The organism is Streptoalloteichus tenebrarius (assembly GCF_024171885.1).
Classification (GTDB): domain Bacteria; phylum Actinomycetota; class Actinomycetes; order Mycobacteriales; family Pseudonocardiaceae; genus Streptoalloteichus; species Streptoalloteichus tenebrarius.
Genome location: NZ_JAMTCP010000047.1, coordinates 1 through 54,373 on the forward strand (window position 1 = coordinate 1; position 54,373 = coordinate 54,373).

Genomic DNA, 54,373 nt, shown 5'->3' on the forward strand with positions numbered 1-54,373 from the left:
CACAGCGTGATGGCCTTGGACGCTGGGTGACGGACCGATAGGCTGGAGCAGGGCTCGCCCCCCAGGGCGGGTGGGGGCTGACCTGAGGGAGGGTGGGGGCGGCGCGGGGGAGGACGACGCGTCGTCGACTGGCCCGGTCCGTCATGGACAGGTGTGCATCATGTGGCCCACGGGGTGCTGGGGTTCGGGTCGAGACGCCTGCCGCGTGACCTTGTGGCCTCGTACGGCTGGCGAGACACCGACCCTTCGCGCTGGGTGGCCGTCCTCTTGTCTGTCCACAATGGACAAAGTGGGGACGTCGGCGCTCCGCGCGTGTTCTGGCCGGCCGCCGGATCACCCGGCTGGCCGGCCAGAACCCGGCCAGAACACCGTCCTACCCTCGGGGAGACGGGGTCAGCGGAAGACGACCGTGCGGTTGCCGTGCACCAGAACCCGGTCCTCCAGGTGCCACCGCAGGCCGCGCGCCAGCACCACCTTCTCGATGTCCCTGCCCTTGCGCACCATGTCCGGCACCGAGTCGCTGTGGTCCACCCGGATCACGTCCTGCTCGATGATCGGGCCCGCGTCCAGCTCCGCCGTGACGTAGTGACAGGTCGCCCCGACCAGCTTCACGCCGCGCGTGTGCGCCTGGTGGTACGGGCGCGCGCCGACGAACGAGGGCAGGAAGCTGTGGTGGATGTTGATCGCCCTGCCGGACCACGCCACGCACAGCTCCGCCGGGAGCACCTGCATGAACCGGGCCAGCACGACCGCGTGCGGGTCGTGCGCGTCCACGAGCTGGCGCACCTGGGCGAAGGCCGCCGTCTTCGCCTCGGGGTCGGCGCCGGGGCGGGGGAAGGGCACGTGGTGGAACGGGATGCCGTGCGCCCGGGTGATGCCGGCCAGGTCGGCGTGGTTGCCGATCACCGCCCGCACGTCCACGTCCAGCTCGCCGGAGGCGACCCTGCCGAGCAGGTCGTACAGGCAGTGCCCCTCCTTCGAGACCAGCAGCACGACCCGCCGGCGCTCCGCCGTGTCGCTGATCCGCCAGTCCGTGCGACCGCCCAGCTCCTCGGCCACCCCCGCGAAGCGCTCCCGCAGCTCCTCGACGCCGAACGGCAGCGAGTCGGCGCGCACCTCCTGCCGCGTGAAGAACCACCCCGTCTCCTGGTCGGTGTGGTAGGCGGCCTCCACGATCCACCCGCCGAACTCGGCGAGGAAGCCGGAGATCGCGGCCACGATGCCGGTCCGGTCCGGGCAGCCGAAGGAGATCACGTAGCGACGCTCAGGCAGTGACACGCCGGTGATTCTCGCAGCTCAGCCGCTCGTCAGCGGCCCCGGGCCGCCAGGAGCAGCGCCTCGTCGCCCCGCGTCACCGCATGGTGTGGCCGCCCCCACGCCGCGCGGTAGACGGCGTCGGCGTTGCCGACCACGCTCGCGTCCGCGTCCAGCCCCTCGAAGTGGTGGGTGGTCTGCGGGAACTGCTCCGGCTCCAGCCGCACCAGCCAGGCGCGGCCCACGTCCACGGCGTGGAACAGCACGCTGCCGCGCAGCCGGGACTGGGCCCACGTGGTGACGTGCGAGGGCAGGATCCGAACCAGCAGCTCGTCGACGCCGTCGGCGGCGAACTCGGCGGGGAAGGCCACGTCGGGCTCGGATCGGGGTCCGCCCTCGGCCACGGCCAGGGCGTGTTCGGCGTCGAGCCGGTGGATCGCCGCCTCGTGCGCCTGGCGCCGCGCCCAGAAGCCGACCTCGGGCGTCGCGACCGGGGAGAACACCCACGCCGGCGCGGTCGGGTCGCTCGCGGCCAGGGTGTCGAGCATCCGACCCCGGTAGTCGTCCCACCAGCCGAGCAGGGTGCTCCACTCGCCCGGCGGCGTGGGCGCGGGACGGGGGTTCTCCGGGTCGCCGGTCGCCACGTTCTCCGCCACCCACGCGTGCACCCTGGCGATGTGGTCCACGAGCCGGCGCACGTCCCATCCGGGGCAGGTCGGCGTCGGGGCGTCGGGGCCGGCCGCCACGGCGGCGGCCCGCAGGGCCTCGGACTGGGTGCGGATCTCCCTGACGAAGTCGGCGTGTTCCACACACCCAGCCTAGGTCGACTCCGCCGGCGCCCGTCGGTTTCCCGGACCGGGGTTCGGCGCCTGGCGCCAGGGCGGCGCGTTCCCCACGCGGCCTCCCCACGCGGACCTAGGGTGTGGCTGTCTGTTCGGTGGCTGGCTGGACCTTCATGCTGGCGATCGTGAGGACGGCCGGGTAGGACTGGGTGGTCTTGTCGCGGCCGCGGTAGGTCACCGGGTCGAAGTCCGGTGGATCGAAGACTGGTGGTCGGCCGTGGCTGCCCTGGGCCAGCCGGTTGGGGACCCGGTCGCCTCGTCTGCGGGGTCGTGGCCGTGATGCTGGGGCGGCGCGGGTGTTCGTGGATCGCGTGGGTGCTCAGCCCCGGCGCGGGGGCCGAGCGCTTCACGGGCTGGCGCGGCGGCCGACGCAGCCCCCTTTTCTTCGTTCCGGTGGTGGGTTGGTGCGCCCGCACCACGGTGGAGTCCACATTGGGGTTCACTCCACCCTGCCGGTGGCGTCGTCAGGGGCCTGCGCGTGCTTCCGGTAACCGCGCCTGTCGTCGGCCTGTCCACGTGGGAACCGGTCGTTGACCGACTGTCATGGCTCCGAGCGTTCGGGCAGGTCCCATCACGGCCGGCCATGGCGTGAACCGTTGGGCGGCAACGGTTTGATCCGTGCTCACGCCTGATCGGTCAGCTCACCACGACGCACCCCAAGATCAAGTATCAGGCACGCCCTGGGCGTCTCAGCACGGCGCGACCACCGACCAGGGCAGGGTCAGCTCGCCGAGCCGCCAGCGCCGGCGGCCGTCCAGCACGGGCCAGCCGCGTTCGGCGAGCAGCCGGACCGCCTCCGTCCAACGGGCCCTGGGGCCGAACGGGGCGAACGGGGCCGCCGTGGCCCAGCAGGCGTCCAGCTCGGTCAGCAACGCGTGCACGCGCTCGCCGGGCACGTTGCGGTGGATCAACGCCTTGGGCAGGCGCTCGGCCAGGTCGGAGGGGGTGTCGACGGCCGAGGGGCGACAGGCCAGGGTGAGGGTGCGCGGCCCTTCGGCGTCCAGCGTCACCCAGCAGCAGCGTCGGCCGATCTCGTCGCAGGTGCCCTCGACCAGCACGCCTCCGGGTCCGAGCCGGTCGAGCAGGGTTCGCCACGCCTCGGCAGCCTGCTCCTCCGTGTACTGGCGGAGCACGTTGAACGCGCGCACGAGCACCGGGCGGCGGCCGGCCAGCTCGAAGCCGCCCCGCCGGAACTCCAGCCGGGGCGGGTCGGCCGCCGGCTCCGCGGCCGCCACCCGCTCGGGGTCGATCTCCAGCCCGAGCACCCGCAGGTCCGGGCGCACGACCCGCAGTCGGTCCGCCATCTCCACGGTGGTCACCGGCGACGAGCCGTAGCCGAGGTCGACGACCAGCGGGGCGGCCGCGGCGCGCACGCGCGCCACGAGCCAGGGCGTGCCGACCACCCAGCGGTCGACGCGGCGCAGCCGGTTCGGGTTCGTGGTCCCCCGCGTGGGCACGCCGAGCGCGCGCGCCCGGCCGGCGGCCAGCCGTGGTGCCCGTTTCCTCCTGGCCGGCGCGGTCGTCGGCGCGGGGCCGGGGGTGGTCGCCGGCGTGGTCACCGCGCCCCGCTGGTCAGCCAGTCCACGGTGAACGCGTGCTCGGCGGCCAGCAGCCGCCCCACCTGGTCCACGATCACCTTCTCCACCTTGCCGCCCACGAACGGCACCGGGACCTTCGCCACCAGGGTGACCGTGGCCACGCAGCCGTCGCCGGAGTCGGCGAGGCGCACCGAGCAGTCGATGCTGCCGGGCGTGCCGGGGACCTTCGCGTCGATGGTCGCGCCGGCCCCGGAGGCGGTGGGCTCCCACCGCTCGGTCCGCTCGATCACCAGGTCGCCGGGGACCAGCGAGCGGACGAAGGAGGGCAGCCGGTCGCCGGGGATCCCCTGGCGCAGCACCACCCTCGCGCCGCCGTCCGGCGAGGGCGCGTGCTCGACCAGTTCGGCGCCGGGGCCGCCGAGCGCGGCCAGCCGGGCGCGCAGGTACCGCTCGTCGACCAGCGCCGAGAGGACCTCGGCGGCCGGACGGGGGTAACGGTGCGTGGTCTCCGTGCTGGTCGCCATGCACCGCAGGCTACCGTTGGGCGTCGTGACCACCCCCCTGCCGAGCGCGTCCAGCACCGCTGCGGCCGGCTGCGCCGTCCGGCAGGCCGTGCCGCTGTCCGAGCACACCACGCTGCGGATGGGCGGCCCGGCCGCCCGGTTCGTGTCCGCCGAGCGGCCCAGGGACGTCGTCGAGGCCGTGACCGGCGCGGACGCCGCCGGCGAGCCGGTGTTGGTGCTGGGCGGCGGATCGAACCTGGTGGTGGCCGACGACGGCTTCGCGGGGACGGTCGTCCACGTGGCCACCAGGGGCCGTCACCTGGACCTGGTCGGGGACGGCGTGGTGGAGCTCACCGTCGAGGCCGGCGAGAACTGGGACGACGTGGTGGCCGACACCGTCGACCGGGGGCTGGGCGGGCTGGAGTGCCTGTCGGGCATCCCCGGCCTGGTGGGCGCGACCCCGGTGCAGAACGTGGGCGCGTACGGCGTCGAGGTGGCCGACCTGCTGGTCTCGGTCGACGTGCTGGACCGCCGCACGGGCAAGGTCAACCAGGTGCCGGCCTCGGGTCTGGGCCTGGACTACCGCACGAGCCTGCTCAAGGGGACCGACAGCGCGGTGGTGCTGCGCGCGCGGTTCGCCCTCCGCCAGGACGGCCGGTCCGCGCCGATCCGGTACCACGAGCTGGCCAGGGCGTTGGGCGTCGAGCCGGGCACGCGGGTGCCGGCGGCGCGGGCCCGGCAGGCCGTGCTGGAGCTGCGCCGGGCCAAGGGCATGGTGTTGGACCCCGACGACCACGACACCTGGAGCGCGGGCTCGTTCTTCACCAACCCGGTCCTGCCGGACACCGGGCTGGCCGACGTGCTGGGGCGGATCGCCACCAGGGTCGGCGCGGACGTGCGGGTGCCGACCTACCCCGGCGGGCCGGGCCGGACCAAGCTCTCCGCGGCGTGGCTGATCGAGCGGGCCGGCTTCGGGCGCGGGCACGCCGGCCCCGGCGGGCGGGTCGCGTTGTCCGCCAAGCACACCCTCGCGTTGACCAACCGGGGTGGGGCGCGCACCGAGGACCTGCTGGAGCTGGCCAGGGAGGTGCGGGACGGCGTGCGGGACGCCTTCGGCGTGGTGCTGCACCCCGAGCCGGTGTTCGTCGGCTGTCGCCTGTGAGGGACCGCCGGGTCCCACGAAACGTCGCGCGAACGTTGCGAAACGGCTGCGAAAAGTACCCCATCCGGCGATCTCAGCCAATCGGCTGAACGGCCGATCGGGTGACGTCTGGTGACGGAGTACTTACCCCACGTGTTCCATGGTGGTAGCGGCGTTGCCTCCGTGCTGTTCTGTGCCGCTTCTGGAGGAGGCCCATCATGGCCAGTGCGGGTGACCCGATGCGCAGGGACGAGATCCGGCCGGTCAAGCGGCGGGTCGAGGACGACCTCATCGTGCGGCCCGGCGTGGTCGGCGTCGACATCGGGGAGAAGGTGACCGGGGGTCGGCCGACCGGGCACCCGGCGATCGTGGTGGCCGTGCGTCGGAAGCTCCCGGCCGACGAGCTGCCGCCGGGGCAGCTCATCCCGTCGGAGATCGACGGCGTGCCGACCGACGTGGTGGAGGAGGAGTACGTCCTGCACCCCGCGGTGATCCCCCTCGGCGAGGAGGACTCGGACACCGGAGCCGACCCGGGCGCGGCGCCCCCGCTGGCGCGCACGATCGTCGGCGGGCTGAGCATGGGGCCGTGCCGGCCCATCCGGCTCGCGCCGCCCGACGTCCCCCAGCCCGGCGACTACACCACGGCCGGCACGATCGGCGCCCTGGTCACCGACCGAGGGGGCAGCGGCGCGGCCATGGTCGTGACCAACTTCCACGTGGCCTGCGTCGACGACGCGTGGTCGGTGGGCGACACGATGGTCCAACCGTCCAGGATGGACGGAGGGCGGTGCCCGCAGGACGTCTTCGGCACGCTGGCCAGGGCGGCGCTGTCCGGCAGGGTGGACGGCGCGATCGTCGAGCTGACCGAGGTCCGGCCGCACGAGAACGCGATCGCCGGGATCGGGCCGGTGCGCGGCGAGGCGGAGGCGGCCGTGGGCATGTCGGTGCGCAAGCGCGGCCGCACCACCGGTCTGACCACCGGCAGGGTCGCCTCGGTCGACGCCACCCTGTCCGTCAACTACGGCAACGGCCTCGGCGTCCGCACCCTCCGTGACCAGATCCGCGTCGTCGCCGACGGCGAGCGCTTCGGCGACAGGGGCGACTCCGGCGCGGTGATCGTCGACGCGGCGCGGCGCGTGGTCGGGCTGTACTTCGCCGGCACCGTCGACGGCAGGGTCGGGTTCGCCAACCCGATCGCGGCCGTCCTGACGGAGTTGGACGTGCGGCTGTGCACGCGGCCGCCCCACCAACGCGCCCCGGGCCTCGCCGAGCGCGCGGAGCCGTGACGCGCGGTCACGGCTGTCGCGAGGACCGGGGGTCCCGGCGCCGGCGACCGGCGTCGGGACGACAGGGGCGGGGAACGCCTCGGGGCAGCGCTCCCCGCCCCTGTTGCTCGGCTGCTCGGCGGACGGGCGGGGCGCTCCGGCGCCCGATCCGTCCGTCGTGGGTCACTCGCCCCGACGCGGCCTCGCGGTCCACCGCGGGCTTCAGGTCCACTGTGGACAGACCAGCGGGTCTCAGCTCCGGTGGGCGCGGGTCACCGAGTGCTGGTCGCGCGGCTTGAGCACGATCTGGTCGATGTTGACGTGCGAGGGGCGGGTCACCGCCCACGCGATCGTGTCCGCCACGTCCTCCGCGGTCAGCGGCGTCAGACCCTGGTAGACGGCGGAGGCCCTGTCCTCGTCGCCGCCGAAGCGGACCAGGGAGAACTCCGTCTCCACCATGCCGGGGCAGATCTCGGTGAACCGGACCGGCCTGCCGAGCAGCTCGCCGCGCAGCGTCCGGTGCAGCGCGGACTGCGCGTGCTTGGCGGCGGTGTATCCCGCGCCACCGTCGTAGACCTCCAGGGCGGCGATCGAGGTGACGGTCACCACGTGGCCGTCCCCGGAGGCGACGAGCCGGTCCAGCAGCGCCTTGGTCATCCGCAACGTGCCCATCACGTTGCTCTCCCACATGCGCCGCCAGTTCTCCTCGTCGGCCTCGGCCACCGGCTCCAGCCCCAACGCGCCGCCGGCGTTGTTGACCAGCACGTGGACCTCGGGCACCCGCTCGCAGAACGCCCGCACCGACGCGGGCTCGGCGACGTCCAGCGGCAGGGCCGTGCCGCCGATCTCCTCGGCGACCCGGCGGCAGCGGTCGACGCGGCGCGCCCCGAGCACGACGTGGAAGCCCTCGGCGGCCAGCCGCCGGGCGGTGGCCGCGCCGATGCCGGCGCTGGCTCCGGTGACGACGGCGACACGGCGGGAAACCTGCTGATCAGCGCTCACGTGCGGCATCCTCCCGAACCCGGGCCGGTCGCGCCCGTCCTGGCCCTGTGAGAACAGCCACCCGGCCGCTTGACGCACCGGGGAGGTGGCACCACGTCCTGGGAAGAGGGCACTCTGGTCCGAGGTGTGCATGGGAGGTGGTCGGTGGTGATTCCGTCGCGGGGGCGGGCACGGACCGGTCTGGTTGGTGCGGCGATGGCGGTGGCCCTGCTGCTCGCCGGGTGTTCCGGGGGATCGGCGGGGGGTTCGGCCCCCCAGACGCAGAGCGCGCCGCCGCCGAAGGTCACGACGGAGCCGGCCAACGGCGCGGTCGACGTGAACCCGAAGACGCCGATCAGGCTCACCGTGGCGGACGGGACGCTGGAGGAGGTCCGGCTCACCAACCCGGAGGGCAAGCCGGTCGAGGGGCAGCTCGCGCCCGACAAGAAGAGCTGGGCCAGCGACACCCCCCTCGGCTACGCCAAGACCTACACCTGGTCGGGCAAGGCCAGGGGCGCCGACGGCAAGGAGACGCCGGTCGAGGGCAGCTTCACCACGGTCAAGCCGAAGAGCAAGGTGCGCGCCACGCTGTTCCCGTACCAGGGCGAGGTCGGCGTGGGCATGCCGATCAGCGTGAAGTTCGACCAGCCGGTGCGGGACAAGGCCGCGGCGGAGAAGGCGCTGAAGGTGGAGACCTCGGTGCCCGTCGAGGGCTCGTGGGGTTGGCTGAGCGCCTCGCAGGTCGACTGGCGGCCCAAGGACTACTGGCCGGCCGGGACCAAGGTGAAGGTCAGCGCCAACCTCTACGGCGTGTCCTACGGCGACGGCGCGTGGGGTGTGGACGACCTCACCGGTGACTTCGCCATCGGCCGCAACCAGGTCGTGAAGATCAACACGCCGACGCACCAGATGGACGTCTACCGGGACGGCCAGAAGGTGGCCAGCTACCCGGCCAGCTTCGGCAGGGACGACGTGCCCGACCTGAACACGCCGAACGGCACCTACATCGTCATGGAGAAGCGCGACACCTTCAGCTTCGACAACCCGAAGTACGGCTACACCAACGTTCTCAAGAAGTGGGCCGTGCGGTTCTCCAATCACGGCGAGTTCATCCACGAGAACGAGGACAACCGGGCGAATATCGGTCGGGCCAACACCTCGCACGGCTGCGCCAACCTCACCGAGCCCGACGCCAGGGCCTACTACAACAGCGCGATGGTCGGCGACCCCGTCGAGGTGACCGGCGCCGCCTACACGCTGCCCGCCCAGTTCGACGTCTACGACTGGCAGATCGACTGGCCGACCTGGCAGTCCAAGTCCGCGCTGCGGTGAGGGCGACACCCGACAGGCCGTCCGTGAGACTCCCCACGCGGGAAGCATCGCGCCACGCGGGCGGTTGATGCTTCGTGGTGTCGTCGGCGGACTGGGAGTGGGTGGCACGTGGACACACGGACGTACGTCGAGGGCTCCGGGGGCGCCCGGCTGGCCCTGCGGGAGGTGGGACCGGCCGGCGCGCCCGCCGTGGTGCTGGTCCACGGCTGGGCGCAGTCGGCCGAGTCCTGGCGTGCGCAGCTCGACGACCCGGCGCTGGCCGGTGAGTTCCGGCTGGTCGCCGTGGACCTCCGGGGGCACGGCGACTCCGACGCGCCGGCGGACGGCTACGCCGACCCCCGCGTCTGGGCCGACGACCTCGCCGCGGTCCTCGCGCACGTGGGCGCGCCCTCGGTCCTGGTCGGCTGGTCCTACGGCGGGCTGGTGATCGCCGACTACCTGAGGGCGCACGGCTCGGCCTCGGTCGCGGGGCTCGCGTTCGTCGGCGCGATCACCGAGATCGGCAGGGGCCGGAGGGGCGGCGCGGTCGGGGCCACGATGCGGGCCGCGTTGCCGGCCGCGCTGTCCGAGGACTTCGCGGTCGCCGTCCCCGCCCTCTCCTCCTTCTTCTCCGACCTCGGTCCCGAGGTCCCCGGCGAGACGCGGCAGCGCCTGTTCGCCGCGGCCCTGCGCACGCCGCCCCGGGTCCGCGCGGCGCTGTTCCGCAGGACGCAGGACAGCGCCGACGTGCTGGCCGCGGTGGACGTGCCCACGCTCGTCCTGCACGGTCGCGCGGACACCGTCGTCGACCCGTCCTGCGCGGAGTTCGCCGCCGAGCGCGTTCCCGGCGCGGAGCTGAGCTGGTGGGACGGCGTGGGCCACGCGCCGTTCGCCGAGCGCCCCGCCGCGTTCGCCGCCGAGCTGGCCGGCTTCGCCCGGCGCTGTCTGGCGGGGGCCGCGCGGTGATCGGCTCGGTCCGCGCCGTCGGGGCGAACCGGCGGCCGAGGCGGGTCGCGGTGCTGTCCGTGCACACCTCGCCCCTGGAGCAGCCCGGCACCGGGGACGCCGGCGGCATGAACGTCTACATCGTGCAGACGGCCGTGCGGATGGCGCGGCACGACGTCGCCGTCGAGGTGTTCACCAGGGCCACCTCGTCCGACCTCCCGCCGTCGGTCGAACTCGCGCCCGGCGTCACCGTCCGCCACGTCGTCGCCGGGCCGTTCGAGCGGCTGAGCAAGAACGACCTGCCCTCCCAGCTCTGCGCCTTCACGGCGGGGGTGCTGCGCGCCGAGGCGTTCTCCGCCCCCGGCCACTACGACGTCGTGCACTCGCACTACTGGCTGTCGGGCCAGGTCGGCTGGTTGGCCAGGGACCGCTGGGGCGTGCCGCTGGTGCACACCGCGCACACCCTGGCCAAGGTCAAGAACGCCGCGCTGGCCGAGGGCGACACCCCGGAGCCGAGGGCCAGGGTGATCGGCGAGGAGCAGGTCGTCTCCGAGGCCGACCGGTTGGTGGCCAACACCGAGGTCGAGGCCACCCAGCTCGTGGACCTCTACGGGGCCGCCCCGGAGCGGGTGGCCACCATCCCGCCGGGCGTGGACCTGGAGCGGTTCACGCCGGGGGACCGGCTCGCCGCCAGGGCCGCCCTGGGCGTCCCCCGGGACGCGGTCGTGCTCGCCTTCGTCGGCCGCATCCAGCCGTTGAAGGCGCCGGACGTGCTGGTGCGCGCCGCCGCCGAGATGGTCGCGCGGGATCCGGGGCTGCGGGACCGGCTCGTCGTGCTCGTGGTGGGCGGTCCGTCCGGCACCGGCACGGAGCAGCCCGAGGCCCTGCGCACGCTCGCCGCCGAGCTGGGCGTCACGGACGTGGTCCGGTTCCTGCCGCCGCGCTCCGGCGCGGAGCTGGCGCGGGTCTACCGCGCCGCCGACGTGGTGGCGGTGCCCAGCCACAACGAGTCGTTCGGCCTGGTGGCGCTGGAGGCGCAGGCGTGCGGGACGCCGGTCGTCGCGGCCGCGGTCGGCGGCCTGCCGGTGGCCGTGGCCGACGGGGTCTCCGGCGTGCTGGTGCCCTCGCACGACCCGGTCGAGTGGGCGCGGGAGCTGGCGGACGTGGCGTTGCGCCCCGGCCGGCGCGACGCGCTGGCCGCGCACGCCGCGGCGCACGCGGCCCGGTTCTCCTGGGATCGCACGGCCGAGGCGCTGCTGGAAACCTATGCGGAGGCGGCGCGGGTGTTCCGCAGGGAGACGGGCACGCGGATGCGGGCGGTCGACGCCGCGACGCGGCCGGAGGAGGTGGCGGTGTGACCACGGCGGGAGCCGACGGGCGGGACGCGCTGGACCAGGTGATCGCGTCCACTTTGGACGAACGCGAGCTGCGGTACGACCGCAGGGCGCCCGGCCGGTACTTCGTCACCCTGCCCGGGGTGAAGAAGCTCCAGACCAACTGCTGGCTGATCCTGGACCGGCACGCGTTGCTGGTCGAGGCGTTCGTCTGCCGCCGGCCCGACGAGGCGCACGAGGAGGTCTACCGCTACCTGCTGCGCCGCAACGCCCGGCTCTACGGCGTGCACTACACGATCGACAAGGCCGGCGACATCTACCTCGTCGGGCGGATCGGCCTGCCCTCGGTGACCCCCGACGAGCTGGACCGGGTGCTCGGGCAGGTGCTGGAGGCCGCCGACGGCGACTTCAACACGTTGCTGGAGCTGGGTTTCTCCACCGCGATCCGCCGGGAGTGGGACTGGCGGGTGTCGCGGGGCGAGTCGCTGGCCAACCTCCAGCCGTTCCGCCACCTGGTGGAGCGCGAGGAGGCCGGCTCCGGTCCGAGCGCCGTGGCGGAGTAGGCCGACCGGCCGCTTTCCGCGCCGTCGCGCCCGGCCCGGCAACGCCGGGCGGTGCTCTCCCCGTCCCATCGCGAACAGCGATGGGAGGTCGTCATGCCAGGAGGTTGGGCGCGACTCGCCGTTGTGGGCGTGCTCCTGCTCGGGCTGGCCGGCTGCACGAGCGGCAGCGTGGGTTCGGCGCCCGCGACAGCGCGGCACGGCGAGGCGGCGGGGAACGCCGCACCGGAGGAGAAGGCCGCGGCCGGGCGGGGCGGAGGCGGGCAGGTGGGCACGCAGCCGCCGGACAACCGCGCGCCGGATGACCGCGCGCTGGGCGCCGCGGAGCCCGAGCGGCGCGTGATCCGCTCGGCGGAGGTCGAGGTGCGGCAGGGAGATGCCGCCGCGACGGCGGGCAGGGCCAGGGAGGTCGGCGTCCGCGCGGGCGGTTTCACCGCGGCCGAGGAGACGCGCGCCCACGAGGCGCGCCTGACCATGCGGGTGCCCTCGGACCGGTTGGACGGGGTGCTCGACGAGCTGGCCCGGCTCGGCGACCTCGTGCGCAGGGAGCAGCGGGCGGAGGACGTCACGGACCAGCTCGTGGACGCGCGGAGCAGGATCGCGTCGCAGCGGGCCAGCGTGGAGCGGGTGCGGGCGTTGCTGGACCGGGCGGGCAGCGTGTCCGAGGTGGCGCAGGTCGAGGCCGAGCTGGCCAGACGGCAGGCCGAGCTGGAGTCGTGGGAACGCCGGCACGAGAGCCTGTCCGGGCGCGTGGCACTGTCCACTGTGGTCTTCCGTGTGACCGTGCCCTCGGCGGAGGGCTCCGGGGGTGGCGGCTTCCTCGGCGGGCTGTCGACCGGGTGGCGGGCCTTCACGGCGGCGTCGGGAGCGGTGCTCACCGCGTTGGGCGCGTCCGCGCCGTTCCTCGTGGTGCTCGGCGTGCCGGCCTTGGGAGTTCTCTGGGCGCTCCGCCGGCGTCGTGGCCGATCTCTCGACCTACCTCTCGGCCGCCGCCGCGTGGATCACGTGGCCGAGGAGGCGAAGGCGGTGGCGGAGGCATAGGGGGCGGTCGGCCCCACCCGTCCGGATCACGGCGGGGAGCGGGGGCGTCGCCGGGGGGGGCGGCGCGGGGCGGCTCGGGAGAGAGGGGGGAGTCGCGAGCTCGAGCCGCCCCGCGTCAGGTCCCGCCGCGGCGGATCCTCGGGCGGGGGGCACCCTGGGATCCGGGCGGGGCCGTGGCCCGACGGGGGAGACGAACCACGGTGTTCACTCTCGCTTGATCGGGGAGTGCGTGGGAGCCGATCACGGGAGAGCGTTGTCAACTTGGCAGAAGCCGGGAGGCGTCCACAAGCCCGCGTCGCTGCTCCATTCGGGTGTTATTAGGTCGGCGAAGTAACGGTGCGATCTCGGAACGGCGGACCTTGACCGTCCACTGTGACCCCCGACACGATGGGGCGACCGTCGTGCCGTCGCCGGAGGTGGCCAGTGGTCCTGCGCAGCCCGTTCCCCGACGTGGTGGTTCCGGACGTCCCACTACACGAGCTCCTCTTCGCCGAGCTGGGTGCGCACGCGCGGCACACGGCGTTGGTGGACGGGGCGACCGGGCGCTCGATCAGCTACGGCGAGTTGGCGGAGATGGTCGACCGGGTCGCGGCGGCGCTGGCCGCGCGTGGGGTGGGCCGGGGCGACGTCGTCGCGGTCCTCGGCCCCAACATCCCGCACTACGCCGTGGTCCTGCACGGGGTGCTGCGCGCGGGAGCCACCGCGACGACGATCAACGCGCTCTACACCGCCGAGGAGATCGCCGGCCAGCTCGCCGACTCCGGCGCCCGGCTGGTGTTCACCGTCTCCCCGTTCCTGGAGCGGGTCACCGCGGCGGCCGACTCCACCGGGGTCCGGGAGATCGTGCTGATGGACTCCGCCGACCCCGACCCCGACCCCGACCCCGACCCCGCCTCCGACCGCGCCGCCGGTGACGCCGACACCGCCCGCGCGGCAGGTCACACGCCCCTGTCCGACCTGCTCGCGCACGACGGCCCGCCGCCGGACGTGGTGATCGATCCCGCGACGGACGTGGCGGTCCTGCCCTACTCCTCCGGCACCACCGGACGGGCCAAGGGCGTCCGGCTGACGCACCGGAACCTCGTGGCGAACCTCGTGCAGTGCCAGGCCGTGATCCCGGTGACCGACCGGACCCGCGTGCTGGCCGTGCTGCCGTTCTTCCACATCTACGGCATGCAGGTGACCATGAACCACGCGCTGTACAACCGCGGGACCGTGGTCACGCTGCCGAGGTTCGACCTCGCCGAGTTCCTGCGGGTGATCGCCGAGCACCGCACCGACCGCGTGTACGTCGCGCCCCCGGTCGTGGTCGCGCTGGCCAAGCACCCCGCGGTCGCCGACGCCGACCTGTCCGCGTTGGAGGTGCTCTTCTCCGGCGCCGCCCCGCTGGACGCCGAGCTGGCGGCCTCGGTGCGGGCCCGGCTGGGGTGCCGGGTCCGCCAGGGCTACGGCATGACCGAGCTGAGCCCCGTCAGCCACGCCATCCCCGGCGACCGCGACGACATCCCTCCCGGCACGGTCGGCCTGATGCTGCCCAACATGACCGCCAAGCTCGTCGACCCGGCCACCGGCGAGGAGGTCGGGCCCGGCGTGCCGGGGGAGTTGCTGCTGCGCGGCCCCAACGTGATGGCCGGGTACCTGAACGACGAGGCGGCGACCGAGGCCGCGTTCGACGACGAGGGCTTCCTCCGCACCGGCGACGTGGCCGTCGTCGACGGGCAGGGCTGCTTCAGCATCGTCGACCGGGTGAAGGAGCTGATCAAGTACAAGGGCTACCAGGTGCCGCCGGCCGAGCTGGAGGCCCTGCTGCTCACCCACCCCGGGATCGCCGACGCCGCCGTGGTCGGGGTGCCCGACCCCGAGGGCGGGGAGGCGCCCAAGGCGTTCGTCGTGCGCCAGGCCGGGGCGGGGGAGCTGACCGCCGAGGACATCATGGCGTACGTGGCGGCCAGGGTGGCCCCGCACAAGAAGGTCAGGGCGGTCGCGTTCGTCGACGCGGTCCCGAAGTCGCCGTCGGGGAAGATCCTGCGGCGCGCCCTGCGGGCAGGGGAGGAGGCCGCCGCGGCGTCCTGAGCCCGGTCGTCAACCAGGTCGTCAACGCGGTCGTCAACCCGGTCGTCCCGCGCGCGCCGGCCCGGCGCGCGTCCGAGGCCGCGCCGACACCGCCCGCCCGGTTTGGCAGGCTGTAGGGCATGGCAAACGCTGTCGGGACGCTCGTGCTGCTCCGCCATGGCGAGAGCGTGTGGAACGCCGAGAACCTGTTCACCGGATGGGTGGATGTCCCGCTCTCGGAGCGGGGCGAGGAGGAGGCCCGGCGCGGTGGCGCGCTGCTGCGCGAGGCCGACCTGCTGCCGGATGTCGTGCACACCTCGCTGCTGCGGCGCGCGATCTCCACGGCCAACCTGGCCCTGGACGGCTGCGACCGGCACTGGATCCCGGTCCGTCGTGACTGGCGGCTGAACGAGCGCCACTACGGCGCGCTCCAGGGCAAGAACAAGAAGCAGACCCTGGAGGCGTACGGCGAGGAGCAGTTCATGCTCTGGCGCCGCTCGTACGACACCCCGCCGCCGCCCATCGAGCGCGGGAGCGAGTTCAGCCAGGACGCCGACGTGCGGTACGCCGACCTCGGCGACGCCCTGCCGCTCACCGAGTGCCTCAAGGACGTGGTCGCGCGGCTGCTGCCGTACTGGGAGCAGGCGATCGTGCCGGACCTGCGCGCCGGCCGCACGGTGCTCGTGGCCGCGCACGGCAACTCGCTGCGCGCGCTGGTCAAGCACCTCGACGGGATCTCCGACGAGGCCATCGCCGGCCTGAACATCCCGACCGGCATCCCGCTCCGCTACGACCTCGACTCCGAGCTGCGCCCCACCAACCCGGGCGGCACCTACCTGGACCCCGAGGCCGCGGCGAACGCGATCAAGGCCGTGGCCAACCAGGGGCGCTGAGCGCCCCGTCCCGTCTCTTCGCCGTGCCCGTGTGTCCCGCCGTCGGGCGGGCGCACGGGCACGGCGCCGTCTCGGGGCCGGACGGCTCTCCGCGCGCCCCGTTCCCCCGACGGGTGGTCGGGCCCGCCGTCACCGAGGTGGGGTAGCGCCTGTTCCCCCAGGCAGCGTCACCTGGATGACACGAACGGGTGAACTCCGCGTGACGTGGGACAAAACACCTGGTGATGGCGGTGTCGCCGGTATCACGGATGGCCGCTTCGGACTGGTCGGACCCGGGTCCGCGCTGCTTACCATGCGGCCGTGACCGCATCGGGCTATCTCGCCCTGACCCTCGGCGCCGTCCTCGCCGCCGCGGTCGTGGCCTTCCTGCTGGGCAGGGCGCACGGCGCGAGACACCCGCGACGGCCGGCGGGGGTGACCGTGGCCGAGCTGGTCCAGCGGGTCGTGCACTCCGCGCACAACGGCGTCGCCGTCATCAACCGCTTCGGCGACGTCGTGCTGCACAACCCGCGCGCGGCGGAGCTGGGCGTGGTGCGGTCCAACCGGGCCGACGCGCGGGCGATCAAGGCCGCCGAACAGGTGCTGGAGACCGGCGACGTGGTGCACGTGGACCTCTCGCCGCTGGAGCGCGGCGCGCTGTCCGGCAGGGGCCCCGCCGCCGTGCTCGGCGAGGCCCGCCCCCTCGGCGACGGCTTCGTCGTGGTCGACGCGGCCGACGAGTCCGACGCGGTCCGGCTGGAGGCCACCCGGCGCGACTTCGTGGCCAACGTCAGCCACGAGCTCAAGACCCCGGTCGGCGCGCTCGCCCTGCTCGCCGAGGCCGTGCTGGACGCCGCCGACGACCCGGACGAGGTGCGCCGCTTCGGCGGCAAGATCCTGCACGAGGCCACCCGGCTGGGCTCCCTGGTCACCGAGCTGATCGCGCTGTCCCGGCTCCAGGGCGCCGAGCGGCTGCCCGAGCTGGCCACGGTCGAGGTGGACGAGGTGGTCCGCGAGGCGCTGGCCCGCTGCCGCCTGGCCGCCGAGTCCGCCGGCATCGAGATCGCCGTCGACGAGCCGTCGGGCATGGAGGTCGACGGCGACCGCACGCTGCTGGTCACCGCGCTGACCAACCTGGTCGACAACGCCATCTCCTACTCGCCGCCCGGCAGCCCGGTCTCCGTGAGCCGCAGGGCCGCCGAGGGCTTCGTCGAGATCGCCGTGACCGACCGGGGCATCGGCATCGCCCCCGAGCACCAGGAACGGGTGTTCGAGCGGTTCTTCCGGGTGGACCCCGCCCGCTCGCGCGCCACCGGCGGCACCGGGCTCGGCCTGGCCATCGTCAAGCACGTGGCCGCCAACCACGGCGGCGAGGTGCGGCTGTGGAGCCGGCCGGGCACCGGGTCGACCTTCACCCTGCGCATCCCGGCCCACGGCGCCGCGCACCCGGCCGTCCCCGCCGAGCAGTCCCGGCAGGGCGAGGCCGAGCGGTCGACGCGCGCCCACTCCCTCGTTCCGTCCAGCACGTCGGCCGCCGGCCAACCCGGACCCGGCGGGGCGGACACCAGCAGCGTCGACCATGGAGGAGTGCTGTGACCAGGGTGCTGATCGTGGAGGACGAGGAGTCCTTCGCCGACCCGCTGGCGTTCCTGCTCCGCAAGGAGGGGTTCACCACGGCGATCGCCACGACCGGCCAGGAGGCGCTGGAGGAGTTCGACCGCAACGGCGCCGACATCGTGCTGCTCGACCTCATGCTGCCCGGCATGAGCGGCACCGACGTGTGCAAGCAGCTCCGCCAGCGCTCCGCCGTCCCCGTGATCATGGTGACCGCGCGGGACAGCGAGATCGACAAGGTGGTCGGCCTGGAACTGGGCGCCGACGACTACGTCACCAAGCCGTACTCGGCCCGCGAGCTGATCGCCCGCGTCCGCGCCGTGCTGCGCAGGGGCGGCGAGCCCGGCCTCGACCCCGACCTGCTGCCGCAGGTGCTGGAGGCGGGGCCGGTGCGGATGGACGTCGAACGGCACGTGGTCACGGTCGCCGGCCGCGAGGTGAACCTGCCGCTCAAGGAGTTCGACCTGCTGGAGTACCTGCTGCGGAACGTGGGCAGGGTGCTCACCAGGGGCCAGCTCATCGACCGGGTCTGGGGCGCCGACTACGTCGGCGACACCAAGACGCTCGACGTCCACGTCAAGCGGCTGCGCTCCAAGATCGAACCCGACCCGTCGAGCCCCCGCCACCTGGTCACCGTGCGTGGGCTCGGTTACAAGTTCGAGTCCTGACACCGCACCCCGGACGGGTGGGTCGCCGACCGTCGGGAGGCGGGTCTGCCTGCGCCGACGGCCCCAACGCCGTCGGCCACCCGGACGCGACGCGACTCACCCGGTTTCCGGGTGCTGGGCACACGCGACGGAACCGACCGGTACCGTGCGACACGTGCGCCTCGGGGTGCTGGACGTGGGGTCGAACACCGTCCACCTGTTGGTGGTGGACGCGCATCGGGGTGCCCACCCGACGCCGATGAGCTCGGACAAGTCGGTGCTCCGACTGGCCGAGCAGATCGACGCCTCCGGTGAGCTGTCCCGCGCCGGCGCCGACCGGCTGGTCCGCGCGGTCACCGACGCCAGGGACGCGGCCGCCGAGCACGGCTGCGAGGAGCTGATGGCCTTCGCCACCTCCGCCGTGCGCGAGGCCCGCAACTGCGGCGAGGTGCTGGCCCGCGTCCGCGCCGAGACCGGCGTCGAGCTGCGGGTGCTCTCCGGCGAGGACGAGGCCCGCTACACCTTCCTGGCCGCGCGGCGCTGGCTCGGCTGGTCCGCGGGCCAGCTCCTGGTCGTCGACATCGGCGGGGGCTCGCTGGAGCTGGCCACCGGCATCGACGAGGACCCCGACGTGGCGCTGTCGGTGCCCTTCGGCGCCGGCCGGCTGACCCGCACCCGGCTGCGCAAGGACCCGCCCAGCCAGCGCGAGGTCGCCGCGCTGCGCGACTGGCTCGACGCGCAGCTCGTGCCGGTCGCGAGGAGGCTGCGCAGGGCCGGCGCCCCCGACCGCGCGGTGGCCACGTCCAAGACCTTCCGCACCCTGGCCCGGCTGACCGGCGCCGCGCCGTCCTCGGCCGGCCCCCGCGTCCGCAGGGTGCTCACCGACGCGGGCCTGCGTCAGCTCATCGCGTTCATCTCCCGGATGTCCGCCGCCGACCTGGCCGAGCTGGAGGGGGTGAGCGCCAGCCGCGCGCACCAGCTCGTGGCCGGCGCGCTGGTCGCCGAGGCCACGATGCGCGCGTTGTCCCTGGCCGAACTCGAGATCTGCCCGTGGGCGCTGCGCGAGGGGGTCATCCTGCGTCGCTTGGACCACACGAACGGAACGGGCGAGACTGCGTCCGTGAGGTCCACCGGGACCGCCGACTTCACGGGGTCCGCCGGGTTCGCCGGAGCGGCCGGGACCGGCGCCGCCCCGGCCGGCGGCCAGGAGACGGAGCCCGGCCGCGGAGGTGCGGCGGGGGACCCGAACTGCGTTACTGGACGGACTGGCGGCCACGGGGCACGGTGGGAGCGATGAGTCGGGACAGCGGCCCGGAGGAGAACCAGGGGCAGCGCACCGTCGCGGAGCTGCTCGCCCAGTACGGGGGCAGCCCGGGCGGGGCGGCGCCGCGCCGTCGGCGTCGACGGGCCGACGACGCGACCGAGACCGCCCCCCAGGCGATCATCGGGCGGGTGCTGTCGGAGAGCGGCCGCATGCGGCCGATCACCGACGTGCCGGCCGAACCGGAGCGCGCCGCGGGACCGGGGGAGGCGGCGGCCGAGGTGACGGCCACCCAGCCCACCTACCCGCGCCACGACACCCCGTCCCGGCGCAGGATGGCGGCGCCGGAGCCGGAGCAGGAGGACCAGGCCGCGGCCCCCGCGCCGAAGCCGGCGCCCCGGCCGACGCGCAAGCCGGTGCCGAAGGCCGCGCCCAAGCCGGTGGCCAAGTCCGTGCCCAAGCCGGCCGCGAAGGCCGCGCCCCCGACCCTGCCGCCGACGCCCTACGAGGACGCCAACCCGGCCGAGTACACGGCGCCGGTGCCCGCGGTGTCCGCGGCGCCCCCGGTGGCCGGCCCGGTCGCGCCCGCCCCCGCCGAGGCGGTCCCGCAGGACGCCCCGCCCCGCATGGTGGGCGTCCCCGACGACCTGACCGACACGACCCAGGTCCCCCCCGTCCGGGACCCCGCGCCCGACGAGACCGTGGCCGCCGGCGGTGTGCTGGCCGCCCTCGACGGCACGGTGCAGAACCTCCCGCCGGTGCCCCCGTCGCCCGCCCAGGCGCCCAGGGACGGCGAGCCGATGACCGAGCAGCTCCCCCGGATCCCCGGGGCCCCCGCCGGCCCCTCGGCCGCCGAGGACGCGGTCGAGGACGACCTGGACGAGGGGCCGTCCACCGCCCGCTGGTACCCCGACCTCGAGGACGACGACGAGGACGCCGGGAGCGACGGCGGGAACGGCGCGGTGGCCGCGGCCAGGCCGGCCGCGGGCGAGCGGCCCGAGGGGGACGAGGACGACGACGCCCCGCTCGGGGACGAGCCGCCCGCCGGGCTCGCCGACGCCGACGAGATCGACGAGGCCGAGGAGGAGGCCAGGGAGCGCTCGCCGGGCAAGGAGTGGCTGGTGATGGTCTCCCAGCTCGGCGTGGGCCTGCTGGGCGGCGGCGCGCTGTGGCTGGGCTTCCAGTGGCTGTGGCAGACGTTCGCCGCGGTGGCGCTGATCGCCGCGCTCGTGGTCACCGTCGGCCTGGTGCTGGTGGTCCGGGTGATCCGCAAGGCCGACGACGTGCAGACCACCGTGCTGGCCGTGCTGGTCGGACTGGTCGTCACCGTGTCGCCGGCGGCCCTGCTGCTCGTCCACAGATGAGCGGCGGGGGACCGGGAGGGCCGCGCGGGGTGTTCGCGGTCTCCACCTCGGGCGAGGTGCGCCGCAGGGACGCCGTGCCGGTCGGCCTGTCCAGCGCCTCGGTCTGGCCGCAGCCGGTCGGCGCCGCCTTCGCCATGGCCGCCGAGCTGGGCTACGACGGCGTCGAGCTGATGGTCTGGGCGGACCCGGTGAGCCAGGACGTGCGGGCCGTCGCCCAGCTCGCCGAGCGGTACGGGATGCCGGTGCTGTCCGTGCACGCGCCCTGCCTGCTGATCACCCAGCGGGTGTGGTCCCCCGACCCCGAGACGCGGTTGCGCAGGGCCGTCTCCGCCGCCGCCGACCTGGGCGCGCCCACCGTGGTCGTGCACCCGCCCTTCCGCTGGCAACGCCGCTACGCCGAGAACTTCCCTCGGATCGTCGACCAGTTGGAGCACTCCAGCGGCATCCGCGTCGCGGTGGAGAACATGTTCCCCATGCGCCCGCTGGGACGGCGGCGCCCGTTGAGCGTCTCGGGCTTCCGGCCCTCCCCCGACCCCACCGACGTCGGCTACGCGAACTACACCCTCGACCTGTCGCACTGCTCCGCGGCGCACGTCGACGCGCTGGAGATGGCCAAGCGCATGGGCGGTGGGCTCGCGCACGTGCACCTCGCCGACGGGACGGGCGTGCCCGTGGACGAGCACCTCGTGCCGGGGCGCGGCAACCAGCCGTGCGCCGAGCTGTGCGAGGAGCTGGCGCTTGGGGACTTCGACGGGGCCGTGGTGCTGGAGGTCAACACCCGCAAGGCGCGGGACCGGGCCGAACGCTCCCGGATGCTCGCCGAGTCGCTGGCGTTCGCCCGACGCCATCTCGCGCGTCCCTGACGGCGTCCGCGCGCCGTCCCAGCGGTCCCGACATCCGGACGTGTCCGACGTCTCTCCCGGCCCGTGTCCGGGGTCGCCGGGCACGGGGGGACCGCGCCACTCTGTGTCCAGAGTGGACAAATTGTCGCCGGAAGGCGGCACGCAAACGTTTTCCTGCCCAGTTCGCACACGCAGAGCGAACGAACCGCGGAGCGAACAGGGGGTCAGGCGTACGACCGGGTGAGGGGACGGCGCGATCGAAGACGTACAGTTGGCGGCCGTGAATCCGCTGCGCACGCTCATCCTTGCCGCGGCAGGGAACGACACCATCCGGCACCTGGTGGCCACCGCCCCCGTCAGCCGCGACGTGGTGCGCCGGTTCGTCGCCGGCGAGACCACCGAGGACGCCGTCGCCGCGACCAAGGACCTGGTCGCCGCCGGCCTCTCGGTGACCCTGGACTACCTGGGCGAGGACACGACCGACCGCGCCCAGGCCGAGAAGACCGTGCAGGCCTACCTGGAGCTGCTGGACCGGCTGCGCGCCGACGGGCTCGCCGACCGCGCCGAGGTGAGCGTCAAGCTCTCGGCCGTCGGCCAGGCGCTCGACGAGCGGCTGGCGCTGGAGAACGCCACCCGCATCTGCGAGGCCGCCGAGAAGGCCGGCACCACGGTCACCCTCGACATGGAGGACCACACCACGACCGACTCCACGCTGGGCATCCTGCGCGAGCTGCGCGGAACCTGGCCGTGGGTCGGCGGGGTCCTCCAGGCGTACCTGCACCGCACCCTCGACGACGCCACCGCGCTGGCGACCGAGGGCTCGCGCATCCGGCTGTGCAAGGGCGCCTACAAGGAGCCGGACACGGTCGCCCACGTCGCGCCGCACGAGGTGGACCTGGCCTACGTGCGCTGCGCGAACGCGTTGCTGGCCGGCGACGGCTACCCGATGTTCGCCACCCACGACCCGCGCCTGGTCGAGATCATCGGCGAGCGGGCGCGCTGGTACGGGCGCAAGCCGGGCAGCTACGAGTACCAGATGCTGTACGGCGTGCGGCCCGACGAGCAGCGGCGCCTCGCCGCCGCCGGGGAGACCGTCCGCGTCTACATCCCGTACGGCGAGGAGTGGTACGGCTACCTGATGCGGCGCATGGCCGAGAAGCCGGCCAACACCGCCCTCTTCCTCAGGTCGCTGGTCAGCAAGTCGTGACCACCCGGTCCGCGCTCCGCTCCGCGTCGACGCCGCCCCCGCGGTTCTCCTCGGCCTCCGCCGTGCGGCCACTGGGCGACGGCACCTTCACCGCGGAGCTGTCCGCCGTGTGGACGATCGGCGGTCGTCCCCACGGCGGCTACCTGCTCTCGGTGCTGGCCAGGGCGGCGCTGGCCGCCCTCGGCGGGAACGCGGGGGGCAACGGCGGGCGCGGCGACACCGCCGCCGTCGACCCCCTCGCGGTCAGCGCCCAGTTCCTGCACGCCCCCGAGGTGGGGCCGGTGCTGGTGCGGACGGAGGTGCTCCGGACCGGCCGCACCGTCAGCGTGGTGCGCGCCGTCCTGGAACAGCGGGGCCGGGCCTGCGTGGACGCGACCGTCACCGCGGGCGCGCTGGTCGACGCGCCGCCGGCATGGGCCGACCTCCCGGACATGCCGGCGGCGCCGCCCGCGCGGGCGGTCGACGTGGGCGGGTCGACGATGGCCGAGGTGTTCCGCGTCGCGCGGGCCTGCGACCTGCGGCTCGACCCGGACACCGCCGCCTTCCTCGCCGAGCGGACGGACGCGGAGCCGGTGCTGCGGATGTGGGTCCGGCCCAGGGACGAGGAGCCCGACCCGCTGTTCGCGTTGACCGCCGGCGACATCACCCCGCCGGTCACCTTCAACCTCGGCCGGATCGGCTGGTCCCCGACGGTGCAGCTCACCGCCCTCCTCAGGGCCAGGCCCAGCCCGGGCTGGCTCCGGATCGAGGCGCGCAGCCGCGCGGTCCACGGCCCGTGGTTCGACGAGGACCTGACCGTGGTCGACGCGGCGGGCCGGCTGGTGTGCCAGGCGCGGCAGCTCGCGCTCACTCCGGCCGAGCACCGCCCGTTCCGCTAGGGAGGGGCTGGCCGCCGAGGCCCGCGCCGGGGTGGCACCCTGTTCGCCATGACGACCATCGCCGTGCTGGGAGCTGGCAAGATCGGCGAGGCGCTGCTGTCCGGCCTGCTCCAGGCGGGACGCGCCCCCGAGCGACTGCTGTTCACCGAGCGACACCCCGAGCGCGGCGCCGAGCTGACCAAGCGCTACGGCGTCCGCGGCGTCGACGTCCCCACCGCGGCGGCCGAGGCCGACGTGCTCGTGGTCGCGGTCAAGCCGCAGGACATCGAGCCCCTGCTCGCCGAGCTGGCGCCGCTGGCGGGCCCGGACAAGCTCGTGGTGTCGCTGTGCGCCGGCCTGCCGACCGCGTTGTTCGAGCGCCGGCTGCCGGAGGGCACGCCGGTCGTGCGCGTCATGCCGAACACCCCGATGGTGGTCGGCGAGGCGATGAGCGCGATCTCGGGCGGCCGGCACGCCCAGCCGGCGCACCTGGCCCTGGTCGCCGAGCTGCTCGGCAGCGTGGGCAAGGTCGTCAGGGTGCCCGAGTCGCAGCAGGACGCGGTCACCGCCCTGTCCGGCTCCGGCCCCGCGTACTTCTTCTACCTGGTCGAGGCCATGATCGACGCGGGCATCCTGCTCGGCATCCCGCGCGCGGTGGCCACCGAGCTGATCATCCAGTCGGCGGTGGGCGCGGCCACGATGCTGCGCGACTCCGGGGAGCACCCCGTGACGCTGCGCGAGGCGGTGACCTCCCCGGCGGGCACGACGATCATGGCGATCCGGGAGCTGGAGCGGCACGGCGTGCGCGCCGCGATGCTGGCCGCCATCGAGGCGGCCAGGGACCGCTCGGAGGAGCTGGGCAGGGAGCACGAGCGCGACTGACGGGTCGATCCCGGGCGTGGCCCGCCCCGCGGCGGGCACGGCCGAGGGCCCTCCGGACCCCGGTGCGGCGGACCGTGTAACCCTCGACCCCCAATGGGGTTGATCACAAACCATTGGGGGATGGGTGTGCCGGTCCGTCTCCGGCGGTCCGTGTGATCAACCACCCGGTCGGCGCGCCCGACCGGGTGTTGTCGCACGGCCGGGCGGGTATCCGACCGTCGCAGCCGTCCCAGTCGTCCCGCTACTCTCGACTGAGCACGTGCGTGTCGAACCGCCGGAGGGGAAGCCGGCGGCACGACATGTGCCGAAGGACGCGGTGACACATGCCGTCGAACAAGGAGGCCGACGAAGGCAGGCTCGGCCAGGTGCAGTTCCTCACGGTCGCCGAGGTGGCCGCCATCATGCGCGTGTCGAAGATGACCGTGTACCGCCTGGTGCACTCCGGCGAGCTGCCCGCGGTCCGCGTGGGTCGCTCGTTCCGAGTCCCGGAGAAGGCCGTCAACGAGTACCTGGAGAACGCGTACTTCAGCGCCGGCTGAGCGCGTCCCGCCAGGCGTCCGCCGCCGCCCGCCCCCGGTCCGAGGGCGCCGGGTGCCCCCGTCTGCGTCGATCGCCGAGGGGCACCGGTAGTCTGGGAGGCCGTTCGTGCCTGGTTCTGCGCGCGCCGAGCGGCTGCACCGGAGCGCGAGGACCAAACACCACCAACGACTAGCGAGGGAACGGCGTATGGGCTCCGTCATCAAGAAGCGCCGCAAGCGCATGTCCAAGAAGAAGCACCGCAAGCTGCTTCGCAAGACCCGCGTGCAGCGGCGCAAGCTGAAGAAGTGAGCTTGCGCGCTGCTCGGCGTGGTCCGGGCAGCGCTGTGTCGGACGTTCGCTTCCGACGCGGAGCCGAGCCAGTGGCCGGCGGCACCCCTGGTGTCGCCGGCCTCGGTGTTCCTGGAGCCCGTACGGGGTGCCCGGCGGCCTCAGGCCGACCGGGGAGCACGGCTGGGGAGCACGGCTGGGGGCACGAGGGCGCACGCTTCGACCGGTGGCTGTCCCTGGCGCGCGGAAGGTGTCAGAACGACGCGGGTCAGACCGCCGATTCGCCCAAAACACTGTTTCTCGGGGGAACCCCCAATTTCATGATCTCGCGGTGTGCGGAGCCGGGACAAGACGCCGGGTCGGGTGGAACACCGAGCGGGAACGGGCGGGCCGTCGGACGCGGGCGCTCGCGCGGTGGGCTGATCCGTGAGTGTGGTGAGGGCGGCCGCCACTCGTTGTGCCCGGTAGCATCGCGTCTGGTCACCCCCCGTGCTCAGGGAGTCGCATGGCGCCCAGGATCGTCCTCGTCACCGGGGTGAGCAGGTTCCTCGGTGGTCACCTCGCCGCCCGCCTCGCCGCCGACCCCGCGATCGACCGGGTGCTCGGCGTCGACACGGTCCCCCCGCCACCGGACCTCGCGCGGCGCATGGGGCGCGCCGAGTTCGTCAGGGCCGACATCCGCAACCCGCTCATCGCCAAGGTCGTCGCCAGGGCGGAGGTCGACACGGTCGTGCACGCCTCGGTCACGGCCAACCCGGACGGGGCGCGGTCGGCGACCAAGGAGATGAACGTCATCGGCACGATGCAGCTCCTCGCCGCGTGCCAGAAGTCGACGCGGGTGCGCCGCCTGGTCGTGAAGTCGACGGCCGCCGTCTACGGGAGCAGCCCGAGGGACCCCGCGCTGTTCACCGAGGACATGACGCCCCACGAGCTTCCCCCCTCCGGCTACGCCAGGGACGCCGCCGAGGTGGAGGACTACGTCCGCGCGTTCGGGCGCCGCCGCGAGGACGTCCTGGTCACCACGCTCCGCTTCGCCGACGTCGTCGGGCCGAGGATCGACACGGTCCTGACCCGCTACTTCGCCCTCCCGCTCGTGCCGACCGTGCTCGGCCACGACCCCAGGGTGCAGCTCCTGCACTCCGAGGACGCGCTGGCCGTGCTGGAGAGGGCCGCCCGGCACGACCTGCCCGGGGTGTTCAACGTGGCCGGTGACGGCGTTCTCACGCTCTCCCAGGCCATCCGCCGCGCGGGCAGGGCGCCGCTGCCGTTGCCGTCCGCCGCGATCGACCCGATCGGGCGGCTGGCGCGCGGCGCCCGGCTCGCCGACTTCTCACCCGAGCGCCTGCGACTGCTCAACCTCGGTCGCGTCCTGGACACGACGCGACTGCGCGAGGAGTTCGGGTTCGCGCCGCGCTGGACGACCCGGCGGGCGTTCGACGACTTCGTCACGGGGCGCGGACTGCGCCCGTTGGTCGGACCGCGGCGGATCGCCGCGGTGGAGCGGGGGATTCGGGATGTCGTCGCGCGGTGGAGCTGACCGGGAGCCGGAGTCGGAGGAGGGCGCCAGGGTCATCCCGCTGCGCCCGGAGCTGGCCGCGGCCCCGGAGCCGGCCCCGCCGGAGCCGGGGACCGAGCTGGAGCGGCGGCTCGCGGACGTCCTGGCGTTCCTGCGGCGTCGGATCACCGGGGACTACGAGATCGACGAGTTCGGCTTCGACCAGGAGCTGACCGACTCGGTGCTGTTGCCGCCGCTGCGCCCGCTGTACGAGAAGTGGTTCCGGGTGGAGGCGGTCGGCCTGCACCACGTGCCGAGCGAGGGCGGGGCGCTGGTCGTGGCCAACCACTCCGGCACGTTGCCGCTGGACGCGCTGATGACCACGCTCGCGGTCCACGACGAGCACCCCGCGCGGCGGCATCTGCGGATGCTGGCCGCCGACCTGGTGTTCCGGCTGCCGGTGATCGGCCCGCTGGCGCGGAAGGCGGGGCACACGCTGGCCTGCCACCCGGACGCGGAGCGGCTGTTGCGCTCCGGCGAGCTGGTCGGGGTGTGGCCGGAGGGGTACAAGGGGATCGGCAAGCCCTTCCGGGACCGGTACAAGCTGCAACGCTTCGGCAGGGGCGGGTTCGTCTCGGCGGCGCTGCGCACCGGCGTGCCGATCATCCCGTGCTCGATCGTGGGGGCCGAGGAGATCTACCCGAAGATCGGCGACATCCGCCCGCTGGCCCGCCTGCTCGGCCTGCCGTACTTCCCGGTCACGCCCTTGTTCCCGTTGCTCGGGCCGCTGGGCGCGGTCCCGTTGCCCTCGAAGTGGTACATCGAGTTCGGCGAGCCCATCCCGACCAGCGGTCACGACCCGGGCGGCGCGGACGATCCCATGCTGGTCTTCAACCTCACCGACCAGGTGCGCGAGACCATCCAGCAGACGCTCTACCGCCTGCTGTCCCAGCGGACCAACGTCTTCCTCGGCTGAGCCCGGGGTTCGCGGCGTGTTGGCGTCGGTCGCTCCGGCTCCCGGACGAAGAGGACGAACCTGACGCGGAGGGTGTCGAAACGCCACCGCTGGTGTCCGCCAGCGCCACCGGAGACGTCAGATCCGCTGGACACGCGTCGAGGGGCATCGGATTGACGGAATGACGCCGGCCGCGTCCCTACCGTCGCGGCCATGACCAACCTCGTCTGTCTTCTCGCCCGTTCCCTCCGAGCAGCCTTCGTCCGCCGCCTGGGGACACTCGTCCGTGGCCTCGGCGGCCCGCCGCGCCGCGACCCGCCGTCAGATGTTGCGGCGCCGGTACGCCAGGCCGGCCGCGACGGCCCCGGCGAGCGCGCCCGCGCCCAGCACCGAGGGCACCCCGATCCGCGCGGCCTTGCGGCCGGTCCTGAAGTCCCTGATCTCCCAGCCGCGGGCGCGCGCGACGTCGCGCAGGCCCGCGTCCGGGTTGACCGCCACGGCGGTGCCCACCGCCGACAGCATCGGGACGTCGTTGACCGAGTCCGAGTAGGCGGTGCAGCGCCGCAGGTCCAGGCCCTCCTTGGCGGCCAGGGCCCGCACGGCGTGCGCCTTGGCCCTGCCGTGCAGGAGGTCGCCGACGAGCCGGCCGGTGTAGACGCCGTCGGCGCTCTCGGCGACCGTGCCCAACGCCCCGGTCAGCCCGAGCCGGCGGGCGATGATCTGCGCCAGCTCCACCGGGGTCGCGGTGACCAGCCAGACCCGCTGGCCGGCGTCGAGGTGCATCTGCGCCAGCGCGCGGGTGCCCGACCAGATCCGGTCGGCCATCAGCTCGTCGTAGATCTCCTCGCCCAGCGTGATCAGCTCGTCGACCCGCCGGCCGGCCACGAACGACAGGGCCTGCTCGCGGCTGGCCCGCACGTCGTCGGGGTTCTCCCTGCCGCCGATCCGGAACTTCACCTGCTGCCAGGCGAAACCGGCCAGGTCGGCGGTGGTGAAGTACTTGCGCGCCGCGAGCCCCCTGGCGAAGTGGAAGATCGACGCGCCCATCATCATCGTGTTGTCGACGTCGAAGAACGCCGCGGCCGTGAGGTCGGTCGGGACCTCGGGCGAGCCCCCCGTCTCGGGGGCCGCCCCGGCCACCGCGGCCTCGGCCGAGGCCAGCCCGGCGAGGGCGGCCCGCTTCTCGCTGTCAGCGGCCCCCCCGCGCTTCCGCAGTCGTGGCACCGCGGCGCCTCCCGGTCCGGTCTACAGGTGGTTGGACGTGATCCCCACCGGGACCTCCCCAGCCTAGCGAGCGGGTGGTGGACAGGGTGGGAGCGTGCGCGCGGGCCGTCGTCCGACCGCCGCCGGCGGCGGTCGGGACCAGGTCGGGCATGCCCCTGGTGGAGTGGGCGGCCACTGCGATCTCGGGGCCGTGGTCACCAGGAGTGCACGGGTCAGGGCGTCCTGGCGCGCGATGCCCTCCTTCCGGGGGCCACGCCGGTCCTGAGAGGGACCGGCGGCGGGGCGGCGACGCTCGGAGGGCTTCCGCCGTGGCCGGGGAGAGGTCGCCGCCGACCCGCGGGGGCCGACGGAGAAGGGGGTGGCCCGCCGACCGGGCTCAGCGGTCGTGCCACCCGGGCAGAACCGGCCCGAAGGGCGGGAACGTGGCGAACGGCCGGGGAAGCGTCCGCGTCGTGGGGGCGCGGTGGTGGTCGCTCCGGCCGCCGGGCGACGGCCCGAGCACCCGGGGACCCGGGGTCGGGGAGACCTGGTCGGGCTGGTCGAGCCGCCCGGGACGGTCCGGCGCGGGGCGCTCCGGCTGGTCGGTCCCCGCCGGCGGCTCGGCCAGCACCGACGGCTGGGGCGGCTCGGCGTCCGGTCCGACCGGTCGCGCGGACGGCGGCCCCGCCGTCGAGGCGGGGATGTCGGCCCCGGAGGGGCGTGCGGGCGCCGGGGGATCGCGTCGGGCGGGGACCGGGACGCACGGTTCGGTCGCCGGGAGCGGCCCGATGTCGTCGGCGGCGCCGGTGGAGACACTGGCGCAGCCGGCCCGGCCGACGAGGGCGGCTGCCCTGTCCCTGATCCGGGTGAGCAGGGCGGAGGTCGCCTCGGCCCGGGTCGCGACGGCGCGGGGCAGCGCGGCGGCGCTGCCGGACAGCCGGCGTTCCTGCTGCTCGGCCCAACCCCGCAGCGCCTCCAGCGAGTGGGCGTCGCCCGAGCCACCGAGCTGCGCGAGCAGGCGGGACCCGGCGGCCGCGTCCTCCTCGAAGTCGGCCAGCGCCGTGAGGTAGTCGTCCGCCGGCGGGTGACGCCTGCCGGCCAGCGCCTCGATCTCGCCCATGCGGGAGGCCGCCAGCTCCAGGTGCCTGGCCGCCCGCGACTCGTCGCCGAAGGTCAGCCCCAGGCTGGCGTTCTCGGCGCTGCGCTTGACCCGGTAGAGGGGATCGCCGGGCAACGCGTCCCTGCTCAGGAGGAGGCTCATCCCGGACAACGACAACACCAGGCACAACGCGGCGACGAGCGCCACCGCGAGGCGGCCGTGCGCGCCGTGCCGGGCGCCCGGCTCTTCCGGAGCGGGGTCGGTGTCGGCCCCCGGCCCGGTATGCGGGCGGCGGGCCGTGCGGCCCCTGCCCGGTGGCCGCCGTCCCCGGCGACGGCGCGGACCTCGGGCCGGGGCCGGGCCCTGCGGCTCGACCGGTGGTCGCGCGGCGATCTCGGCGAGCAGGCGTTCGCGCATCCGGTCCCGCGCCGCCGGGTCGGGGCCGAGGTCGTCGGCGGACCGGCGCAGCAGGGCGACGACCGCGAGTTCGCTGGTCAGGCGGTCGTCGAGCCGGTCGAACGGCGGCGGCGCGCCGTCCCGGTCCTGGTCCGCCCGGTCGCGGGTGTGGGCGGGAGGGGTCAGCGTCGGCAACGCCTCCGTGGCGCGGGCGAACCGCCCTCGCCTGCCCCTGTCCCCGAAGGGAGCGCGTCCCGTGGTCACCGTCCCGCACCCATCCCGCGTCGACCTGTCCGGAGAAACGATCCACCGACCAGGTGGGTTACGCCACCGGGGGTAGGTGGCCGTTGCGCCTCCCGGGTGGTCGGCGCGCCGCGACGGACCGGGGGTCCTCCCCTGATCAGACCAGGGCGCGCTGTCACCCCGGTCGGCCGTGTCCCGCTCAGCGCAGCTCCCGGGGCAGGAGCTGCGCGAGCCGGCGCACGGCGCGGTGCTGGAGCGCCTTGATCGCCCCCTCGTTGCGGCCCATCACCTTCGCCGTCTCCGCCACCGAGAGGCCCTGCATGAACCGCAGCACGATGCACTCCCGCTGGTCGTTGTTGAGCTGGCCGACGCACCGCAACAACTCGGTGTGGATCGCCTCGTCCAGCACCTCCTGCTCGGGGCCGCTCTCCACCTGCCGGCTCTCGGCCAGCTCCGCGGTGGGCACCTCCAGGCGGTACCGGCTGGACTTCACGTGGTCCAGCACCAGGTTGCGGGCGATGGTCACGAACCACGCGCCGACGTCGCGTCCCTGGTAGCTGACTGAGCCGATGCGGCGCAGCGCGCGCAGGAAGGTCTCGCTCGTGACGTCCTCGGCCAGTGTCCGGTCGCCGACGCGGAACAGCACGTACCGGTACACGACGTCCACATAGCGGTCGTAGAGCAGGCCGAAGGCGCGGGTGTCGCCGCGCTGCGCGGCGCGCACCAGCTCCCAGGAGTCGGACTGGTCGGCCGAGTGCGCGGCGGTGGTCGCGGTCGCCGCCGTGGCGGTCGCGGTCGCGGTGGCCTCCGAGATCGGCGTGCCGAGGTCGGGAGCGGACGGCTCCTCCCCTGGCGCGTTCCGGTCGGGGGCATACGTGTGCGGCGAGTGCTGCCGGGCCGAAGAGGTCATCGGTCCTCGGCCTCTCCTCTTCGGCTCGCCCCATGATCAGCGCGCCACCGTGAGCGGGAGGGGAGCGTGTGCCGGAGCGGGTCTCGTCCCCGCTCGCCGGCACGAGCCGCTGACCGGGGCGGCGCCGGCAGGGGAGCCGACCGGCGGGCCTGGCGCGTCGGGCGCGTCGGGCGCGTCGGAGGGAGGTCGGACGTCCGGGGAGGGGCCCCCGTCGGGCGACGGGCCGCCGCGGTCGGGGGGCGCAGGGCGTGCCGGGCGCCCGGCGCGCGCGACGCGCGCGGCCGGCGGAGCTGACCCAGCGATCGGGGCATGTGCCACTCCCTCGCTCGACTGCCTCGGGTGACCGCCGCCACCCTGAGCCGCACGGGCAGCATACGGGTAGTTACTCGGAAGTAGGGTCTGGAGTTGATATCGAAAGGGAGACGGCTCGCCGGGTCGGCGGCCCCGCTCCTCCGAACGGGAAACACCGGCCGCGCCGGGCCCGAGGTGGGGGCGGCGTTCTCGGTGTTCTCCCGACGCGGGCGTCGACCGCGGGGCGCCGAGGGGCGCGCCCGCGCCCGACGTGAGCCGATGACGTCCGCGAGGCAACTCTGTCGTCCCACCGTCAACGCTGTCCGCTGTCCTTCTGGTCGTCGGCTCCGGCGTGGTCGGCCGTGATCACCGCACGTCGCCCTTCTTAGCCGGAACCCCGCCGGAAAACCAGGGCCGCATTCCCGGGGGGACGCCCTCCCGAGAAGTCTCTCCGGGAAACGCGGAACCGCTGAATATGAGAAAGTTTCGGATGTTTCGGCGCGCGGGAGACACCGGTTCTCCGGGAACGGCCCCGCGCCGTGGTCGCCGTCGCGACACGGGGCCGTTTCGACACCGGCGGTGTCTGGCGTGATCATCGGAACTCGGCTACAGAGTGCAGCGAAGGCCGGAGACCGGGACGCGACGGCCCGATCCGGGTTCACCCGGCCGTGAGGAGGTCCCGATGACGCGTGTTCCCGCTCTCGGCAACGTCGCCGAGCTCGTCAGGAGGGCCGCCGCGCGGGGCGGGGAGCACCCGGCCCTTGTCGACGTCACCGCCGGGACGACCAGGACCTGGGCCCAGCTCGACGCGGCCGTGGACGCCGAGGCGCGCCGGCTGCGCGCCCTCGGCGCGCGGCCCGGCGACCGGGTCGGCGTCCGGCTGCCGACCGGCACCGCGTTCTGCGTGGCGGTACTGGGCGCGCTCCGCGCCGGGTGCGTCGTCGTCCCGATGGCGCCCGGAGCGCCGGAACGGGAACTGGAGCACGTGCTGACCGACAGCGGCGCGGTGTTCGTCGTCGGGGACGCCCCTGGCGTGTCGGGTGTGCCCACGCAGGAGCCACCGGACCCCGAGGCGGCGGCGGAACCGTTCGAGGCTGTTGGCGCGGGCGAGGACCTGGCCGTGCTGGCGTACACCTCCGGCACCTCGGGCGCGCCGCGCGGCGCGATGCTCCCCCACCGCGCCCTGTTGGCGAACGTCGAGCAGTGCGCCGCGCTCCGCCCGGCTCCGGTCACGGCCGCCGACCGGGTGCTCCTCGCCGTGCCGCTGTTCCACGCCTACGGACTGGGGCCGGGCCTGCTTCAGGTGGCCGCCTCGGGGGCGACCGCCGTCCTGATGGAGCGCTTCGACCCCGAGGAGGCGCTGGCGGTCGTCGAGCGGCACCGCGTGACGGCGGTCGTGGGCGTGCCGCCGATGTACGCGGCGTGGCTGCGCCTGCCCGCCGAGCGGCTGCGCGCGGGGTTCACCACGGTCCGCGTCTTCGGCTCCGGCGCGGCCCCACTGGAGCCGGACGTGCTGGCCGCCTTCCGACGGGCCAGCGGGCTGGACGTGTTCGAGGGCTACGGCCTCACCGAGGCGGGGCCGGTCCTGACCTCGACGCTGGTGTCCGGCCGGCCCAAGCCGGGCGCGGTGGGCCGCCCGCTGCCCGGGGTCGAGCTGCGCCTGGTGGACGTCGACGGAGAGCCGTTGCCCGACGGCGTGGACATGGGGGAGGACGCGGCGGGCACCGGCCTGGTGGCCGCCAGGGGCGCCAACCTGTTCCTGGGCTACTGGCCGGACGGGGCCGGCGGTCCCTCGGCCGACGGCTGGTTCCGCACCAACGACGTGGGATACCTGGACGCCGACGGCGACCTCCACCTCGTGGACCGCGCCGGCGACCTGATCATCGTCAACGGGTTCAACGTCTACCCCCACGAGGTCGAGCACGTGCTGTGCGAGCTGCCCGGGGTCGCGGAGGCGGCCGCCGTGGGCGTGCCCGACCCGGACACCGGGGAGGCGGTCAGGGCGGTGGTGGTGCCCGAGCCCGGCGCCGGGCTGACGGTCGAGCGGGTTCGCGAGCACTGCGCCGCGCGGTTGGCGAAGTTCAAGGTCCCCACCCAGGTGGAGTTCGTCGACGAGCTGCCGCACACGCCGACCGGCAAGCTGGCCCGCCGCGCGTTGCGCTGAACACGTGGTCCTCGTCGGTGACGTGCGCCACAGCCGGCTGACACGGTTCCGAGCCCGAAGAGGCTGACTTTCCGACCGTTGGGCGTCCTACTATCGGGACACCGAGACCCGTGCCACTGTTGGAGGACGCCGGTATGGGCGCGCCCGTGATCGACCGCCAACTCCCGACCGACGACGCGGCGGCGCTGCTGGACCTCACCAGGGACCTCGCCACCCGCGAACTGGCGCCCCGCGCCGCGGAGGCCGAGCGCACCGGGGAGTTCCCCAGGGAGCTGTTCCGCACCCTCGGCCGCGCGGGCCTGCTCGGCCTGCCGTACCCGGAGGAGTACGGCGGCTCCGGCCAGCCCTACGAGGTCTATCTCCAGGTCGTCGAGGAGCTGGCCCGCGCCTGGCTCGCGGTCGGCCTCGGCGTCAGCGTGCACACGCTGTCCTGCCACGGCCTGGCGAGCTTCGGCACCGAGGAGCAGAAGCGGCGGTGGCTGCCGGACATGCTCGGCGGCGAGCTGCTCGGCGCGTACTGCCTGTCGGAGCCGCACTGCGGGTCGGACGCGGCCGCCCTGCGCACCAGGGCGGAGCGCCAGCCCGACGGCGACTACCTGGTCACCGGCACGAAGGCGTGGATCACCCACGGCGGGGTGGCGGACTTCTGCACCCTGCTGGCCCGCACCGGCGGCGAGGGCGCGAAGGGGATCAGCGCGTTCCTGGTCGAGGCCGGCACACCGGGCATGGTGGCCGCTCCCGCCGAGCGCAAGATGGGCATGAAGTCCTCGGTCACCGCCCAGGTGGTCTTCGACCGCGCGCGGGTGGCCGAGCAGCGGCGGATCGGCGCGGAGGGCGAGGGCTTCGGCGTGGCGATGGCCGCGTTGGACGCCGGACGGCTGGGCATCGCGGCGTGCGCGGTGGGCCTGGCGCAGGCCGCGCTGGACGTCGCCGTGGAGTACGCGGGCGAGCGGACCGCCTTCGGCCGCCCCATCGGGGACTTCCAGGGCGTGTCGTTCCTGCTCGCCGACGCCGCGGCCGGCGTCGAGGCGTCCCGGCAGCTCTACCTGGCCGCGGCGCGCCGCAAGGACGCCGGGCGGCCCTACGCGACGCAGGCCGCCATGGCCAAGCTGGTCGCCACCGACACGTGCATGAAGGTCACCACGGACATGGTCCAGGTGCTCGGCGGCGCGGGGTACGTCGAGGACTACCCGGTCGAGCGCTACATGCGGGAGGCCAAGGTGCTCCAGATCGTCGAGGGCACGAACCAGATCCAGCGCCTGGTGATCGGTCGGGCTCTGCTCGACCGCTGAGGACGGACCCACCTCGTCGAGGCGTCCCGCCCTGCCCGACGTCGGGCAGGGCGGGACGCCTGTGCTTTTCTGTGTTCCTCGCGCAGCGTCGGGTCGTCGTGGGAGGAGCGGGCGTGTCGCACCAGGTGACGTTGATGACCAGGCAGGGCTGCCACGCCTGCGAGGTGGCCGAGGCCGACGTGCGGCGCATCTGCGGCGAGCTGGCGGTGGAGTGGTCGGCGGTGGACGTCGACACCGACCCGGAGCTGCGGGCCGAGTACGGCGACCGCGTCCCGGTGATCCTCATCGACGGCGCGGAGCACGGGTACTGGAAGGTCGAGGAGGAGCGCTTCCGGCGCGCCCTGGCCCGCTGACCGGCGCCCCGGATTCCCGCCTGCCCGGGTGACGTCCCTGGCCGACCGGAGACCCACGACCGGCGGACGCCGCCGGCGACGCCCGGGGCGCGGCGCGCGCGGCGGACGGGCGTCCGCGACGGACCGCGCGGGGGTCGCGACGGGGCGCTAGGCCGTTCGGGCGACGGCCGTGACCTGCGTCGCAATGCCCGTGTGCGTCTCGTCATGCCCGACACGCGCGACTTTGTGCCTGCGTTCACAAGCGGCTACCGTGTCTTCGTCGCGCCGTCAAGGGCTTCGGCGGAAACCACTCGGAATCCACCCTGGCCCTCCCGAGCCGTCCCGGGCCGCCGCCCTGGACCGCTCTCGGCGGGGGGCGGGCGCAGCACCGGGCAGAGGGAGTTCAGCGTGGCGGGACAGCGGGACGAGGGTGGCGAGGTCGTGACCGGCACCCCGACCGCACCCGGAGCGGATCGCGTCGCGGCCCCCCGGGTCGCGGTCGAGGACACCGGCTCCGCGGGCGCCGCCCCCGCCGAGCAGGTCGCCGAGACCGCCGAGCCGACCGCGCGGGAGCGGGCCAGGGCCATCCCCGAGGCCGCCGTCGCCCGGCTGGCCATCTACCTGCGGGTCCTGTCCGGGCTGGTCGAGCAGGGCGTGAACACGATCTCCAGTGAGGAGCTGGCCTCCGCCGCCGGGGTCAACTCGGCGAAGCTGCGCAAGGACCTCTCCTACATCGGCTCCTACGGCACCCGCGGCGTCGGCTACGACGTCGAGGTGCTGGTCGGCCAGATCGAGCGCATCCTCGGTCTGACCCGCAAGCACAGCGTGTGCGTCGTGGGCATCGGCAACCTCGGGCACGCCCTGGCCAACTACGGCGGCTTCCCCGGACGCGGCTTCCCGGTCGCGGCCCTGTTCGACGTCGACCCCGACCTGATCGGCGTCCCCGTCGGCGGCATCCCCGTCGACCACGTCGACGACATCCCCAGGGTGGTGGCCGAGCGGGAGATCTCCATCGGCGTCATCGCCACCCCGCCGCCCGCGGCCCAGGAGGTCTGCGACCGCTTGGTCGCCGCCGGCGTGCAGTGCATCCTGAACTTCGCGCCCGTCGTGCTCCAGGTGCCGGACGACGTCGAGGTGCGCAAGGTCGACCTGGCTGTGGAGATGCAGATCCTGTCCTTCCACGTGGCCCGGCGCGCCGACGAGGCGGCCGAGGCCGCGGCGGAGGGGGCGGATCTGTCCGATGTGGACGGGGTGGTGATGCGCCGGTGAGCCTGCTCGCGGTCGGCATGTCCCACCGCACCGCGCCGGTGCGGGTGCTCGAACGTGTCGCGGTGTCGGGCGGTGAGGTCGGCAAGCTCCTCGGCGAGCTGCTCGACTGCCCCAACGTCGGCGAGGCCGTGTTGCTGTCCACCTGCAACCGGGTGGAGGTCTACGCGGCCGTGGAGGCCTTCCACGGCGGGCTCGCCGACATCACCGGGGTGCTGGCGCGGCACGCGGGCTGCGACGTCGCGGACCTGGTGCCGCACCTCTACGTCCACTACGCGGGCGCCGCGGCCGAGCACCTGTTCTCGGTGGCCGCCGGGCTGGACTCGATGGTCGTGGGCGAGGCCCAGATCCTCGGGCAGCTCCGCGCCGCCTACGCCGAGGCCGAGGCGGCCGGCACCACCGGCCGCGTCGTGCACGAGGTCGTGCAGCAGGCGCTGCGGGTCGGCAAGCGGGTGCACGCCGAGACCGGGATCGACCACGCCGGCGCGTCCGTGGTGACCGAGGCCCTCGCCGACGCCGAGCGGGTGCTCGACGGGCTGGCCGGCCGGCGCGCGCTCATCGTGGGCGCCGGCTCGATGGCCGGGCTGGCCGCCGCGCACCTGCGGCGGGCCGGGATCGGCGAGGTCGTGGTCGCCAACCGCACCACGGCCAACGGCGAGCGGCTGGCCGCGCTCAGCGCCGCCGAGGGCACCCCGGCCAGGGCCGTCCCGCTGACCGAGGTGGTCGGCGAGCTGGCCGCCGCCGACCTGCTGGTGGCCTGCACCGGCGCGGTGGAGTCGGTCGTCGACGTCGCCATGGTCGCCGAGGCGCGCGACGGGCGGACCCGTCCCCTGGTGGTCTGCGACCTCGGCCTGCCCAGGGACGTCGACCCCGCCGTCGGCGAGTTGCCCGGCGTGACCGTGGTGGACCTGGAGACGTTGCGGCGTCGCCTGCGCGAGGCGCCCGCCGGGGCGGACACCCGGCGCGCCGCCGAGCTGGTGGCCGAGGGCGTGCGGGCCTACCTCGCCGCCCAGCGGTCGGCCGAGGTGACGCCGACCGTGACCGCGTTGCGCCGGCGGGCCGCCGAGGTGGTCGACGCCGAGCTGCTGCGGCTGGACTCGCGGCTGCCCGAACTGGACGCCACCGTGCGCGACGAGCTGGCCCGCACGGTGCGCCGGGTCGTGGACAAGCTGCTGCACACCCCGACGGTGCGGGTCAAGGAGCTGGCCGCCGCCCCTGGCGGGTCGAGCTACGCGGACGCGTTGCGCGAGCTGTTCGGCCTCGACTCGACCGCGCCGGCGGCCCTGACGGCCCCGAGGACCGTCGACCACGGACAGGACGGTGACAAGCGGTGAACCGGACGTTGCGGATCGGGACCAGGGGCAGCGCCCTGGCGCTGGCGCAGACCGGCACGGTCGCGGCGGCGCTGGAGCGGGCGGGCGCCCGGGTGGAGATCGTGACGGTCAGCACGCCCGGCGACCGCTCCTCCGCCCCGATCGCCGAGATCGGGATCGGCGTGTTCACCTCGGCGCTGCGCGACGCCCTCGCGCACGGCGAGGTGGACGTCGCCGTGCACTCCTTCAAGGACCTGCCGACCGCTCCGGACGCCCGGCTGTCGCTGGCCGCCGTGCCCCGGCGGGAGGACCCCAGGGACGCGTTGGTGGCCAGGGACGGGTTGACGCTCGGCGAGCTGCCCCCCGGCTCCACCGTCGGCACCGGCTCGCCCCGTCGGGCCGCGCAGTTGCGCGCGCTCGGCCTCGGGCTGGAGGTGGTGTCGATCCGCGGCAACGTGGACACCCGACTGCGCAAGGTTGCCGACGGCGAGCTGGACGCCGTCGTGCTCGCCCGCGCCGGGCTGGCCAGGCTGGGCCGGCTCGACGCGATCACCGAGGTGCTCGATCCGCTACAGATGCTGCCCGCCCCCGCGCAGGGCGCGCTCGCGGTGGAGTGCCGCGTCGACGACGTGGACGTCGAGCACCTCCTTCAGTCCACTTTGGACGATCCGGCCAGCCGGGCCGCGGTCACCGCGGAGCGCGCCATGCTGGCCGCGCTCGAGGCGGGCTGTTCCGCGCCTGTCGGCGCACTGGCCGAGGTGGTCGAGGACCTGGACGAGAGCGCCGCGGGCGCGGTCCGCTCCGTCCTCCGGCTGTCGTTGCGTGGGGTGGCCGCCACGCCGGACGACGAGCTGTTGCGCGCCTCGACCACCGGTGAGACGACCGCAGCAGAGCAGCTCGGCCGGGCGTTGGCCGCGGAACTGCTCGACCTCGGCGCCGCCGTGCTCGGCGGCCCGGGGGAGTGAATGGGATGGGGAGTGCCTGATGACCACCCGTGCACGCAAGACCCCCGGACGCGTCGCCTTCGTGGGGTCCGGCCCCGGCGACGCGGGGTTGCTCACCGTGAGGGCGCAGGAGTTGTTGACCCGCGCCTCGCTGGTGGTGACCGACCCCGACGTCCCGGCCGAGGTCGTCGCGTTGGCGCCGGACGGCGCCGAGGTGCGGCCGGCCGTGGGCGACCCGGCGGACGTGGCCAGGGACCTGGTCACCGAGGCCAGGTCCGGGCGCTCGGTGGTCCGCCTGGTCGCCGGTGACCCGCTGACCGCCGACGCGGTGGTCAGGGAGGCGCAGGCCGTCGCCCGCACCAGCGTCGCCTTCGACGTGGTGCCCGGCGTGGCCAGCGTGACGGCGGTCCCCGCCTACGCCGGCATCGCCCTCGGCACGGTGCACACCGAGGCCGACGTGCGCGGCGACGTGGACTGGGCCGCCCTGGCCGCGGCTCCCGGCACCCTCGTGCTGCACGCCACCGGCAGCCACCTCGCCGAGGCCGCCTCGGCGCTGGTCGAGCACGGCGTGGCCGCGCAGACCCCGGTCGCGGTGACGGCCGAGGGCACCACGTGCAGCCAGCGCACGGTGGACACCACGCTGGCCACGCTGGCCGCGGACGCCGGCGAGCTGGCCGGCCCGCTGGTGGTGACCATCGGCGCCGCGGCGGGCGGCAGGGCGAAGCTGTCCTGGTGGGAGTCGCGGGCCCTCTACGGCTGGAAGGTCCTGGTGCCGCGCACCAAGGAGCAGGCGGGCGCGATGAGCGACCGGCTGCGCTCGCACGGCGCGATCCCGGTCGAGGTGCCGACCATCTCGGTCGAGCCGCCGCGCAGCCCCGCGCAGATGGAGCGCGCGGTCAAGGGCCTGGTCGACGGCCGCTACCAGTGGGTGATCTTCACCTCCACCAACGCGGTGCGCGCGGTGTGGGAGAAGTTCCGCGAGTTCGGCCTGGACGCGCGCGCGTTCTCCGGCGTGAAGATCGCCTGTATCGGCGAGGCCACCGCGGAGAAGGTGCGGTCGTTCGGGATCCAGCCGGAGCTGATCCCCTCCGGCGAGCAGACCAGCGAGGGCCTGCTCGCCGACTTCCCGCCGCACGACGACATCCTGGACCCGGTGGACCGGGTGCTGCTGCCCAGGGCCGACATCGCCACCGAGACGCTGGCGGCCGGCCTGCGGGACCGCGGCTGGGAGATCGACGACGTGACCGCGTACCGCACGGTCAGGGCCGCGCCGCCGCCCGCCGACACCCGCGAGATGATCAAGACCGGCGGGTTCGACGCGGTGTGCTTCACCTCGTCGTCCACCGTGCGGAACCTGGTCGGCATCGCCGGCAAGCCGCACGCCCGCACGATCGTCGCCTGCATCGGCCCCGCCACGGCGGAGACGGCCCGCGAGTTCGGCCTGCGGGTCGACGTCCAGCCGGAGGTGGCCCAGGTGCCGGCGCTGGTCGAGGCCCTGGCGCAGCACGCGGCCCGGCTGCGGGCCGAGGGCGCGCTGCCGCCGCCGCGCAAGACCAAGCGCGCCCGTCGCTGAGGCGCGCCGAGACCGACCGGTCGACGCCGACCGCGTCGCGCCGGGTCCGCCCGGTCCCGCGCGCGGTCGGCGTCGAGCCCCGCCCCGAAGGGAGTACGTCGAGGTGTTCCCGTCCCACCGTCCGCGTCGGCTGCGGACCACCCCCGCGATGCGCCGCCTGGTCGCCGAGACGAGCGTCGAGCCCCGCCACCTGGTGCTGCCGATGTTCGTCAGGGAGGGGGCCGGCGAGCCGATCCCGATCGCCTCGATGCCGGGCGTCGTGCAGCACACCCGCGACTCGCTGCGCAAGGCCGCCGTCGAGGCGGTGGAGGCGGGCGTCGGCGGGCTGATGCTCTTCGGCGTCCCCGAGACCAGGGACGCGACCGGGTCCGGCGCGGTCGACGAGAACGGCGTCCTCAACGTGGCCCTGCGCGACGTGCGGGCCGAGGTCGGCGACGCGACCGTGTTGATGTCCGACTGCTGCCTCGACGAGTTCACCGACCACGGGCACTGCGGGGTGCTCGCCGAGGACGGTTCGGTCGACAACGACGCGACGCTGCGGATCTACGCCGACATGGCGGTGGCGCAGGTCGAGGCCGGGGCGCACATGGTCGGCCCGAGCGGGATGATGGACGGCCAGGTGGGCGTGATCCGCGCCGCGCTGGACGAGGCGGGGCACACCGACGCCGGCATCCTCGCCTACTCCGTCAAGTACGCCTCGGCGTTCTACGGGCCGTTCCGGGACGCGGTGGAGTCGGCGCTCACCGGCGACCGCAAGACCTACCAGCAGGACCCGGCGAACTTCCGCGAGTCGCTGCGCGAGCTGGACCTGGACCTGGCCGAGGGCGCGGACGCGGTGATGGTGAAGCCCGCCCTGCCCTACCTGGACGTGCTGCGCGCCGTGGCCGAGGTGTCGACCGTCCCGGTGTTCGCCTACCAGGTGTCCGGCGAGTACGCGATGGTCGAGGCGGCCGCGGCCAACGGCTGGCTCGACCGGCGCCGCACGGTCCTGGAGACGCTCACCTCCGTCCGCAGGGCCGGCGCCGACTCGGTGCTGACCTACTGGGCGGTCGAGGCGGCGCACTGGCTCCGCGAGGGCTGACCGTGCACCCGATGTCCCCGGTCGCGCCGCCACCGGTGCCGGAGCCGCCGCCCGCGCCGAGGCCCCTGGTGGTGGCCCGGTGGTTGTGGATCAGCAGCGCGCTGCTGGGCGCCGTGCGGTCGGTCGTCAAGCTCGCCGACCGCAACCGGCTGGTCGACGAGCTGCGCCGGATCGACCCGAAGCTGGGGCAGGACCAGCTCGACCAGGCGGCCAGCGGCGGTGTCGCGTTCGGGCTGTTGCTCGCGCTGGCGTTGCTCGGGCTGTACGTGGCCCTGGCCAACCGGATGGCCAGGGGGTGGAACCCCGCCAGGGTGGTGCTCGCCGTGCTGGGCGGGCTGGGCCTGCTCGGGGGCCTGGTCGGCCTCGCCGGGGTCTCGGTCGGGTTGGCCGGGGCGCTGGGGGTCCGCGTCGGCGTGTTCGACGTCGTGGTGGCCGTGGTCTCGCTGGGCCTCGACGGGGCGGCGCTGGTGCTGATGTTCCTGCCGCGGGTCAACGGCTGGTTCGCCCACGTGGGGCACGTCCGGCGGGCCCGGCTCGCCGCTCCTCCCCGTTAGGACGAACGAGTGTCGCCCGTTCCGGGGGTTTTGCTCGGCTGAAGCGGATCAGTCGCCGGGACCGGCCTAGGTTGCGGCGGGTGACCGCCCCCCACGACAACGACGCCGAGAAGGAGCGGAAGGAGCGGTCGGACCAGCCGCCTTCCGCGCCACCGCCCCAGCAGGGGACCGGCGGCGGGCCGACGCCGGTCCCGCCCGACGGTCTCCCGCCGTCCCCGGCGGAGCCGCCGACCACCCCCCTCGCCACACCGCCGCCCGGCGAGGCCACGGGCGCCCGCGGCGGCGGCCCCACCGGCGGCCCCACCGGCGGGCCGCCCGCGCCGGAGCGGCCCCAGGCCGCCGCGCCGGGGCAGGAGGACGGCGGCCTGCCCGTCGCCCCTCCGGTCAGCGGACCGCCGCCCCCGCTGCCGGGAGCCACCGGCTACCCTCCCGCGCCGCCGTGGACCGAGCCGCCCGCCCAGCCCGCGGCCGCGCCGCCCCGCGAGGTGCGGATCTCGTTCTGGATCTGGATCGCCAGCGCCGTGCTCAGCGCGCTCAGCTCCCTGCTGACCCTCACGCAGCGGGACGCGGCCGTCGACCAGATCCGGCGGCAGGACCCCAACATCACCGCCGAGGAGGCCGAGCGGCTGGCCAACGTCACCATCGGCCTGACGATCGTGGTGGCCGTGGTCGTGGCCGCCCTGTACGTGTTCTTCGCCGTGAAGATGCGGGCCGGGCGGAACTGGGCCCGGATCACGCTCACCGTGGTCACGGCGTTGTTCCTGCTGGTGCAGGTCGCGGCGGCCTCGGCCGGCTCGGTCGGCACCCTGATCGCGATCGCCGCCGTCGTGTTGATGTTCCTGCCCAACGCCAACGCCTACTTCCGCGGCGAGCGTCGCCCGGCGGGCTGACCTCGGGGGTCGAGGGGCTGGTGAGGCCGGCGGGCCGGCGTCCGGCCCGTCGACCCGCGCGGTGGTTCCGGTCGAACGTGGCGTCGGGGCGGCGGAGTTCTCCGCGAGTGCCCCGACGTCTCGTTTTGTGTTTGCTTGCCCGATCTACGGTGGGGTGTGACGGATTCACCAGGAGCTGATCAGAGCCCGCCCCCATCGCCCCCATCGCCCGTCGACCACCTGCCCTCCGCGCCGTCGCTGAGCGTCCACGAGGCGGCGCTCCCGCCGCGTCCGGTCGAGGTCACGGCCTCGTTCTGGGCCTGGATCGTCGGCGCGTTGTCGCCTCTCCTGCTGCCGGTCGCGCTCATCTCCGAGCGGGACGAGACGGTCCGGGTGGCGTTGGAGAGCGACTCGACGCTGGAGGGGCCGCAGGTCGCCGTCGCCGTGATGCTGGCCATCGCGTTCAGCGCGGTGCTCGCGGTCGTCGTCGCCGCGCTCTGCCTGCTGTTCGCGTTCAAGGTGCGGGCTGGACGGAACTGGGCTCGGATCACCCTCACCGTGCTCACCGTGTTCGGCGTGTCGTTCACCGCCGTGGACCCGTCCTGGCCGTCGTTGGTGTCGACGCTGGTCGCGGTGGTCGCCACGGTGTTGATGTTCCTGCCCAACGCCAACGCCTACTTCCGGGGCCAGCGTCGCCCCGGGGGCTGACCTCTGGGCTGGCTGACCTCCCGATGGGCGAGGCCGGCGGGCCGGCGTCCGTCCTGTCGGGCCGCGCGTCGGTTCCGGTCGAACGTGGCGTTGGGGCGGCGGAGTTCTCCGCGTGTGCCCCAACGTCACGTTTTGTGTTTGCTCGTCCGATCTACGGTGGGGGCGTGACGGATTCACCCAGACCCGACCAGGGTCCGACCCCCTTCCCTCCGGCGCCGCCGGCGCCCGTCGACCACCTGCCCCCCGCGCCGCCGCTGAGCGCCCACGAGGCGGCGCTCCCGCCGCGTCCGGTCGAGGTCACGGTCTCGTTCTGGACCTGGATCGCCAGCGCGGTGTGGTCCTTCGCCGCGCCGGTGATCCTCGTGACCCAACGCGACGAGGTGGTCCGCCTGACCAGGGCGAGCCAGCCGACGCTGACCGCCCAGCAGGTCGAGGCGGGCGTGTCGCTGGCCATCGGGACCAGCACGGTGGTGGCGATCGTCGTCGCCACGCTGTACGTGTTGTTCGGCTTCAAGATGCGGGCGGGCCGGAACTGGGCCCGGATCACCCTCACCGTGCTCACCGCGCTCGGCGCGCTGTCCCTCGCCTTCTCCCTGTCCTGGATGTCGCTGCTGTCGACGCTGGTTTCGGTCGTCGCGGTCGTGTTGATGTACCTGCCCAACGCCAACGCCTACTTCAGGGCCCAGCAGCGCGTGGGCTGACGACGGGGAGTGCGCGCGCCCCCTTCGATCGCCCCGACCTGGGGCTCCCTGACGAGGGGTGGCGTTCGCGCGGCCCGTGAGACGCGGTGCGCTGGCCGGTGGCCGCCCGATCCCGGGCATGACCGCCTCCTCCCGGCGCGTCGCGTCCTACCCTGCGACGGAGGCGGCCCGGCGGCGGACGGAGGAACTCGTGGGCGACGACGGAAGCGTGACCGAGACCAGGGCGCCGCGCTCCGCGCACCTCGCGGTCGGTTTCTTCCTGGCGTTGGCCGTGTTCGTCGTGGTGCAGGCCGGCCTGCTCTGGGTGGGGCGGGGCGCGGTCCGGCAGGACCTGCTGGACCGCGGCCTGGTGGCCGCCGACCAGGTCGACCAGGTCGTCGACCGCCTCGTCTGGCAGAACGCCGCGGTGAACGTGATCTTCGCCGCCGCCAGCGCCGGGTTCGCCGTGCCGCTGCGTCGCGGCCGCGCGTGGGCGCGGGCCGCGTTGACCCTGGTCGGCGCGCTCCAGCTCTTCCTGTTGCTGGTCGCGGGCGGGCTGACCGTGACCGGTGTGGTCGTCCTCGTCCTGCTGGTCGGTGGGCTGGTCACGCTGTGGGTGCCGTCCACCACCCGGTGGCTGGCCGAGGCGCGGGGACCGGCGTGAGCGAGCCGCGGCCCGTGCTCCACTCCGAGTCGGGGGCGAGCTGGTGGCCGGTGCTCTGGGGCCCGGCCCTCGCCGTGGTCGGGGTGGTCGTGGACCTGGCGGTCGGCGGAGGGACGCACTGGGGCGCCTGGTCGGTGGCGGCGACCGGGTGGGTCGTCGGCAGCGTGGTGTGGGTCCATGCCCGGCGCCGGGCCTGCTCGGTGTCGCTGACCCCGGCGGTGTTGCGCCAGGGCAGGGAAGAGCTGCCGGTTGACCGGATCGCCGAGGTCGAGGACGTGGGCGCGCCGGTCGGCGCCCGGGTCCTCGGGGGAGGGTGGACGCCGCCGCGCGGCGCCACGGCCGTTCCCCTGCGGTTGGACGACGGCAGCGTCGTGCTCGCCTGGTCCCACGATCCGGCGGCGCTGCGCGCCGCCGTCGCGCGTCTGCTGCGCCGGCCGTGAGAAGCTGCCGAGCTGTGAGCGCCGCAGAGACCACCGTGCCCGCCGGCACGCCGCCGGTGCCCGGCGCCGGGTCCTCGCCCCGGTTGAACCAGCCGTGGCGCGCGCTCGTCGCGCTCGCCGAGGTCGTCGTGGCCGTGCTGCTCGTCCTGGCCGCGGTGTGGGCGTGGCGGAGCGCCGCCGTCGTGGTCGAGTTCCCCGCCTGGCGGGAGGGAGATCCCGTGCAGCGGGTCACCCGCTACTACGGCCACTGGATGGCGAGCGCGGTCGGGCTCGCGGCGCTGGCGGGGTTCGCCCTGCTGGACGCGCTGCGTCAGCTCGTGCTCGCGGTCAGGGCCGGCGGCAGGGGCCGTCGGCGGCGCTGAGCCGTCCCGGCCGTCCTCCCATCCCGGGCCGTCCTCCCATCCCGGCGCGGCCGTCCGGCGCGGTCGGGCAGTCCGCGTGCGGGGAGATCCGGGTCACGCAGGGGGTGCGTCCGATCGCCTCAGCCGGCTGCGACACTGGGAGACGTGACGGCCTCGGAGAACACGGCGGAGACCAGGACGGGTGCGGCGAACACCGCCGCGTCGCGTGCCCTGTTCGAGCGAGCGGCGAGCGCCACCCCCGGCGGGGTCAACTCGCCGGTGCGCGCCTTCCACGCGGTGGGCGGCACACCGCGCTTCATGGTGCGGGGCGAGGGCGCCTACCTGTGGGACGCCGACGGCAACCGCTACGTCGACCTGGTGTCCTCGTGGGGGCCGATGATCCTCGGCCACGCCCACCCCGCGGTGGTGGAGGCGGTGCGGAGGGCGGCCGGCGACGGCCTGTCCTTCGGCACGCCGACCGAGGGCGAGATCGAACTCGCCGAGGAGATCATCGCCAGGGTGGAGCCGGTCGAGCGGGTCCGGCTGGTCAACTCGGGCACCGAGGCCACGATGAGCGCCGTGCGCCTGGCCAGGGGCTTCACCGGCCGGCGCAAGGTGATCAAGTTCGCCGGCTGCTACCACGGGCACGTGGACGCGCTGCTGGCGCACGCCGGGTCGGGCGTGGCCACGCTGGGCCTGCCCACCACCCCCGGCGTCACCGGCGCGCAGGCCGCCGACACGATCGTCCTGCCCTACAACGACATCGACGCGGTGCGGGCGGTCCTCGCCGAGCACGGCGAGGACGTCGCCTGCGTGATCACCGAGGCCGCCGCCGGCAACATGGGCGCGGTCGCCCCGGTGGAGGGCTTCAACGCGGCCCTGCGCGACGCCTGCCACGAGCACGGCGCGCTGCTGGTCATGGACGAGGTGATGACCGGGTTCCGGGTGTCCCGCTCCGGCTGGTACGGCCTGGACGGGGTCGCCGGCGACCTCTACACCTTCGGCAAGGTCATGTCGGGCGGCCTGCCCGCGGCGGCCTTCGGCGGCAGGGCCGACATCATGGCGCGGCTGGCCCCGGTCGGCCCGGTGTACCAGGCGGGCACGCTGTCCGGGAACCCGGTGGCGGTCGCCGCGGGCCTGGCCAACCTCCGCAACGCCACCGACGAGGTCTACGCCGCCCTGGACGCCAACGCCCGGCGGCTCGGCGACCTGATCGGCGCGGCGCTCGCCGAGGCCGGCGTCACCCACCGCGTGCAGTACGCCGGCAACCTGGTCAGCGTGTTCTTCACCGCCGACGAGGTGCGCGACTACGACTCCGCGAAGGCGGCCCAGACCTGGCGGTTCCCGCCGTTCTTCCACGCGCTGCTGGAGCGCGGCGTCTACGCGCCGCCCAGCGCGTTCGAGGCGTGGTTCGTGTCCGCGGCGCTGGACGACGCGGCGTTCGAGGTGATCGCGGACGCGCTGCCGCACGCCGCGGCGGCCGCCGCCGCGGCGCAGGCCCCGGAGGAGAGCAAGTGACCCGCACCGTCGTCCACCTCCTCCGGCACGGCGAGGTCTACAACCCGGAGGGCATCCTCTACGGCCGGCTGCCCGGCTTCCGGCTCTCCGGCACGGGCCAGCAGCAGGCCAAGCTGGTCGCCGAGCACCTGGCCGACCACGACGTGACGCACGTGGTGGCGTCGCCGCTGGAGCGGGCGCAGCAGACCGCGCGGCCGATCGCCGAGGCGCACGCGTTGGAGGTCGTGGCCGACGACCGGCTGATCGAGGCGGACAACCTGTTCGAGGGGCTGCGGGTGGCCGTCGGTGATGGCGCCCTGCGGTCGCCGCAGCACTGGCCGAAGCTGCGCAACCCGTTCAGACCGTCCTGGGGCGAGCCGTACCTGGTGATCGCGCACCGCATGCTGGCGGCCGTGCACCGGGCCAGGGCCGCCGCCGCCGGCCACGAGGCCGTGTGCGTCTCCCACCAGCTCCCGATCTGGACGCTGCGGCGCTTCCTGGAGGGCCGGCGGCTGTGGCACGACCCCCGGCGCCGGCAGTGCTCGCTGGCCTCGTTGACCAGCCTGGTGTTCGAGGACGAGAAGCTGATCCGGATCGCCTACGCCGAGCCGGCCGGCAGCACCGACCCCGCGGTGACCGGGGCGTGACCGTGCGGCCGGTCATCCGTCGTCTCGGGGTGGGGATCGCCGCCGGCCTGGCCGCCGTCCTGGCGCTGGCCGGCTGCTCGACCGGGGGCGACGCGGTCGCCACCGGCGGGGACTTCCAGTTCGTCTCGCCGGGCGGGCAGACGGAGATCCGGTACGGGGACGCGGACCGGAAGAAGGCCCCGGAGATCGCCGGGGAGAGCCTGACCGAGCAGGGGAAGCGGATCAGCGTCTCCGACTACGCCGGCAAGGTCGTGGTGGTCAACCTCTGGGGCTCGTGGTGCGGGCCGTGCCGGGGCGAGGCCGACGACCTCGAACGCGTGGCGGCGGCCACCAAGGACTCCGGGGTCCAGTTCCTCGGGGTGAACGTGAAGGACGACCGCAGCGCGGCCCAGGACTTCGTCCGCAACAACGGGGTCACCTTCCCGTCGCTGTTCGACCCGCCCGGCCGGTCCCTGATCGGGCTGAAGGGCTACCCGCGCAGCACGGTGCCGTCGACGATCGTGCTGGACCGCCAGCACCGGGTCGCCGCGGTGTTCCTGAAACCGCTGCTCGACACGGACCTCAGGCCCGTGGTGGAGCAGATCGCCGCCGAACCGGCGTGACCGCCCGTCCCGGCTCCCGGCCGGCGGAGCGCGGTGCGGGCTGCGTCACCCGACGGGTGGGCCGGTGCGTAGTCACCCAACACGTTTGCCTACGCTGACGGGCCGTGGACTTCAATGGCCTGGCGGTGTCCGGGCCGCTGCTGTTGGCGGCGGCCATGGCGATGCTGGCGGGCACGGTGTCCTTCGCCTCCCCGTGCGTCGTGCCGCTCGTGCCGGGTTACCTCGCCTACCTCGCGGGAGTCGTGGGCGCCGAGGCGCCGCCCGTCGAGGCCGGCGAGCCGCGCCCGCGCGGGCGCTGGCGGGTGGCCGGCGCGGCCGCGTTGTTCGTCGCCGGGTTCACCGTGGTCTTCGCCGTGATGATGCTGGGCGTGGTCGGCCTGTCCGACGCCCTGTTCGGCAACATGGAGCTGCTGCAACGGGTCGGCGGCGTCGTGACCATCCTGATGGGGCTGGTCTTCGTCGGGCTCGTCCCCGCCCTGCAACGGGACGTCCGCTCACACCGGGTCCCCCGGCTCGGCCTCGCGGGCGCGCCCCTGCTCGGGGCGCTGTTCGGCCTCGGCTGGACGCCGTGCATGGGGCCGATGCTCACCGGCGTGGTCGCCGTGGCCGCGGGCACCGGGGGCGGGAGCTTCCGGGGCGTGGCCCTGATCCTCGCCTACTGCCTCGGCCTCGGCCTGCCGTTCGTGGTGCTGGCGCTGGGCGCCCGGTGGGCCGTGCGGGCCACCGGCTGGCTGCGCCGGCACGGCCGTCACGTGCAGGTCGCCGGGGGAGTCCTGCTGATCGTCGTGGGAGTGCTGCTGGTGACCGGGATGTGGGGTGAGCTGGTGGCCTGGCTGCGGACGCCGATCGCCGGATTCGAGACGCCGATCTGATGGCCGGCGTGCTCGCCTTCCTCAGGAACACCTGGCGCGGCCTGACCGCCATGCGGACCGCGCTGGTGTTGTTGTTCCTGCTCGCGCTGGCCGCGTTGCCCGGCGTGCTGCTGCCGCAGTACTCGCTGAACTCGGCGAAGGTGGCCGAGTACAAGGCCCAGCACGACGTCGTCGGGCCGTGGCTGGACAAGCTCGGCTTCTTCAACGTCTTCGCGGCGCCCTGGTTCGCCGCGGTCTACCTGATGCTGTTCGTCTCGCTGATCGGGTGCATCGCGCCCCGCACGGTCGAGTTCGCGCAGCAGCTCAGGGCCGAGCCCAGCCTCACACCGCGCCGCCTCACCCGCATGCCGCACCACGCGCGGGCCGAGGTCGACGCCGACCCGGACAGCGTGATCGCCCACGCCAGGCAGCGACTGCGGGGCTGGCGGGTGGCGGTGCGCGAGGAAGCCGACGGCGTCCGCACCCTCAGCGCTGAACGCGGCTTCCTGCGCGAGGCCGGCAACCTCGTCTTCCACTTCTCGATGATGCTGCTGCTCGTCGGCCTGGCCGTCGGCAAGCTGTACGGCTACGAGGGCCAGGTCATCGTCCGCGCCGACGGCACCGAGAACCGGCAGTGGTGCAACTCCGGCCTGTTCGCCTACGACTCGTTCCGGCCGGGCCTGCGAGTCGACGGCACCGAGCTGGCGCCGTTCTGCGTCAGGGTGGAGAACTTCCAGGCCAAGTACCTGCACACCGGCCAGGCCGACAGCTTCCACGCGGACATCTCCTACCAGGACGGCTCCGCGGCCACCGGGGGCGGCTCGGACGAGTGGCAGAAGTACGGGCTGGAGGTCAACAGCCCGCTGCGGGTCAACGGCAACCGCGTGTACCTGCTCGGCCACGGCTACGCCCCCCGGTTCGTGGTGACCTTCCCCGACGGACAGCAGCGCACCGGGTCCGTGCAGTGGAAGCCGATGGACAACGCCACCCTGCTCTCCGAGGGCGCCACCAAGTTCGACCGGCCCGGCGTCACCGACCCGGAGCAGCGGCGGAAGACGCAGCTCGCGATCACCGGCCTGTTCGCGCCCACCGCCGGCTACGACGGCACGGTGCTCACCTCGGTGTTCCCGATGCCCAACCGGCCGGCCGTCGCCGTGGACGTCTACCTCGGCGACCTGGGCGCCGACTCCGGCACCCCGCAGTCCATCTTCAGCATCGACCGGTCCATGGTGGACGCCGGCAGGCTCGTGAAGGTGGCCAGGAAGAACCTGGAGCTGGGGCAGGAGCTCACCCTGGAGGACGGCACCCGCATCCGGTTCGACGGCGTGGAGAACTGGGTGTCGCTCCAGGTCTCGCACGACCCGGCCCAGGAGTGGGTGCTCGTGGCCGCCGTGCTCGTGCTGGTCGGCCTCGGCGGCTCGCTGCTCATCAAACGACGCCGGCTGTGGGTGCGGGCCTCCCCGTCCGGCGGCGCGGACGGGACCGGTCGTACGGTCGTCGAGGTCGGCGGGCTCGCCCGCACGGACCAGGCCGGGTACGGCGAGGAGTTCACCAGGCTTGCCGACGGTTTGCTGGCCGTCGGCCGACCCAGGGCCGCCGTGGGCGGCGGCCCCGAACGACGGGACGTGCCCTGATGCCGATCAACCAGACGTACTCGCAGTACAGCGACCTGTCCGTGGTCAGCGCCATGGCGGTCTACTTCCTGGCGATGCTGCTGCACGCCGCCGAGAACGCGTTCGGTCGGCAGGCGGCGAAGCGGGAGAGCAGGAACGCCGTCGCGGCGGGTGTTGGCGGCGGCACCGTGGTGGCCGAGCGCCCGGCCCCTCCGCCGCCAGGGGAGCGCCTGCTGCCCGAGCGGCTGGGCCGGATGGGCGTGGCGCTCACCGTGCTCGGCGCCCTGCTGCACCTGGCCTCGCTGGTGCTGCGCGGGTTGGCCACCAGCCGCGTGCCGTGGGGCAACATGTACGAGTACATCTCCGCGGTGTGCCTGGCCGCGGTGGTGGCCTGGCTGGTGATGGTGCGACGGCACCCGGTGCGCCAGCTCGGCGCGTTCGTGCTGACGCCGGTCGGCATCATGCTGTTCATCGCGGCCAAGCTGCTCTACGCGGACGCCGCCCCGGTGGTGCCGGCCCTGCGCTCGTACTGGATCGTGATCCACGTGTCCGCCGCGGTGATCGCCAGCGGCGCCTTCCTCGTCGCCGGCGTCACCAGCGCGTTGTTCATCGTGAAGGCCAGCAACGAGGCCAACCCGAAGCGTTTCGCCCGGCTCGCCGCCCGACTCCCGGAGTCGGCGGCCCTGGACAAGACCTCGTACCGGATCTCGGTGTTCGCCTTCCCGCTGCTGACCTTCGGCATCATCGCCGGCGCCGTCTGGGCCGAGTCGGCGTGGGGCCGGTACTGGGGCTGGGACCCGAAGGAGACGGTCGCCTTCATCTCGTGGGTGATCTACGCCGCCTACCTCCACTCCCGGGCGACCGCCGGTTGGCGGGGCAGTCGCGCCGCATGGGTGAACGTCGCCGGTTTCGCCACCACCGTGTTCAATCTGTTCTTCGTCAACCTGGTCACCACGGGACTGCACTCCTACGCGGGAGTCTGACCCGTTCGGGCGCGACCACCTGCGACGACTGTTATCGTCTTGGCCGACCCCAGGTCGACTCGGCGGCGGTGCTGGCACTACCTTCCGGTCGCGACAGGAAACGCCCAAGGGGGAGGACTCCAGCGGTGACCGGACGCTACGAGGAGCCCGAAGGCCGGCAGTGGCAGCAGCCGGGGGCCACGCCGGCCCAGCAGTCGGAGCCGGCGGGCGCGGGACGCGTCGATCCCTCGGCCTCCGGGCGGCACCAGGTGGCGGGCGGTCCCTCCGGTCCCCATCCCGTGGACCCGACGGGCCGGCCGGTCGAGCAGCCGGCCCCGCTCTACGCCGACCCGTCCAGCTCGGGTCAGTACCAGGTGGGCGGGGGAGCCTCCGGCCCGTACCCGGTCGGTGGCGGCGCCTCCGGCCCGTACCAGGTGAGTGGCGGTGCGTCCGGTCCCTATCAGGTGAGCGGCGGCGCGTCGGGCCCGTACCCGGTCGGCGGGGGTCCCTCCGGGCCTTACCCGGTGTCCGGCGGGCCGTCCGGTCCGCACCAGGTCGCGGGTGGCCCCTCCGGGCCGTACCCGGTCGACCCGCACGCCTCGGGGCCGTACTACGTGGAGCAGCACGCCTCCGGCCCCCAGCAGGCGGCCCAGCCCGGGTACTACCAGCAGGGGATGGTCCAGCCCGGCGCGACCGGCGCGCCGGCGGCGCAGCACCCGCAGCAGGCCGCCCGGCCGAACCAGCAGGACCTGTCCTCCTCCCAGCTCATCAAGCAGGGCAAGCGGCCGCCGCAGTCCGGCTGGCGCCGGGCCCTGTACCTGGCCTCCGGCCGGACGATCAACCTGGGTGAGAGCGCGGCCGACCTGCACCGCAGGGAGCTGATCGCCCGGATCAACCAGCCCCTGCACGGCTGCTACAAGATCGCGATGCTCAGCCTGAAGGGCGGCGTCGGCAAGACGACCACCACCACGACCCTCGGCTCGACCTTCTCGTCCCTGCGCGGCGACCGGGTGATCGCCGTGGACGCCAACCCCGACCGGGGCACGCTGGCGCAGAAGATCCCGCTGGAGACGACGGCGACCGTGCGGCACCTGCTGCGGGACGCCAGCCGGGTCCGCAAGTACAGCGACATCCGCGCCTACACCTCGCAGGGCCCGAGCCGGCTGGAGGTGCTGGCCAGCGAGCAGGACCCGGCCGTGTCCGAGGCGTTCAGCGAGCAGGACTACCGGCGCACGGTCGAGCTGCTGGAGCACTTCTACAACATCGTGCTCACCGACTGCGGCACCGGTCTGATGCACTCGGCCATGAAGGGCGTGCTGGAGCTGGCCGACTCGCTGGTGATCGTGTCGTCCGGCTCGGTGGACGGCGCCCGCAGCGCCTCGGCCACCCTGGACTGGCTGGACGCGCACGGCTACCGCGAGCTGGTGTCCCGGTCGGTCGCGGTGATCAACTCGGTGCGTCCCGGCTCGGGCAAGGTCGACCTGGACAAGCTGGCGCAGCACTTCGCGGCGCGGTGCCGCGCGGTCTGCCGCATCCCGTTCGACCCGCACCTGGAGGAGGGCGCGGAGATCGAGCTGGACCGGCTGGCCCCGGCCACCCGGCTGGCCCTGCTGGAGCTGGCGGCCACGGTCGCCGACGACTTCCCGCACGCCAGCGCGCGGGGCCGGGCCCAGTGACGGGTGACGGGCGCCGGGGGAACGGGCGGAGTCGGGTAATCCGTCGGTAAAGAGAGTCCCGTCCGGGTGATCTTCGGCCACGGGTGGGCGACGGTCGCTCCACGCGTGCGAGTGCTCACATTTCCGCGCCCTCGTCGTCGTGCCGAGAGTGGCATGTCGAGAGTGGGCGGGGGTGTGACGTCCGAGGGACTCGGTGAGGGCCGGGCCGGTGCTGGGGCCGCCAGATGCCGTGACACGGGGGTCTGAGCGAGGGCCGGGTGCGGCCTGGTGGGCCTGGGAGGCGTTCCGGCCCGGGCCGGGGGCGATGGGGCGCCAGGAGACTCGACGAGGGCCGCGTCTGTCCGGGCCGAGGGAGTGTCTCGGGTGGGCCTGGCGCTCCGAGACGGGAGGCGGCTGGTCCGGGTCCGAGCGGGCGGGAAGCCCCAGCGGACGTGTTGAGTGTCAAAACGCCACAGGAGCGCGCGTTTCCAGCCACCCAGCCCGCGATTTCGCCCATAACAGTGTTACTTGGGGGAACCCCCAATATTTATGCTCGCGCACAAAGTTGGGGTGGGGCAAGGCCCGGGTCGGGGGTTCCTCATCCACGAGGAGG

General features: G+C 74.4%; 51 protein-coding genes. 43 read left to right on the forward strand and 8 right to left on the reverse strand.

The window, feature by feature from the left end; translation table 11 throughout:
- Positions 1 to 393: 393 nt before the first annotated feature.
- From purU to LX15_RS27115, 4 genes are all read right to left on the reverse strand, one after another.
- Positions 394 to 1,278, reverse strand: a complete 885-nt coding sequence (gene purU / locus LX15_RS27100) for a formyltetrahydrofolate deformylase (protein WP_253672749.1) — start codon at positions 1,276 to 1,278, stop codon at positions 394 to 396.
- A gap of 29 nt (positions 1,279 to 1,307) precedes the next feature.
- Positions 1,308 to 2,063, reverse strand: a complete 756-nt coding sequence (locus tag LX15_RS27105; protein WP_253672751.1) for a maleylpyruvate isomerase N-terminal domain-containing protein — start codon at positions 2,061 to 2,063, stop codon at positions 1,308 to 1,310.
- Between the two features lie 722 nt (positions 2,064 to 2,785).
- Positions 2,786 to 3,583 (reverse strand): class I SAM-dependent methyltransferase, encoded by a 798-nt coding sequence (locus LX15_RS27110; protein ID WP_253672839.1) that lies wholly within the window; start codon positions 3,581 to 3,583, stop codon positions 2,786 to 2,788.
- 68 nt (positions 3,584 to 3,651) lie between these two features.
- Complete coding sequence (locus LX15_RS27115) at positions 3,652 to 4,158, reverse strand: DUF2505 domain-containing protein (protein ID WP_253672753.1); 507 nt, start codon at positions 4,156 to 4,158, stop codon at positions 3,652 to 3,654.
- Between the two features lie 25 nt (positions 4,159 to 4,183).
- Between LX15_RS27115 and LX15_RS27120 the strand changes: the two genes are divergently transcribed.
- Together LX15_RS27120 and LX15_RS27125 are read left to right on the forward strand one after the other, a co-directional pair.
- Entirely contained in the window at positions 4,184 to 5,299 is a 1,116-nt protein-coding gene (locus LX15_RS27120) for a UDP-N-acetylmuramate dehydrogenase (RefSeq protein ID WP_253672755.1), read from the forward strand.
- A 197-nt stretch (positions 5,300 to 5,496) separates the two neighbouring features.
- Entirely contained in the window at positions 5,497 to 6,564 is a 1,068-nt protein-coding gene (locus tag LX15_RS27125; RefSeq protein ID WP_253672757.1) for a chymotrypsin family serine protease, read from the forward strand.
- A gap of 231 nt (positions 6,565 to 6,795) precedes the next feature.
- Here LX15_RS27125 and LX15_RS27130 read toward each other — a convergent pair whose 3' ends face one another.
- On the reverse strand, positions 6,796 to 7,545 hold the full coding sequence (locus tag LX15_RS27130) for an SDR family NAD(P)-dependent oxidoreductase (protein WP_253672759.1): 750 nt from the start codon (positions 7,543 to 7,545) through the stop codon (positions 6,796 to 6,798).
- Between the two features lie 195 nt (positions 7,546 to 7,740).
- Between LX15_RS27130 and LX15_RS27135 the strand changes: the two genes are divergently transcribed.
- The 19 genes from LX15_RS27135 to LX15_RS27225 all read left to right on the forward strand — a co-directional run bounded on the left by LX15_RS27135 (position 7,741) and on the right by LX15_RS27225 (position 27,591).
- Entirely contained in the window at positions 7,741 to 8,856 is a 1,116-nt protein-coding gene (locus LX15_RS27135) for a L,D-transpeptidase (protein WP_253672761.1), read from the forward strand.
- A gap of 108 nt (positions 8,857 to 8,964) precedes the next feature.
- Positions 8,965 to 9,801, forward strand: a complete 837-nt coding sequence (locus LX15_RS27140) for an alpha/beta fold hydrolase (RefSeq protein ID WP_253672763.1) — start codon at positions 8,965 to 8,967, stop codon at positions 9,799 to 9,801.
- The gene (gene mshA / locus LX15_RS27145; RefSeq protein WP_253672841.1) at positions 9,801 to 11,138 is read left to right on the forward strand and encodes a D-inositol-3-phosphate glycosyltransferase; all 1,338 of its coding nucleotides are present in this window, start codon (positions 9,801 to 9,803) and stop codon (positions 11,136 to 11,138) included. The genes LX15_RS27140 and mshA overlap by 1 nt, the downstream gene beginning before the upstream one ends.
- Positions 11,135 to 11,677, forward strand: a complete 543-nt coding sequence (locus LX15_RS27150) for a type III secretion system chaperone family protein (protein ID WP_253672765.1) — start codon at positions 11,135 to 11,137, stop codon at positions 11,675 to 11,677. The genes mshA and LX15_RS27150 overlap by 4 nt, the downstream gene beginning before the upstream one ends.
- A 93-nt stretch (positions 11,678 to 11,770) precedes the next feature.
- Positions 11,771 to 12,715: a DUF4349 domain-containing protein gene (locus tag LX15_RS27155; protein WP_253672767.1), complete on the forward strand. Its 945-nt coding sequence runs from the start codon at positions 11,771 to 11,773 to the stop codon at positions 12,713 to 12,715.
- A gap of 423 nt (positions 12,716 to 13,138) precedes the next feature.
- Positions 13,139 to 14,788 (forward strand): AMP-binding protein, encoded by a 1,650-nt coding sequence (locus LX15_RS27160; protein ID WP_253672769.1) that lies wholly within the window; start codon positions 13,139 to 13,141, stop codon positions 14,786 to 14,788.
- Between the two features lie 119 nt (positions 14,789 to 14,907).
- Positions 14,908 to 15,660 carry a phosphoglyceromutase gene (locus LX15_RS27165; protein ID WP_253672771.1) on the forward strand — a complete coding sequence of 251 codons (753 nt, stop codon included), beginning with the start codon at positions 14,908 to 14,910 and terminating at the stop codon, positions 15,658 to 15,660.
- A gap of 300 nt (positions 15,661 to 15,960) precedes the next feature.
- Positions 15,961 to 17,235, forward strand: coding sequence for a sensor histidine kinase (locus LX15_RS27170; RefSeq protein ID WP_308213529.1), 1,275 nt, complete (start codon positions 15,961 to 15,963; stop codon positions 17,233 to 17,235).
- On the forward strand, positions 17,232 to 17,921 hold the full coding sequence (locus LX15_RS27175; protein WP_253672773.1) for a response regulator: 690 nt from the start codon (positions 17,232 to 17,234) through the stop codon (positions 17,919 to 17,921). The genes LX15_RS27170 and LX15_RS27175 overlap by 4 nt, the downstream gene beginning before the upstream one ends.
- Positions 17,922 to 18,075: 154 nt before the next feature.
- Positions 18,076 to 19,197, forward strand: coding sequence for a Ppx/GppA phosphatase family protein (locus LX15_RS27180; protein WP_253672775.1), 1,122 nt, complete (start codon positions 18,076 to 18,078; stop codon positions 19,195 to 19,197).
- Positions 19,194 to 20,525, forward strand: a complete 1,332-nt coding sequence (locus LX15_RS27185) for an Rv0497 family membrane protein (RefSeq protein ID WP_253672777.1) — start codon at positions 19,194 to 19,196, stop codon at positions 20,523 to 20,525. The genes LX15_RS27180 and LX15_RS27185 overlap by 4 nt, the downstream gene beginning before the upstream one ends.
- Positions 20,522 to 21,388: a sugar phosphate isomerase/epimerase family protein gene (locus LX15_RS27190; protein WP_253672779.1), complete on the forward strand. Its 867-nt coding sequence runs from the start codon at positions 20,522 to 20,524 to the stop codon at positions 21,386 to 21,388. Before LX15_RS27185 ends, LX15_RS27190 begins: the two co-directional genes overlap by 4 nt.
- 259 nt (positions 21,389 to 21,647) lie before the next feature.
- Positions 21,648 to 22,574, forward strand: coding sequence for a proline dehydrogenase family protein (locus tag LX15_RS27195; protein WP_253672781.1), 927 nt, complete (start codon positions 21,648 to 21,650; stop codon positions 22,572 to 22,574).
- Positions 22,571 to 23,452, forward strand: coding sequence for a thioesterase family protein (locus tag LX15_RS27200; RefSeq protein ID WP_253672783.1), 882 nt, complete (start codon positions 22,571 to 22,573; stop codon positions 23,450 to 23,452). The genes LX15_RS27195 and LX15_RS27200 overlap by 4 nt, the downstream gene beginning before the upstream one ends.
- A 48-nt stretch (positions 23,453 to 23,500) precedes the next feature.
- Complete coding sequence (gene proC, locus LX15_RS27205) at positions 23,501 to 24,313, forward strand: pyrroline-5-carboxylate reductase (protein WP_253672785.1); 813 nt, start codon at positions 23,501 to 23,503, stop codon at positions 24,311 to 24,313.
- 323 nt (positions 24,314 to 24,636) lie between these two features.
- The gene (locus LX15_RS27210; RefSeq protein ID WP_073479443.1) at positions 24,637 to 24,852 is read left to right on the forward strand and encodes a helix-turn-helix domain-containing protein; all 216 of its coding nucleotides are present in this window, start codon (positions 24,637 to 24,639) and stop codon (positions 24,850 to 24,852) included.
- Between the two features lie 187 nt (positions 24,853 to 25,039).
- Positions 25,040 to 25,141, forward strand: a complete 102-nt coding sequence (locus tag LX15_RS27215) for a 30S ribosomal protein bS22 (RefSeq protein ID WP_018684825.1) — start codon at positions 25,040 to 25,042, stop codon at positions 25,139 to 25,141.
- A gap of 484 nt (positions 25,142 to 25,625) precedes the next feature.
- Entirely contained in the window at positions 25,626 to 26,657 is a 1,032-nt protein-coding gene (locus tag LX15_RS27220) for an NAD-dependent epimerase/dehydratase family protein (protein WP_253672787.1), read from the forward strand.
- Positions 26,635 to 27,591 (forward strand): lysophospholipid acyltransferase family protein, encoded by a 957-nt coding sequence (locus LX15_RS27225; protein WP_253672789.1) that lies wholly within the window; start codon positions 26,635 to 26,637, stop codon positions 27,589 to 27,591. Before LX15_RS27220 ends, LX15_RS27225 begins: the two co-directional genes overlap by 23 nt.
- Positions 27,592 to 27,891: 300 nt before the next feature.
- Here the strand turns inward: LX15_RS27225 and LX15_RS27230 are convergent, their stop codons facing one another.
- The 3 genes from LX15_RS27230 to LX15_RS27240 all read right to left on the reverse strand — a co-directional run bounded on the left by LX15_RS27230 (position 27,892) and on the right by LX15_RS27240 (position 31,421).
- Positions 27,892 to 28,794 carry an HAD family hydrolase gene (locus LX15_RS27230; protein ID WP_253672790.1) on the reverse strand — a complete coding sequence of 301 codons (903 nt, stop codon included), beginning with the start codon at positions 28,792 to 28,794 and terminating at the stop codon, positions 27,892 to 27,894.
- A gap of 376 nt (positions 28,795 to 29,170) precedes the next feature.
- Positions 29,171 to 30,532: a DUF5667 domain-containing protein gene (locus LX15_RS33310; RefSeq protein ID WP_253672792.1), complete on the reverse strand. Its 1,362-nt coding sequence runs from the start codon at positions 30,530 to 30,532 to the stop codon at positions 29,171 to 29,173.
- Between the two features lie 178 nt (positions 30,533 to 30,710).
- Entirely contained in the window at positions 30,711 to 31,421 is a 711-nt protein-coding gene (locus LX15_RS27240; protein WP_253672794.1) for a sigma-70 family RNA polymerase sigma factor, read from the reverse strand.
- A gap of 973 nt (positions 31,422 to 32,394) precedes the next feature.
- Between LX15_RS27240 and LX15_RS27245 the strand changes: the two genes are divergently transcribed.
- From LX15_RS27245 to LX15_RS27350, 22 genes are all read left to right on the forward strand, one after another.
- On the forward strand, positions 32,395 to 33,876 hold the full coding sequence (locus LX15_RS27245) for an AMP-binding protein (protein WP_253672796.1): 1,482 nt from the start codon (positions 32,395 to 32,397) through the stop codon (positions 33,874 to 33,876).
- Positions 33,877 to 34,010: 134 nt separating this feature from the next.
- Entirely contained in the window at positions 34,011 to 35,168 is a 1,158-nt protein-coding gene (locus LX15_RS27250; protein ID WP_253672798.1) for an acyl-CoA dehydrogenase family protein, read from the forward strand.
- 113 nt (positions 35,169 to 35,281) lie between these two features.
- Positions 35,282 to 35,521, forward strand: a complete 240-nt coding sequence (locus LX15_RS27255; protein ID WP_253672800.1) for a glutaredoxin family protein — start codon at positions 35,282 to 35,284, stop codon at positions 35,519 to 35,521.
- Positions 35,522 to 35,908: 387 nt separating this feature from the next.
- A complete protein-coding gene (locus LX15_RS27260; protein WP_253672802.1) occupies positions 35,909 to 36,769 on the forward strand; it encodes a redox-sensing transcriptional repressor Rex in 861 nt (286 codons plus the stop codon).
- Positions 36,766 to 38,100 (forward strand): glutamyl-tRNA reductase, encoded by a 1,335-nt coding sequence (locus LX15_RS27265; RefSeq protein ID WP_253672804.1) that lies wholly within the window; start codon positions 36,766 to 36,768, stop codon positions 38,098 to 38,100. Before LX15_RS27260 ends, LX15_RS27265 begins: the two co-directional genes overlap by 4 nt.
- Positions 38,097 to 39,044, forward strand: coding sequence for a hydroxymethylbilane synthase (gene hemC / locus LX15_RS27270; protein WP_253672806.1), 948 nt, complete (start codon positions 38,097 to 38,099; stop codon positions 39,042 to 39,044). The genes LX15_RS27265 and hemC overlap by 4 nt, the downstream gene beginning before the upstream one ends.
- A gap of 19 nt (positions 39,045 to 39,063) precedes the next feature.
- Positions 39,064 to 40,596 (forward strand): bifunctional uroporphyrinogen-III C-methyltransferase/uroporphyrinogen-III synthase, encoded by a 1,533-nt coding sequence (locus tag LX15_RS27275; RefSeq protein WP_253672808.1) that lies wholly within the window; start codon positions 39,064 to 39,066, stop codon positions 40,594 to 40,596.
- Between the two features lie 103 nt (positions 40,597 to 40,699).
- Positions 40,700 to 41,677, forward strand: coding sequence for a porphobilinogen synthase (gene hemB / locus LX15_RS27280; RefSeq protein ID WP_253672810.1), 978 nt, complete (start codon positions 40,700 to 40,702; stop codon positions 41,675 to 41,677).
- Positions 41,678 to 41,688: 11 nt separating this feature from the next.
- A complete protein-coding gene (locus LX15_RS27285) occupies positions 41,689 to 42,231 on the forward strand; it encodes a hypothetical protein (RefSeq protein ID WP_253672812.1) in 543 nt (180 codons plus the stop codon).
- Between the two features lie 80 nt (positions 42,232 to 42,311).
- Positions 42,312 to 43,121, forward strand: a complete 810-nt coding sequence (locus tag LX15_RS27290; RefSeq protein WP_253672814.1) for a hypothetical protein — start codon at positions 42,312 to 42,314, stop codon at positions 43,119 to 43,121.
- Positions 43,122 to 43,277: 156 nt separating this feature from the next.
- Positions 43,278 to 43,808: a hypothetical protein gene (locus tag LX15_RS27295; RefSeq protein ID WP_253672816.1), complete on the forward strand. Its 531-nt coding sequence runs from the start codon at positions 43,278 to 43,280 to the stop codon at positions 43,806 to 43,808.
- A 164-nt stretch (positions 43,809 to 43,972) separates the two neighbouring features.
- Positions 43,973 to 44,509, forward strand: a complete 537-nt coding sequence (locus LX15_RS27300; RefSeq protein ID WP_253672818.1) for a hypothetical protein — start codon at positions 43,973 to 43,975, stop codon at positions 44,507 to 44,509.
- Positions 44,510 to 44,699: 190 nt separating this feature from the next.
- Positions 44,700 to 45,152 (forward strand): hypothetical protein, encoded by a 453-nt coding sequence (locus LX15_RS27305; protein WP_253672820.1) that lies wholly within the window; start codon positions 44,700 to 44,702, stop codon positions 45,150 to 45,152.
- Positions 45,149 to 45,592 (forward strand): transport-regulating membrane protein Mce1N, encoded by a 444-nt coding sequence (gene mce1N / locus LX15_RS27310; protein ID WP_253672822.1) that lies wholly within the window; start codon positions 45,149 to 45,151, stop codon positions 45,590 to 45,592. Before LX15_RS27305 ends, mce1N begins: the two co-directional genes overlap by 4 nt.
- A 14-nt stretch (positions 45,593 to 45,606) precedes the next feature.
- On the forward strand, positions 45,607 to 45,954 hold the full coding sequence (locus LX15_RS27315; RefSeq protein WP_253672824.1) for a hypothetical protein: 348 nt from the start codon (positions 45,607 to 45,609) through the stop codon (positions 45,952 to 45,954).
- Positions 45,955 to 46,098: 144 nt separating this feature from the next.
- On the forward strand, positions 46,099 to 47,451 hold the full coding sequence (hemL, locus tag LX15_RS27320) for a glutamate-1-semialdehyde 2,1-aminomutase (protein ID WP_253672826.1): 1,353 nt from the start codon (positions 46,099 to 46,101) through the stop codon (positions 47,449 to 47,451).
- Complete coding sequence (locus LX15_RS27325; protein WP_253672828.1) at positions 47,448 to 48,077, forward strand: histidine phosphatase family protein; 630 nt, start codon at positions 47,448 to 47,450, stop codon at positions 48,075 to 48,077. The genes hemL and LX15_RS27325 overlap by 4 nt, the downstream gene beginning before the upstream one ends.
- Positions 48,074 to 48,679 (forward strand): TlpA family protein disulfide reductase, encoded by a 606-nt coding sequence (locus LX15_RS27330; RefSeq protein WP_253672830.1) that lies wholly within the window; start codon positions 48,074 to 48,076, stop codon positions 48,677 to 48,679. The genes LX15_RS27325 and LX15_RS27330 overlap by 4 nt, the downstream gene beginning before the upstream one ends.
- A 155-nt stretch (positions 48,680 to 48,834) precedes the next feature.
- Entirely contained in the window at positions 48,835 to 49,551 is a 717-nt protein-coding gene (locus LX15_RS27335; RefSeq protein WP_253672846.1) for a cytochrome c biogenesis CcdA family protein, read from the forward strand.
- Positions 49,551 to 51,164, forward strand: coding sequence for a cytochrome c biogenesis protein ResB (resB, locus tag LX15_RS27340; RefSeq protein WP_253672832.1), 1,614 nt, complete (start codon positions 49,551 to 49,553; stop codon positions 51,162 to 51,164). The genes LX15_RS27335 and resB overlap by 1 nt, the downstream gene beginning before the upstream one ends.
- Positions 51,164 to 52,126 carry a c-type cytochrome biogenesis protein CcsB gene (ccsB, locus tag LX15_RS27345; protein ID WP_253672834.1) on the forward strand — a complete coding sequence of 321 codons (963 nt, stop codon included), beginning with the start codon at positions 51,164 to 51,166 and terminating at the stop codon, positions 52,124 to 52,126. Before resB ends, ccsB begins: the two co-directional genes overlap by 1 nt.
- 125 nt (positions 52,127 to 52,251) lie before the next feature.
- The gene (locus LX15_RS27350; protein WP_253672837.1) at positions 52,252 to 53,781 is read left to right on the forward strand and encodes an AAA family ATPase; all 1,530 of its coding nucleotides are present in this window, start codon (positions 52,252 to 52,254) and stop codon (positions 53,779 to 53,781) included.
- Positions 53,782 to 54,373: the final 592 nt, after the last annotated feature.

Excerpts from the sequence above, each read along its gene's own strand:
- LX15_RS27250 (WP_253672798.1), top strand. The coding sequence starts at position 34,011 with ATGGGCGCGCCCGTGATCGACCGCCAACTCCCGACCGACGACGCGGCG.
- LX15_RS27210 (WP_073479443.1), top strand. The coding sequence starts at position 24,637 with ATGCCGTCGAACAAGGAGGCCGACGAAGGCAGGCTCGGCCAGGTGCAG.
- LX15_RS27220 (WP_253672787.1), top strand. The coding sequence starts at position 25,626 with ATGGCGCCCAGGATCGTCCTCGTCACCGGGGTGAGCAGGTTCCTCGGT.
- LX15_RS27185 (WP_253672777.1), top strand. The coding sequence starts at position 19,194 with ATGAGTCGGGACAGCGGCCCGGAGGAGAACCAGGGGCAGCGCACCGTC.
- LX15_RS27275 (WP_253672808.1), top strand. The coding sequence starts at position 39,064 with ATGACCACCCGTGCACGCAAGACCCCCGGACGCGTCGCCTTCGTGGGG.
- LX15_RS27285 (WP_253672812.1), top strand. The coding sequence starts at position 41,689 with ATGTCCCCGGTCGCGCCGCCACCGGTGCCGGAGCCGCCGCCCGCGCCG.
- LX15_RS27125 (WP_253672757.1), top strand. The coding sequence starts at position 5,497 with ATGGCCAGTGCGGGTGACCCGATGCGCAGGGACGAGATCCGGCCGGTC.
- ccsB (WP_253672834.1), top strand. The coding sequence starts at position 51,164 with ATGCCGATCAACCAGACGTACTCGCAGTACAGCGACCTGTCCGTGGTC.
- LX15_RS27135 (WP_253672761.1), top strand. The coding sequence starts at position 7,741 with ATGGCGGTGGCCCTGCTGCTCGCCGGGTGTTCCGGGGGATCGGCGGGG.
- proC (WP_253672785.1), top strand. The coding sequence starts at position 23,501 with ATGACGACCATCGCCGTGCTGGGAGCTGGCAAGATCGGCGAGGCGCTG.
- LX15_RS27215 (WP_018684825.1), top strand. The coding sequence starts at position 25,040 with ATGGGCTCCGTCATCAAGAAGCGCCGCAAGCGCATGTCCAAGAAGAAG.
- LX15_RS27335 (WP_253672846.1), top strand. The coding sequence starts at position 48,835 with ATGGCGATGCTGGCGGGCACGGTGTCCTTCGCCTCCCCGTGCGTCGTG.
- LX15_RS27155 (WP_253672767.1), top strand. The coding sequence starts at position 11,771 with ATGCCAGGAGGTTGGGCGCGACTCGCCGTTGTGGGCGTGCTCCTGCTC.
- LX15_RS27115 (WP_253672753.1), bottom strand. The coding sequence starts at position 4,158 with ATGGCGACCAGCACGGAGACCACGCACCGTTACCCCCGTCCGGCCGCC.
- LX15_RS27225 (WP_253672789.1), top strand. The coding sequence starts at position 26,635 with ATGTCGTCGCGCGGTGGAGCTGACCGGGAGCCGGAGTCGGAGGAGGGC.
- resB (WP_253672832.1), top strand. The coding sequence starts at position 49,551 with ATGGCCGGCGTGCTCGCCTTCCTCAGGAACACCTGGCGCGGCCTGACC.
- LX15_RS27190 (WP_253672779.1), top strand. The coding sequence starts at position 20,522 with ATGAGCGGCGGGGGACCGGGAGGGCCGCGCGGGGTGTTCGCGGTCTCC.
- LX15_RS27165 (WP_253672771.1), top strand. The coding sequence starts at position 14,908 with ATGGCAAACGCTGTCGGGACGCTCGTGCTGCTCCGCCATGGCGAGAGC.
- LX15_RS27245 (WP_253672796.1), top strand. The coding sequence starts at position 32,395 with ATGACGCGTGTTCCCGCTCTCGGCAACGTCGCCGAGCTCGTCAGGAGG.
- LX15_RS27240 (WP_253672794.1), bottom strand. The coding sequence starts at position 31,421 with ATGACCTCTTCGGCCCGGCAGCACTCGCCGCACACGTATGCCCCCGAC.